Source organism: Diplocloster agilis (assembly GCF_019042275.1).
GTDB lineage: Bacteria > Bacillota > Clostridia > Lachnospirales > Lachnospiraceae > Diplocloster > Diplocloster agilis.
The window spans coordinates 1-57,671 of record NZ_JAHQCW010000033.1; the positions used below are offsets into that span (position 1 = coordinate 1).

Annotated in this window: 51 protein-coding genes and 1 riboswitch (1 of these 52 running past the window's edge); of the genes, 10 read left to right on the top strand and 41 right to left on the bottom strand. The window is 49.1% G+C overall.

The features are described 5' to 3' along the window. The first annotated feature begins 789 nt into the window (after window positions 1-789). Window positions 790-893: riboswitch (TPP riboswitch) on the top strand. A gap of 34 nt (window positions 894-927) precedes the next feature. Further along, on the top strand, window positions 928-1,605 hold the full coding sequence (gene thiT / locus KTH89_RS17395; protein WP_238722549.1) for an energy-coupled thiamine transporter ThiT: 678 nt from the start codon (window positions 928-930) through the stop codon (window positions 1,603-1,605). A 120-nt stretch (window positions 1,606-1,725) separates the two neighbouring features. Here the strand turns inward: thiT and KTH89_RS17400 are convergent, their stop codons facing one another. After that, a complete protein-coding gene (locus KTH89_RS17400) occupies window positions 1,726-1,959 on the bottom strand; it encodes a hypothetical protein (protein WP_158344620.1) in 234 nt (77 codons plus the stop codon). Between the two features lie 34 nt (window positions 1,960-1,993). Then, a complete protein-coding gene (argS, locus tag KTH89_RS17405; RefSeq protein WP_238722550.1) occupies window positions 1,994-3,763 on the bottom strand; it encodes an arginine--tRNA ligase in 1,770 nt (589 codons plus the stop codon). A 281-nt stretch (window positions 3,764-4,044) separates the two neighbouring features. Here argS and KTH89_RS17410 point away from each other — a divergent pair, with 281 nt between their 5' ends. Then, window positions 4,045-4,689, top strand: a complete 645-nt coding sequence (locus KTH89_RS17410; protein WP_238722551.1) for a flavin reductase — start codon at window positions 4,045-4,047, stop codon at window positions 4,687-4,689. A 37-nt stretch (window positions 4,690-4,726) separates the two neighbouring features. Further along, a complete protein-coding gene (locus KTH89_RS17415; protein ID WP_238722552.1) occupies window positions 4,727-5,635 on the top strand; it encodes a deoxyribonuclease IV in 909 nt (302 codons plus the stop codon). A 49-nt stretch (window positions 5,636-5,684) separates the two neighbouring features. Here KTH89_RS17415 and KTH89_RS17420 read toward each other — a convergent pair whose 3' ends face one another. Beyond that, a complete protein-coding gene (locus tag KTH89_RS17420; protein WP_158344628.1) occupies window positions 5,685-6,164 on the bottom strand; it encodes a methylglyoxal synthase in 480 nt (159 codons plus the stop codon). A 227-nt stretch (window positions 6,165-6,391) separates the two neighbouring features. On the opposite strand from KTH89_RS17420, the gene KTH89_RS17425 reads away from it, so the two are divergent. From KTH89_RS17425 to KTH89_RS17435, 3 genes are read left to right on the top strand one after another with little or no spacing between them, the layout of a single operon-like run. Further along, window positions 6,392-6,763 carry a GntR family transcriptional regulator gene (locus KTH89_RS17425; protein WP_158344630.1) on the top strand — a complete coding sequence of 124 codons (372 nt, stop codon included), beginning with the start codon at window positions 6,392-6,394 and terminating at the stop codon, window positions 6,761-6,763. Between the two features lie 34 nt (window positions 6,764-6,797). Beyond that, window positions 6,798-7,496, top strand: coding sequence for an ABC transporter ATP-binding protein (locus tag KTH89_RS17430; protein WP_158344632.1), 699 nt, complete (start codon window positions 6,798-6,800; stop codon window positions 7,494-7,496). Continuing rightward, complete coding sequence (locus KTH89_RS17435; protein ID WP_158344634.1) at window positions 7,490-8,290, top strand: hypothetical protein; 801 nt, start codon at window positions 7,490-7,492, stop codon at window positions 8,288-8,290. The genes KTH89_RS17430 and KTH89_RS17435 overlap by 7 nt, the downstream gene beginning before the upstream one ends. Before the next feature lie 74 nt (window positions 8,291-8,364). Here the strand turns inward: KTH89_RS17435 and KTH89_RS17440 are convergent, their stop codons facing one another. From KTH89_RS17440 to mtaB, 19 genes are all read right to left on the bottom strand, one after another. Further along, window positions 8,365-9,132, bottom strand: coding sequence for a peptidoglycan recognition protein family protein (locus tag KTH89_RS17440; protein ID WP_238722553.1), 768 nt, complete (start codon window positions 9,130-9,132; stop codon window positions 8,365-8,367). A 237-nt stretch (window positions 9,133-9,369) separates the two neighbouring features. Beyond that, window positions 9,370-10,824, bottom strand: coding sequence for an IMP dehydrogenase (gene guaB / locus KTH89_RS17445; RefSeq protein WP_158344636.1), 1,455 nt, complete (start codon window positions 10,822-10,824; stop codon window positions 9,370-9,372). A gap of 232 nt (window positions 10,825-11,056) precedes the next feature. Then, on the bottom strand, window positions 11,057-11,554 hold the full coding sequence (locus KTH89_RS17450) for a DUF6106 family protein (protein WP_238722554.1): 498 nt from the start codon (window positions 11,552-11,554) through the stop codon (window positions 11,057-11,059). A gap of 148 nt (window positions 11,555-11,702) precedes the next feature. Then, window positions 11,703-13,322: a chaperonin GroEL gene (groL, locus tag KTH89_RS17455; protein WP_158344640.1), complete on the bottom strand. Its 1,620-nt coding sequence runs from the start codon at window positions 13,320-13,322 to the stop codon at window positions 11,703-11,705. Between the two features lie 27 nt (window positions 13,323-13,349). After that, window positions 13,350-13,634 (bottom strand): co-chaperone GroES, encoded by a 285-nt coding sequence (gene groES / locus KTH89_RS17460; RefSeq protein WP_158344642.1) that lies wholly within the window; start codon window positions 13,632-13,634, stop codon window positions 13,350-13,352. A gap of 427 nt (window positions 13,635-14,061) precedes the next feature. Next, the gene (gene codY / locus KTH89_RS17465) at window positions 14,062-14,877 is read right to left on the bottom strand and encodes a GTP-sensing pleiotropic transcriptional regulator CodY (RefSeq protein ID WP_158344644.1); all 816 of its coding nucleotides are present in this window, start codon (window positions 14,875-14,877) and stop codon (window positions 14,062-14,064) included. Window positions 14,878-14,947: 70 nt separating this feature from the next. Beyond that, entirely contained in the window at window positions 14,948-17,029 is a 2,082-nt protein-coding gene (topA, locus tag KTH89_RS17470) for a type I DNA topoisomerase (protein ID WP_238722555.1), read from the bottom strand. Between the two features lie 41 nt (window positions 17,030-17,070). Continuing rightward, on the bottom strand, window positions 17,071-17,949 hold the full coding sequence (gene dprA / locus KTH89_RS17475) for a DNA-processing protein DprA (protein WP_238722556.1): 879 nt from the start codon (window positions 17,947-17,949) through the stop codon (window positions 17,071-17,073). A 13-nt stretch (window positions 17,950-17,962) separates the two neighbouring features. Beyond that, window positions 17,963-19,495, bottom strand: a complete 1,533-nt coding sequence (locus KTH89_RS17480) for a YifB family Mg chelatase-like AAA ATPase (RefSeq protein ID WP_238722557.1) — start codon at window positions 19,493-19,495, stop codon at window positions 17,963-17,965. A 291-nt stretch (window positions 19,496-19,786) separates the two neighbouring features. Then, window positions 19,787-20,407: an RNA polymerase sporulation sigma factor SigK gene (gene sigK, locus KTH89_RS17485; RefSeq protein ID WP_158344652.1), complete on the bottom strand. Its 621-nt coding sequence runs from the start codon at window positions 20,405-20,407 to the stop codon at window positions 19,787-19,789. 1,806 nt (window positions 20,408-22,213) lie between these two features. Next, complete coding sequence (locus KTH89_RS17490; protein WP_238722558.1) at window positions 22,214-23,467, bottom strand: peptidase U32 family protein; 1,254 nt, start codon at window positions 23,465-23,467, stop codon at window positions 22,214-22,216. Next, a complete protein-coding gene (locus KTH89_RS17495) occupies window positions 23,403-24,122 on the bottom strand; it encodes an O-methyltransferase (RefSeq protein ID WP_158344658.1) in 720 nt (239 codons plus the stop codon). Before KTH89_RS17495 ends, KTH89_RS17490 begins: the two co-directional genes overlap by 65 nt. Beyond that, on the bottom strand, window positions 24,119-24,514 hold the full coding sequence (locus KTH89_RS17500; RefSeq protein WP_238722559.1) for an endolytic transglycosylase MltG: 396 nt from the start codon (window positions 24,512-24,514) through the stop codon (window positions 24,119-24,121). The genes KTH89_RS17495 and KTH89_RS17500 overlap by 4 nt, the downstream gene beginning before the upstream one ends. Before the next feature lie 13 nt (window positions 24,515-24,527). Continuing rightward, window positions 24,528-24,875, bottom strand: coding sequence for a YlbF family regulator (locus KTH89_RS17505; protein ID WP_158344662.1), 348 nt, complete (start codon window positions 24,873-24,875; stop codon window positions 24,528-24,530). Between the two features lie 3 nt (window positions 24,876-24,878). Further along, on the bottom strand, window positions 24,879-26,543 hold the full coding sequence (locus KTH89_RS17510; RefSeq protein WP_158344664.1) for a ribonuclease J: 1,665 nt from the start codon (window positions 26,541-26,543) through the stop codon (window positions 24,879-24,881). Between the two features lie 40 nt (window positions 26,544-26,583). Next, window positions 26,584-26,850, bottom strand: coding sequence for a DUF1292 domain-containing protein (locus tag KTH89_RS17515; RefSeq protein ID WP_158344666.1), 267 nt, complete (start codon window positions 26,848-26,850; stop codon window positions 26,584-26,586). Window positions 26,851-26,858: 8 nt separating this feature from the next. Next, window positions 26,859-27,278, bottom strand: a complete 420-nt coding sequence (gene ruvX, locus KTH89_RS17520; protein WP_238722560.1) for a Holliday junction resolvase RuvX — start codon at window positions 27,276-27,278, stop codon at window positions 26,859-26,861. A gap of 17 nt (window positions 27,279-27,295) precedes the next feature. Further along, complete coding sequence (locus KTH89_RS17525) at window positions 27,296-27,559, bottom strand: IreB family regulatory phosphoprotein (protein WP_158344670.1); 264 nt, start codon at window positions 27,557-27,559, stop codon at window positions 27,296-27,298. A gap of 129 nt (window positions 27,560-27,688) precedes the next feature. Further along, entirely contained in the window at window positions 27,689-28,999 is a 1,311-nt protein-coding gene (gene mtaB / locus KTH89_RS17530; protein ID WP_238722561.1) for a tRNA (N(6)-L-threonylcarbamoyladenosine(37)-C(2))-methylthiotransferase MtaB, read from the bottom strand. A 139-nt stretch (window positions 29,000-29,138) separates the two neighbouring features. Between mtaB and KTH89_RS17535 the strand changes: the two genes are divergently transcribed. Then, window positions 29,139-29,372, top strand: a complete 234-nt coding sequence (locus KTH89_RS17535) for an HPr family phosphocarrier protein (protein WP_158344674.1) — start codon at window positions 29,139-29,141, stop codon at window positions 29,370-29,372. Between the two features lie 112 nt (window positions 29,373-29,484). Here KTH89_RS17535 and thiI read toward each other — a convergent pair whose 3' ends face one another. The 8 genes from thiI to hrcA all read right to left on the bottom strand — a co-directional run bounded on the left by thiI (window position 29,485) and on the right by hrcA (window position 38,748). After that, window positions 29,485-30,663, bottom strand: coding sequence for a tRNA uracil 4-sulfurtransferase ThiI (thiI, locus tag KTH89_RS17540; protein ID WP_238722562.1), 1,179 nt, complete (start codon window positions 30,661-30,663; stop codon window positions 29,485-29,487). 100 nt (window positions 30,664-30,763) lie between these two features. Beyond that, window positions 30,764-31,921, bottom strand: coding sequence for a cysteine desulfurase family protein (locus tag KTH89_RS17545; RefSeq protein WP_238722563.1), 1,158 nt, complete (start codon window positions 31,919-31,921; stop codon window positions 30,764-30,766). Window positions 31,922-31,954: 33 nt separating this feature from the next. Further along, window positions 31,955-32,716 (bottom strand): 16S rRNA (uracil(1498)-N(3))-methyltransferase, encoded by a 762-nt coding sequence (locus KTH89_RS17550; RefSeq protein ID WP_238722564.1) that lies wholly within the window; start codon window positions 32,714-32,716, stop codon window positions 31,955-31,957. 1 nt (window position 32,717) lies between these two features. Beyond that, window positions 32,718-33,671, bottom strand: a complete 954-nt coding sequence (gene prmA / locus KTH89_RS17555) for a 50S ribosomal protein L11 methyltransferase (RefSeq protein ID WP_238722574.1) — start codon at window positions 33,669-33,671, stop codon at window positions 32,718-32,720. A 234-nt stretch (window positions 33,672-33,905) separates the two neighbouring features. Next, window positions 33,906-35,048 (bottom strand): molecular chaperone DnaJ, encoded by a 1,143-nt coding sequence (gene dnaJ / locus KTH89_RS17560; RefSeq protein ID WP_158344682.1) that lies wholly within the window; start codon window positions 35,046-35,048, stop codon window positions 33,906-33,908. 77 nt (window positions 35,049-35,125) lie between these two features. Beyond that, window positions 35,126-36,994, bottom strand: a complete 1,869-nt coding sequence (dnaK, locus tag KTH89_RS17565; protein ID WP_238722565.1) for a molecular chaperone DnaK — start codon at window positions 36,992-36,994, stop codon at window positions 35,126-35,128. A 34-nt stretch (window positions 36,995-37,028) separates the two neighbouring features. Beyond that, window positions 37,029-37,688: a nucleotide exchange factor GrpE gene (gene grpE, locus KTH89_RS17570; protein ID WP_238722566.1), complete on the bottom strand. Its 660-nt coding sequence runs from the start codon at window positions 37,686-37,688 to the stop codon at window positions 37,029-37,031. A gap of 28 nt (window positions 37,689-37,716) precedes the next feature. After that, window positions 37,717-38,748: a heat-inducible transcriptional repressor HrcA gene (hrcA, locus tag KTH89_RS17575; RefSeq protein ID WP_158344686.1), complete on the bottom strand. Its 1,032-nt coding sequence runs from the start codon at window positions 38,746-38,748 to the stop codon at window positions 37,717-37,719. 499 nt (window positions 38,749-39,247) lie between these two features. On the opposite strand from hrcA, the gene KTH89_RS17580 reads away from it, so the two are divergent. Further along, window positions 39,248-39,799: a chromate transporter gene (locus KTH89_RS17580; protein WP_238722567.1), complete on the top strand. Its 552-nt coding sequence runs from the start codon at window positions 39,248-39,250 to the stop codon at window positions 39,797-39,799. Then, the gene (locus KTH89_RS17585) at window positions 39,796-40,353 is read left to right on the top strand and encodes a chromate transporter (protein ID WP_158344690.1); all 558 of its coding nucleotides are present in this window, start codon (window positions 39,796-39,798) and stop codon (window positions 40,351-40,353) included. Before KTH89_RS17580 ends, KTH89_RS17585 begins: the two co-directional genes overlap by 4 nt. A gap of 11 nt (window positions 40,354-40,364) precedes the next feature. Here the strand turns inward: KTH89_RS17585 and hemW are convergent, their stop codons facing one another. From hemW to gpr, 4 genes are all read right to left on the bottom strand, one after another. Continuing rightward, window positions 40,365-41,519: a radical SAM family heme chaperone HemW gene (hemW, locus tag KTH89_RS17590; protein WP_158344693.1), complete on the bottom strand. Its 1,155-nt coding sequence runs from the start codon at window positions 41,517-41,519 to the stop codon at window positions 40,365-40,367. Continuing rightward, entirely contained in the window at window positions 41,520-43,334 is a 1,815-nt protein-coding gene (lepA, locus tag KTH89_RS17595) for a translation elongation factor 4 (protein WP_158344695.1), read from the bottom strand. Window positions 43,335-43,490: 156 nt separating this feature from the next. Continuing rightward, the gene (locus KTH89_RS17600; protein WP_238722568.1) at window positions 43,491-44,804 is read right to left on the bottom strand and encodes a stage II sporulation protein P; all 1,314 of its coding nucleotides are present in this window, start codon (window positions 44,802-44,804) and stop codon (window positions 43,491-43,493) included. Between the two features lie 103 nt (window positions 44,805-44,907). Further along, window positions 44,908-45,867: a GPR endopeptidase gene (gpr, locus tag KTH89_RS17605; protein WP_158344696.1), complete on the bottom strand. Its 960-nt coding sequence runs from the start codon at window positions 45,865-45,867 to the stop codon at window positions 44,908-44,910. Window positions 45,868-46,065: 198 nt separating this feature from the next. Between gpr and rpsT the strand changes: the two genes are divergently transcribed. After that, window positions 46,066-46,329 carry a 30S ribosomal protein S20 gene (gene rpsT, locus KTH89_RS17610; protein WP_158344698.1) on the top strand — a complete coding sequence of 88 codons (264 nt, stop codon included), beginning with the start codon at window positions 46,066-46,068 and terminating at the stop codon, window positions 46,327-46,329. A 616-nt stretch (window positions 46,330-46,945) separates the two neighbouring features. Here rpsT and KTH89_RS17615 read toward each other — a convergent pair. From KTH89_RS17615 to KTH89_RS17645, 7 genes are all read right to left on the bottom strand, one after another. After that, entirely contained in the window at window positions 46,946-48,169 is a 1,224-nt protein-coding gene (locus KTH89_RS17615; RefSeq protein WP_238722569.1) for a phage baseplate protein, read from the bottom strand. Between the two features lie 594 nt (window positions 48,170-48,763). After that, window positions 48,764-49,756 carry a DNA polymerase III subunit delta gene (gene holA, locus KTH89_RS17620; RefSeq protein ID WP_238722570.1) on the bottom strand — a complete coding sequence of 331 codons (993 nt, stop codon included), beginning with the start codon at window positions 49,754-49,756 and terminating at the stop codon, window positions 48,764-48,766. Between the two features lie 60 nt (window positions 49,757-49,816). Beyond that, the gene (locus KTH89_RS17625; protein ID WP_238722571.1) at window positions 49,817-51,967 is read right to left on the bottom strand and encodes a DNA internalization-related competence protein ComEC/Rec2; all 2,151 of its coding nucleotides are present in this window, start codon (window positions 51,965-51,967) and stop codon (window positions 49,817-49,819) included. Then, window positions 51,964-52,941, bottom strand: a complete 978-nt coding sequence (locus KTH89_RS17630; RefSeq protein WP_158347215.1) for a GerMN domain-containing protein — start codon at window positions 52,939-52,941, stop codon at window positions 51,964-51,966. The genes KTH89_RS17625 and KTH89_RS17630 overlap by 4 nt, the downstream gene beginning before the upstream one ends. Window positions 52,942-52,951: 10 nt before the next feature. Then, window positions 52,952-54,385: a sensor histidine kinase gene (locus KTH89_RS17635; protein ID WP_158347216.1), complete on the bottom strand. Its 1,434-nt coding sequence runs from the start codon at window positions 54,383-54,385 to the stop codon at window positions 52,952-52,954. A gap of 1,579 nt (window positions 54,386-55,964) precedes the next feature. Beyond that, window positions 55,965-56,405, bottom strand: coding sequence for an RbsD/FucU family protein (locus tag KTH89_RS17640; protein WP_158348165.1), 441 nt, complete (start codon window positions 56,403-56,405; stop codon window positions 55,965-55,967). A gap of 126 nt (window positions 56,406-56,531) precedes the next feature. Next, window positions 56,532-57,671, bottom strand: the 3' portion of a protein-coding gene (locus tag KTH89_RS17645) for an ABC transporter substrate-binding protein (RefSeq protein WP_158348167.1). It continues 72 nt past the right edge of the window; 1,140 of the gene's 1,212 nt are visible here — the last part of the coding sequence; its start codon lies beyond the right edge, outside the window; its stop codon occupies window positions 56,532-56,534.

A 57,671-nucleotide genomic window follows, 5' to 3' on the forward strand; every position in this document is an offset into this window, starting at 1 on the left:
CTCTTGCCCGTCGGACGTGAAGTCCGCCGTGCATCCTGAACCCGGCTTTCCGATTCCACTAAGCGGGAGCTCAGCCGCCCTATGCGCTCCCGGGGAGACCCAAAGGAACCCGGCTGTCCGGAGCATCCCGGTCCTGAGCAGCAGGCACACCCACCCCCGAGGAAGCCCTCCGTCCGCCGCCCCAACCTCCGCCTCCGCTTTTTCCCCTACTTTAATATAAGCCAGGCCCAAGAGCAGGAGTCTAATCAAATGGGTTCTCTATCTTATTATCTTATTATCTTGTCATCTTATTAACGTATCCTTGACAAAGGCCCATTTAGACTGCACATAAAAAGACTAAGTAAAATAATATATACCAAACATACTCAAACAAAGAGTTAGTAAAATCAGCCATGATCAGCCTTGCATCTCTGCCAACACCAGGGTAGGCGGGAACATGAACCGGCGGGGAGAAAATCCGGGGCGGCGGCCTGTCATGGATGCGGGGGAAAACATTGAGGGACAGGCTTAGAGCTATGCGCGGGGCCGGGAAAGAATCCCCGTTTTTCGGAGCCTGTCTGAGCGAAGCGAGTTGGCGGAGAAAAATGTAATAAGGGATTCTTTTCCGGCCCCGGGCATAGCTCTTAGCCTGTCCCGAAGTTTTCCCCCGCATCCATGACAGGCCGCCGCCCCGGATTTTCTCCCCGCCGGTTCATGTTCCCGCCGGCCCCTCCGTTCCCGGCAGCCCGCACCAGCATCTCATTATTGACAAAGTTTGAAGGACTCTCTATAATGGTGCCGTAGATAGTAATATGCGGCTAGGGGAGCATTTGGCTGAGACTATGCATTTTATGCATGAACCCTCATTACCTGATCCGGTTAATACCGGCGTAGGGAAGCACCAAAGTGGACTCCTCCTGTACGTTTTTTCACGAAGGAGGTTTTTTTATGAGTTTTTTTGCTAATCGTGTGGATGATGGATATGGTACCATGATCTACGAACTGACTACCGCCGGATATGTGGCTTTGTTCGTTGTTTTGCTCATTCTGGTGGCGGCTATTGGACTGATCGGTAAGTCGAAAAAGCAGCGGCATGCGATTAAGACTAAGCAGCTTGTTTTTTCCGCGCTGGCGATTGCTTTGGGTACGGTGACTTCGATACTGAAGCTGTTCGATATGCCTATGGGCGGATCGGTTACCCTGTTCAGTATGATGTTTATCTGCCTGATCGGGTATTGGTATGGTTTGAAGGTTGGTTTGATGACCGGTGTGGCTTATGGGCTGCTGCAGATGCTGATCGATCCTTATATAATGACGCTTCCGCAGCTTCTGCTGGATTATGTTCTGGCTTTTGGGGCTTTGGGGTTCTCCGGTTTGTTCAGTAATAAAAAGCATGGCCTGGTCTTTGGGTATCTGGTGGGAGTCTTTGGACGGTTCGTATGCTCGGCGCTGTCCGGTATCATTTTCTTTGCTTCTTATGCTCCCGAAACGATGCACCCGGTTGTGTATTCTGTTTTGTATAATGCTTCGTATATGGGAGCGGAGGCGCTTCTGACGGTTGTGCTTATGTCGATTCCGCCGGTTACGAAGGCTTTGCAGTATGTGAAACAAATGTCCGGTCAATGATTTGTTTGTGCGTTGAGCTGCCTCATACGTAAAACGATGATCAAAGAAGGACGCAGGCGGGATTTTGCTTTTGTTCCCGCCGGCGTCCTTCTTCTTTTCCTAGACATTAAATTCGATACTTTATTCCAGGCCGAATATCCGGGCCAGGACATCGATGATGATTTCATTGGTACAGGATTTTACAAATCCCATCATGTCCAGCATGACCTCGTCGTTTTTCTGTGATTCGCTCAGGTCCTGGCTGTGCTTTATCTGTTCCAGCCGTTCTATTAACTGGGGCGTCAGATCCTCGTAGACATCCAGTGTGGTTTCCGTCACCAGGTCAGCCAGTTCTTTCCTGCTTTTCGGTATCATTTTGAGGCTTCCTTTCCTTCCCTGTTAAAGCTGTCTACATGCGTTCCGGGGCTTCGAAGCCCAGCAGGTTTATGCAGGTTTCCAGTACGTTCCTGGTCAGGAGCAACAGCGCCAGCATTCCTTCTTTTTTGGCCTGGTCTTCTTCTCCCAGGATCTTGGTCTCATGGTAGAAGGAGTTAAAAGCATTGGCCAGTTCGTAGATATAAGCGCAGATTTTGTGGGGCGCGTGCTCCGCGTAGGCTGTCTCGATTGCATGGATGAACCCGGTCAGGGACAGCATCAGGTTTTTTTCACTCTCGTTTGACGGCTCTTTGATTGTGAGGTTTTCCAGGGTTCCGCCCTGCGCCGCGTATTTTTTCAGAATGGATTTGATCCGCACGATGGTGTATAAAATATATGGGCCGGTGTCGCCTTCGAACGAGGTAAAGCGCTCCACATCAAAGACATAATCCTTGGAAGCCTGATTGGACAGATCCCCGTACTTGATGGCGGAGAGTCCGATGATTCGGGCCGTCTCCCTGGCATCGATATCTTCGGCCGTGTTTCTGTTCTCGCTAATCTTTTTAAACATCTGGTTGTTGATATCACCGATCAGGTCCTCCAGACGCATCACGCCGCCCTCTCTGGTTTTAAAGGGCTTGCCGTCCCTGCCGTTCATGGTACCGAAGCCCAGGAACGTAAGCTTTGTATCCTCCTCCACCAGCTTTGTCTTTTTCGCGCAGCGGAATACCTGAGTGAAATAAAGATCCTGGCGTTTATCTACTATATATAAGATTTCATCGGGATGAAACAGCTTCATCCGCTCCACAATGGTGGCCAGATCCGTGGTATTATATAGAGAAGCGCCGTCGGATTTTAAGATCATACAGGGAGGGATTTCCCTGGTATCACCGTCCTCTTTTACGTCCACCACCAGAGCGCCGTCGCTTATGTGGGCGTAACCGTTGTCTTTCATGTATTGTACCATGTCCGGGATGTAGGGCTGGGCGTCCGATTCCTTTTTCCAGAGATCAAAGGTTACATTTAATTTTTCATAATTTTTCTTCAGGTCCGATACGGATACATTCAGGATATGGTTCCATAAAGCGATATAGCCCTGATTGCCGTGCTGCAGCTGATAGGTAGCCTCCATGGCCTCTTCCTTATAGGCCGCGTCTTCTTTTGAACGGGCGCTGGCGGCCGGATAGATCTCTTCCAGCTCGTGAATCGTAAAGGGCGGCTCTGCCGGATACTCTCCTGTATAAGAGGGATCGAAGTAGACCAGCTCGGGCCTGCGTTTCTTCAGTTCGGTGATAATCAGTCCCATCTGGAGGCCCCAGTCGCCCAGGTGGACGTCCCCGATCATATTGTGGCCCACGAAACGGCCGATTCTCTTGATGCTCTCCCCTATGATCGCGGAACGCAGATGCCCAACATGAAGAGGCTTGGCCACATTGGGGCCGCCGTAGTCCAGCACGATCGTCTTGGGATGGGCGGTTTTCTCAAAACCTAAGTCTTTCTCTGCGCTCATCTGATTCAGGTAGCAGATCAGAAATTCACAGTTCAGCTTCATATTTATAAATCCGGGCTTTACCGCTTCGACCATGGAAAAAGTAGCGCTGTCCTTTAAATGTCCCACCACATCCTCCGCGATCTGGATCGGAGCCTTTTTATACGCTTTCGCGGCGGCCATGGCGCCGTTGCACTGATATTCACACAAATCCGGGCGATTAGACAGATTCACTCTCCCGTAGGAAGCATCGTATCCGCTGGCGGCAAATGCTCCGGAAAGTTCTTCTGTAATCAGATCTAAGATTTTTTTCATAGGTTCCTCCTGAAATTCTTGTTTTTTACGGCCCTTTGGCCTGTTTACCACATCTTTCACGATTATAATATGAATGACCTTTTTTTTCAACCAGGTTCTGGAATTTCTCACGATACGGCTGTGAAAAAGAGCTACGCTTGCGAAATATTAAAGCATAAACCGGCGGAAATCCCGTATAATAAAATTTGTATGAAATACTTTCAAAACTTCTTGCTATTTTTCCAGTTTATGCTATAATTTCAGTAATGGTTACTATTATTGAAAATTAAGGAGGAAGTATTATGAACGTTAATGTATTTCACAACCTGTCTTACGGGGTTTATATCGTCTCTACCCTGGATGGAGAACGGCCTACCGGCTGTGTCGCAAACAGTATTATGCAGATCACCGCTTCTCCCGCTACCCTAGCGGTGAGTATAAACCATGATAATTATACCAACTCTTGTATGAAACGGAACGGTACTTTTGCTGTGTCGATCCTTTCCGAAGAATCCGATCCCGGCCTTATCGGCACCTTCGGTTTTCAGTCCGGGAAAAATACGGATAAGTTTGCCGCCGTGGATCATGTGATGAAAGATGGTCTTCCTGTCGTCTCGGATGCCTGCGGTTATCTGACCTGCCGGATCATCGATACGATGGAAACCAGCACCCATACGGTGTTTTTGGCCGAGATTATGGATGGGGATCTGCTTTTGAACGTACCGGCTATGACCTATTCCTATTATCATAAAGTGGTGAAGGGCAAGAGTCCGAAGAATGCGCCCACTTATATTCCCGAGGAACAAGAGACCGCGGCAAAAGTAAGCTATGTGTGCAGTGTATGCGGATATGTATATGACGGCGAGGTTCCCTTTGAAGAACTCCCGGATTCCTATGTCTGTCCGATCTGCAAACAGCCCAAATCAAAATTTATCAAAAAAGACTGAGTGTAAGTTAGGAAAATGTACGTATGGAGGCAAACGAATGTTAAAAATAGGTTCCCATGTTAGTATGAGCGGCAAGGATATGCTGTTAAATTCCGCCAGAGAGGCCGTTTCCTACGGAGCGGATACGTTTATGGTATATACAGGCGCACCGCAGAATACCAGACGTAAACCAGTCGGGGAATTGAATATCGAGGCCGGCTGGGATTATATGAGGGAACACGGAATCCATGATATCGTGATCCACGCCCCCTATATAATTAATCTTGGAAATTCCGTAAAGCCGGAAACCTTCGAGCTGGCAGTGGATTTTCTGGCCGAGGAGCTGCGCCGCAGCGAGGCCATGGGAAGCCGGATTCTGGTACTGCATCCCGGCGCTCATGTAGGCGCAGGCGTAAAAGCCGGTATCGATCAGATCGTGAAGGGTCTGAACGAAGTGTTAAGCGCTGATACCAAATGTATGGTCGCCTTGGAGACAATGGCCGGAAAGGGTTCCGAGATCGGAAAAACCTTTGAGGAATTGGCCCGGATCTATGACGGGGTAAAATATAACGATAAGTTAAGAGTCTGCTTCGACACCTGCCACACCAATGACGCCGGTTATGACATTATTCATGATTTTGACGGTGTGATCGGACAGTTTGATAAAATATTGGGAAAAGACCAGATCGCTGTCTTTCATATCAACGACAGTAAAAATATGGCCGGAGCGGCCAAGGACCGGCATGAGAATCTCGGGTTCGGCACGATTGGTTTCGATGCGTTACATCGTATCGTCCATCATCCTGATTTTCCGGATATTCCCAAAATCCTGGAAACGCCCTGGGTTCCCCTTCCGGAGGATAAAAAGACCGTATTTCCTCCCTACAAATATGAAATCGAGATGCTGCGCACCGGCGCCTTTGATTCAGAGGTACTGGAGAAGATCTTACGGCAGCCCCGATCCTAGAAACCGCAAAAATAAGAGAACTCTGAAAGCTTCTGCTTACAGAGTCCTCTTATTTTTTGAACTGATTCATACGGTCCTGAATGGTTTTATTATAATTGATCACCATACGGTCGTATTCTGTGTTCATATACTTAGATGTCAGCATGAAATCCGCCGTAGCCCGATTATTGGCTATGGGAATGTCATAAACCACTGCGATACGCAACAGCGCCTTCACATCCGGATCATGAGGCTGCGCCTCCAATGGATCCCAGAAAAATACCACAAAGTCAATGCTTCCTTCTACAATTCTGGAACCGATCTGCTGATCGCCGCCCAGCGGCCCGCTGTTATAGCCCTTGACCGGAAGGTCCGTCTTCTCTGAAATCAATCTGGCCGTAGTACCCGTGCCGCACAGAAAATGGTTCTTCAGGATTTCCTTATTCTCTTCCACCCACTCTACCAGCTCCGCTTTCTTGCTGTCATGAGCGATCAGCGCAATGTGCTTCTGTCTTCCGATGGTAAATGGAATGTAATCATCCTTAATCATCTGGCTTCCTCCTTTCTCTTCCTATTTCTTTCTCATTATAATATGTTCTTTTGGCTTCCACAATCCCCATTCTGACGATTTTTTCATTTACTTCCTCTCTGCCTTTCACATGTTTGCCAAACATATCCAGTAATTTGCAAAAACCCTATTGACAAAATTTCATTTCAAATGTACTATTGTATTAAGTTAATAATACAGTTAATCCACACGCACAAGGAGGTGTAAGAATGACATGGATGCTGAATTCTGACCGTCCTATATATGCCCAAATCATAGAAAAGATACAAACGGACATTGTCTCCGGCATTTACCACGCAGGCGACAAGCTCCCTTCTGTCCGAGAACTGGCCGCGCAGGCCTCTGTGAATCCCAATACCATGCAAAAAGCCTTATCTGAACTGGAACGTGACGGTTTACTCTATTCCCAGCGCACCAGCGGCAGATTTATAACGGAGGACCGGGAAATGATACAAAATATGAAACAAGAACTGGCCAAGGAGCAGATCTCCTTATTTCTGGAAAAAATGAATAATCTGGGATTTAAGAAGGAAGAGACATTCCAATTCATCCAGCAGGTACTGGGAGAGGAAAAAAAGTGAAGACGACGCAGCTAGTGCGCCACAGGAGGTAAATATGAGCAATATTATCGAATGCCACGGACTGACTAAGGTCTATGAATACAAGGCCGCTCTCTCCGAAATCGATCTGAATATAGAGCGGGGACGAATCGTCGGACTTCTGGGCCCCAATGGAAGCGGAAAAACCACGCTGATCAAACTGATCAACGGTCTTTTATCCCCCACTTCCGGTGAAATACTGATCGACGGAAAGGCGCCAGGGATAGAGACCAAAAAAATGGTATCTTATCTGCCGGAACGTACTTATCTGAACGACTGGATGCGGGTTTGTGAAATCATTGATTTCTTCGGGGATTTCTACAAAGATTTCGACAGAAGCCGCGCCAAGGAGATGCTTCATCATCTGGATATCGACACACACGATAAATTAAAGACCATGTCCAAGGGGACTAAAGAAAAAGTACAGCTGATCCTGGTAATGAGCCGGGACGCAGATCTGTATTGTCTGGACGAACCCATCGGCGGCGTGGACCCGGCGGCCAGGGATTATATTTTACAGACGATTATTCAAAACTACCGCACCGATTCCACGATCCTCATCTCCACCCACCTGATCTCGGATATTGAAAATATACTGGACGATGTGGTATTTATTCAAAATGGTAAGATCCGGTTAACCACTGAGGTGGATGATATAAGATTCAAACAGGGAAAATCAGTGGACACCCTGTTCCGGGAGGTATTCAAATGTTAGGAAAATTAATCAAATATGACTTGATCAGCGTATCCAAAATCCTGTTTCCCCTGCATCTGGCGCTTCTCGTGGTCACCGTTCTCGGAAGGCTGTCGATGGCGTTGAATCTTCCTCAGAATGCTCCGCTTATCGTAAGCCTGATGTTGATGCTATATATATTTGGTATCATCGCCATCGGCATTATCACGCTTGTGGTTCTGGTGATGCGCTTTTACAAGAATCTCTTTACCAGTGAGGGATATTTAATGCATACCCTTCCGGTCAAGGCTTCCCAGCATCTGAATTCAAAATTGATCGTGGCCGTGTTATGGAGTATACTGGACTGTGTTTTTATCATTTTTTCTATCTTTATCCTGCTGGTGAACCAGCCGTGGCTCAATCAAATATCTGCCGCTAACTGGGCCGAATTAAAGGAGATGTTTTCCATCATATTTTTGGGCGGCGGCAACACAATGGTTTCCATATTGTTTTTGTGTCTGTATATGTTAATCGCCAATATTTATATATTCCTATCCTTTTATGTCTCCATCTGCATCGGACAGCTGATGAACAAGCACAAAGTTTTAGGTTCTTTTCTTGCCTATCTGGTCATCTACGTAATAAGCCAGATTTTAAGCGTCATCTCCATGCTGTTTTTCGGTCTGTCGTCTCTAAGGGGATTTCCGGTGCAGACTTTGACCTTTGAATACTATCGCAACCTTATGACGTTGAGTATCGTAGAGACCCTTGCTTTTAGCATCGTTTTCTATCTGATTTCCAACTATATGATTTCAAAGAAACTAAATCTGGATTAAGTTATCTTCTATAAGCGCAAAAAACCTTTCGTCCCGGATTGCCGGCGACGGAAGGTTTTTATTTTGCCATCGCCTTATTGTGCAGGCACAGCTGTTGGAACAACTCCATTTTCTTCTATATAAGACACCACATCTTTTTTAAAATTTTTCCAGGCATCCTCATCTTCTACAAAGTACTTCGGGCAGTCCTTTCCCGTCACGTCATAGTGCCGGATCACATCTTTGATGCCCAATTCAAATTTCCCCATCAGAAAGGCGGTAAGCTCAACCAGAGAATGATAGGTGGCCTCTGTGAATTTCCCGTCCTCGTTCGGGTGGCAGCACTCGATCGATACCGTGTCATGATTCCTGTCATTGGATGCATAGGCGATCTCCGAAGTGGGTACACACTGGATAATCTCCCCCTCCATTCCAATCACAAAATTGCTGCTGACACTCGTTTCCCCGGAATCCTTCAGCCCTTCAAAATAGTTCCTGTTATTCTGTGCCGTAGTACCCGGATTCGCGGTATAGTGGATTACAATACCGGTAATCGGATCGGTAGGGGTCTGCGGTCTGGAATAAGGGTTCGGAGTGAGCAGCTGTACGTCCAGATCCGGCCGCCTTGTCACGACCTTCGTCTGTTTAACTTCCGACCGGCTATCTGCCACAGGCGCTTCTTCCGCCGGCGTCAGCCATTTTGTGACCAATACAATGATTGTCACCACAACTGCCAATGCTGCTACGGCCGACAGCCCATGCAGCAGCATTTCTTTTCGTTTCTTTCGTTTTTTCGCTGTCCGGGCGTTTTCATAGAGCATCACCCTCGTCTGCTTTTTATAAAATTCTTTTTCCGGCAGCATAGCGGTACCCCCTTATAAGCTATGAGCGCGTTACTATTAACTATTATAGCGGATCAACCGGTAAAATTCATTGTGTAAAATATGTCTATTTCCTTAATTTTTTCTGAATTCGACAAAAAGACCTGCAGCCGAAGTCAGAGATTCTCTGTACTTTACAGACCGCAGGTCTTGCCTTATTTACCGTTTCTTCTATATATAATGGAAAAAGTTCAAATTTCTTTTTATTACGGCTTTTGTTTACTCGTCTATACTGTAGTTCGGAGCCTCTTTGGTCACATGAATATCATGAGGATGGCTCTCCTTCAGGGACGCGGCGGAAATTTTGACGAATTTGCCGGATTCTTTCAGCGTCTCGATATTGCCGGCTCCGCAATAGCCCATACCGGATCTCAAGCCACCGACCAGCTGGAAGATGGTGTCTTCCACTGTGCCCTTGTAAGCGACACGGCCTTCCACTCCTTCCGGAACCAGTTTCTTGGCGTCTTCCTGGAAGTAGCGGTCCTTGCTGCCCTTTTCCATGGCCGCAATGGAACCCATTCCGCGATACACTTTATATTTTCTACCCTGGTATAATTCAAAGGTTCCGGGGCTCTCGTCACAGCCTGCCAGCATGCCGCCCAGCATACATACGCTTCCCCCTGCGGCGATCGCTTTCGTCAGATCTCCGGAATATTTGATACCGCCGTCGGCGATAATCGGGATACCGTATTCCTTAGCCACCTGGTAGCAATCCATCACAGCCGTGATCTGCGGTACACCGATCCCCGCTACCACACGCGTTGTGCAGATGGAGCCGGGGCCGATTCCCACTTTAACCGCGTCCACACCGGCCTCGATCAGAGCTCTGGTCGCATCCCCCGTGGCCACATTTCCCGCGATCACCTGCAGATCCGGATATTTTTCCTTGATCATCCGTACGGAGCGCAGCACATTCTCGGAATGCCCATGGGCGGAGTCGCAGACCACCACGTCCACCTTGGACTCTACCAGCGCGTCGATTCTCTCCAGCACGTTGGCGGTAATACCAACGGCCGCTCCGCACAGCAGCCGTCCCTGGGAATCCTTCGCGGACAGCGGATATTTAATTTGTTTTTCGATATCTTTAATGGTAATTAAACCCTTCAGGTTAAAATTCTCGTCAACAATCGGCAGCTTTTCTTTTCTGGCCTTAGCAAGGATCTTCTTCGCTTCATCTAGGGTAATCCCTTCTCTGGCGGTAATCAGACCCTCGGAGGTCATGGATTCCTTGATCTTTTTCGAGAAATCGGTTTCGAATTTTAAATCCCGGTTGGTGATAATTCCGACCAGTTTCTTGCCCTCTGTGATCGGCACGCCGGATATTCTGAACTTCGACATCAAATCATTGGCATCTTCCAGTGTATGTTCCGGGGATAAATAAAAGGGATCTGTTATGACCCCATTCTCAGACCTCTTAACCTTGTCCACTTCTTCAGCCTGATCCTGGATACTCATGTTCTTATGGATAATACCGATACCTCCCTGTCTCGCCATCGCTATGGCCATCCGGTGTTCGGTCACCGTATCCATCCCCGCACTCATAATCGGAATGTTCAGCTGTATGGATTTTGTTAAATTTGTCGTCAAATCCACCTGGTTGGGAATCACCTGTGAATATGCCGGAACCAGCAGCACATCGTCAAATGTTATTCCCTCTCCAATGATTTTACCCATTTCATTTCCTCTCTTTCTTCTATATGGCAATTTTATACTTAATTGATTGTTCCTTAGTCTAGCAAAAAACCCCGGGTCTGTCAACTGCATTTTCCGGGTTATGTTCCGGGCTGAAACGCAGGGAAAGACCTCGGACTAAAGCTTTGAAAGAAGTAACCGTCCCACTAAAAAAAGTTTCCGCCTTCCCGATATATCCGTAACAGACGGACCCATTCGAAAAGGGGAAACTCTATTAGATTATGACTTTTCTGGGCGCCATGCTCTTCATGGCCTGAAGGATCTTCTCATTGGGCTCGAACAGAATCTTCAGAAGCTCCTGATCCCCCTCAACGATCATTCCGTAAATTTTATGATCCGGAATACCGCTGGAAAAATCCAGGGTCTTCATCTGCTTATTGCGGTAAGAATCGAAATCATGGGAATTATACGGCGCTACCAGCTCCGTTCTGGAAAGTTCAAAACTGCCCATTTTCTTTCTCTTGCTTTTGGACATGATCTTGTCCACGTCCATCTCGCCATTTACAAACAAGTATTCAAACTCCACATCCCAGCGGGGAAATACAAAATAATCTACAATACCAAGAACCACACCCGCAATCAACAAGATTGGCGCAGCCAGCACGCCCATAACAAATGCCGCTACGGTAATGCCCAGCATAACTCCTTTTGCCACTACCAACATCGTTGGGGTCTTTCTTTTGACAATATGTTCAAAATACAAGTCGCTCATCCATTAACCTCCAAAATATAACATATTATGTACATTATAACAAATCCTGCCGACTTTTAAAGTGTTTTTTTAAATTTCTGATTTTTGTTTCCATTTCCCTGCCGCATAGAAAAGGGGCCCCTTTCCAGGGCCCCTTTTGATAAAGGGATTACATCATTCCCATGCCGCCTCCGGCCGGAGGAACCGGCGCATCTTCTTTGATGTTGGCAACTACGGATTCCGTGGTCAGGAAGGTAGCCGCTACGCTGGTGGCGTTCTGCAGAGCGCTTCTGGTTACCTTGGAGGGATCCAGGATGCCTGCTTCTACCATATCTACATACTGCTCTTTGTAAGCGTCAAAGCCATGGCCTACGCTTGCTTCTTTTACTTTGTTTACAATGACGGAGCCTTCCAGTCCTGCATTTTCTGCAATGTAGTACAGAGGAGCTTCGAGAGCTTTCAGGATGATGTTAGCGCCTGTCTTAACATCGCCTTCCATGGTTTCAGCCAGTTTTTCAACTTCTTTGGCCGCATGGATATAAGCGGAACCGCCGCCTGCGATGATACCTTCTTCTACAGCAGCTCTGGTAGCGTTCAGAGCGTCTTCCATACGAAGCTTGCTTTCTTTCATCTCCGTCTCGGTAGCAGCGCCTACGCGGATAACTGCAACACCGCCGGATAATTTTGCAAGTCTTTCCTGTAATTTTTCTCTGTCAAAATCAGAGGTGGTTTCTTCGATCTGCGCTTTGATCTGGCTGATTCTGGCGTCGATCGCGCTCTTTTCGCCGTAACCGTCAACAATGATGGTGTTCTCTTTTTCCACTTTAACGGATTTCGCGCGTCCTAACTGAGCCATAGTGGTTTCTTTCAGATCCAGGCCCAGTTCATCGGAAATTACCTGTCCGCCGGTCAGGATAGCGATATCTTCCAGCATCGCTTTTCTTCTGTCGCCGTAGCCCGGAGCTTTCACCGCTACTACATTGAAGGTTCCTCTTAATTTATTTACAATCAGAGTGGTCAGTGCTTCGCCTTCCACATCTTCCGCGATGATCAGAAGTTTCGCGCTGGACTGTACTACCTGCTCTAACAGAGGAAGGATTTCCTGAATATTGCTGATCTTTTTGTCTGTGATCAGAATGTAGGGTTCATCCAGGGTAGCTACCATTTTATCCATATCGGTGGCCATATATGCGGAGATATAACCTCTGTCAAACTGCATACCTTCTACCAGATCCAGTTCTGTCAGCATGGTCTTGGATTCTTCAATGGTGATAACGCCGTCATTGGATACCTTTTCCATAGCGTCCGCCACCATATCGCCTACGGTATCATCACCGGCAGAGATCGCGGCTACTCTTGCGATCTGGTCTTTTCCGGAGATCTTTCTGCTCATGTCATGAATCGCGTTTACAGCGGTATCGGTAGCTTTCTTCATACCTTTACGAAGCTCGATGGGGTTTGCGCCGGCTGCCAGGTTCTTCATTCCTTCATGGATCATGGACTGCGCCAGAACCGTAGCGGTGGTCGTTCCGTCGCCGGCTACGTCGTTGGTCTTGGTTGCTACTTCTTTCACCAGCTGAGCGCCCATGTTCTCAAATGCGTCTTCCAGCTCGATTTCTTTTGCGATGGTAACACCATCGTTGGTGATCAGGGGTGCGCCGAAGGATTTATCCAGTACCACGTTTCTTCCTTTGGGCCCTAACGTTACTCTGACGGTATCTGCCAGTTTATTCACACCTGTTTCCAATGCAGCTCTTGCTTCTGCTCCGTACTTAATCTCTTTTGCCATGATAATAGCCTCCTACTCTTTCTATAATTATTCGATGATTGCTAAGATATCGGACTGTTTTACGATGATGTATTCGTCTTCATCGATTTTAACTTCTGTTCCGGCATATTTGGAATATATAATCTTATCGCCGGCTTTTACTTCCATCTTGACTTCTTTCCCATCGACCATTCCACCGGGTCCTACTGCGATTACTTCCGCCTGCTGAGGTTTTTCTTTGTTCTGGCCGGGTAATACGATACCGGATTTTGTAGTCTCTTCCGCTTCTAACTGTTTAATAACGACTCTGTCTCCCAACGGTACTAATTTCATGATAATTCCTCCTTAATAAATTCTGCTTTGCGTATTATTAGCACTCACTCAATTCGAGTGCTAACCGATAGTCATATATTAGATAATTCTCGTCTTTCGTGCAACTTTACTTATTGGCGATTTTCTCAATATATTCTCGTCTTTTCTAGATTATTCTTACATTTTTTATCATTTTCTTAATTTTATCCTTTTTATACGATTTTATACTTTTTTTATAGCTATGAGCACTTAGTGCCTGTATTTTAGGCACTTACGTGCGATGCATAAAAAATAGTCAGCGAGGTTTTTCGAACTAAGCGTTCTTCCCGGATGGCATTTTTATTCCATAGGCACACTTACCTCGTATGGAATAAAAATACTGCCTCTCTTTCCAGGCAGTATCTTTGTCACCCGGCAGTAACCGCCGGGCAGGTTTATTTCGTTTTGACTAATAATCCGTACTTTTTATATTCAGCTCCATGGACATCCTTTTTCGTTCCTTGATATCATCCAGTTCTTCGAAAATATAGTCATTGATTACTTTGATATAAGTTCCTTTCATACCGGATGAACGGGATTCTATTACACCGGCGCTTTCAAACTTGCGCAGTGCGTTGACAATTACGGAACGGGTGATCCCCACATTATCCGCGACCTTGCTGGCGATCAGGATTCCTTCCGGGCCGCCCAGTTCGTCGAAGATGCAGATGATCGCTTCCAGTTCTGAGAACGACAGGCTGTTAATGGCAGCCTTCACCACCTGGATCTGCCGTTTTCTGGTCTCCGCCTCTTCCTTTTCCGCCCGCATCATCTCCAGGCCCACAACGGTTGCCCCATATTCGCACAGGATAATATCGCCGATATCAAACCGGACATCCTTTTTATATACAAACAGAGTACCCAAACGCTCCCCCGAAATATCGATGGGCGTAATAATTGCCTCATAATTGAGCACATCTTCCGAGTCAAAGCCCAATGTCTGAAGATTTACATTTTCTTTTGTGGAAAGTATGGACAGCCATCGTTCGTTCAGAGTCCGGTCAATAAACTGACCCACCCGGTCCGATATCAATTCCGTAATCTCCTCCACATCCAGACACTTGGAAGATCCCAGAACCTTTCCCTTTTTACTGACCACCAGTATGTTGGAATCCAGAATATCCGCCAGCACCGCGCAGATATCGTTAAAGACCACCTTACTGTGGCTGTTATTATGAAGCAGCTTATTAATCTTTCTGGTTTTGTCTAATAGTTGAATACTCATGGCGACCTCCTAAACAACCACAATTCTAACATGGAATTGTCTGAAAATCAACCGAATTATCGCACATCTTTTAAGAAGTTTTTTCTTTGCTGATTACCTTGACATAACCGCAGTGTTCGTTGGCGCAGACCAGTTTACTTCCCTTCTCCACCATGTACCCTCCGCAATCCGGGCATTTCTCCTGGGACGGCTTCTGCCAGGACATAAAATCACATTCCGGGTTATCCTCGCAGCCGTAATAACGGCGTCCTTTTTTCGTCTTGCGAAGCACGACTTCTTTTCCGCATTTCGGGCACTTGACGCCCACCTTTTCCAGATACGGCTTCGTATTGCGGCAGTCGGGGAATCCCGGGCAGGCCAGGAATCTTCCGTGAGGGCCGTACTTGATCACCATGTTCCTGCCGCACTCCTCGCAGATTACATCGGTGACTTCGTCTTCGATCTTCACCTGCTCCAGCTCTTTTTCCGCCTTTTCCACGGCATCCCGCAGATCCGGATAGAAATTGCTGACCACAGTTTTCCAATTGACCGTGCCTTCTTCCACGCAGTCTAACAATCGCTCCATGTTCGCGGTAAAATTCACATCCACGATGCTGGGGAAGCTCTGCTTCATGATGGAATTGACCACGTCCCCCAACTCTGTCAGATAGAGATTTTTATTTTCCTTCGCCACATAACGTCTTGCGATGATTGTGGTAATGGTGGGAGCATAGGTGCTGGGACGGCCGATTCCCAGTTCCTCCAGCGTCTTGACCAGTGTGGCCTCCGTATAATGGGCCGGCGGCTGTGTAAAATGCTGTTTCTGGTCGAACTCATTCAGATGAATCTGCGTATCCGTGGTAATCTGTCTGGCCAGCACATTGTTCTGCTGCTTTTCCTCATCATCTATTTCATAGACCGACATAAAACCGTCAAACACCAACCGGGAAGCAGCTACCGTAAAACGATAATCCCGCGCGTCTATTTTAATTGAGGTCGTCTCATATCTGGCCGGGCTCATCCGGCTGGCTGTAAATCGTTTCCAGATCAACTGATACAGACGGAACTGATCCCGTGACAAGGATTCCTTTAACATAGCGGGAAGCCTTGTGATATCGGTGGGACGAATCGCCTCGTGGGCATCCTGTATTTTTTTGCCTTTACCGGAAGACGCCTGCGCGGTGGTCACATATTCTTTTCCGTATACCTCTTCCACATAGGCTCTCGCATTGGCATCCGCCTCATCGGAGATTCTCGTGGAATCCGTACGCAGGTAGGAAATCACACCCACCGTACCATTGCCGGCAATTTCGATTCCTTCATACAGCTGCTGTGCCAGGCGCATGGTTTTCTGGGTGGAGAAATTCAAAAGCTTGGAAGCCTCCTGCTGCAGGGTGCTGGTGGTAAAGGGAAGCGGCGGTTTCTTGATCCGCTCGCCGGTCTTCACATCAGCCACCTTATATTCGGCTCCCTTAAGATCCTTCAGGATCTGGTTCAGCTCCTCTTCATTGCGGATCGTGCGCTTGCCGTCTTTATCCCCGTAGAATTTGGCGACCAGCACCTTTTTCTCCCCGGGAATACCGAACTTTGCGTCCAGTGTCCAGTACTCTTCCGGAATAAATGCGTCGATTTCTTCCTCCCGGTCGGCAATGATGCGAAGCGCCACCGACTGCACGCGCCCTGCGCTCAAGCCCCTCTTTACCTTAGCCCACAAAAGGGGGCTGATCCGGTAACCAACCATACGGTCCAGAATTCTTCTGGTCTGCTGCGCATTTACCAGATTCATGTCAATTTCCCTGGGCTCTTTCAAGGAAGCTTTCACTGCATTTTTGGTAATTTCATTAAAACTGATTCTGGCCATTCTGTTATCTTCCAGCTTAAGAGCCTTGGAAAGATGCCAGGAGATCGCCTCTCCCTCCCGGTCAGGGTCAGTTGCCAGGAAAATCTTATCCGCTTTCTTTACTTTCTTTCGCAGATCAGCCAGCAGTTCCCCTTTTCCCCTTATGGTAATGTACTTTGGTTCATAGTCATGTTCAATATCGATTCCCAGCTGACTCTTGGGCAGATCCCTTACATGACCCCCCGACGCCGCCACATCATAATTGGAACCGAGGAATTTTTTAATAGTTTTCACCTTTGCCGGTGATTCCACGATTACTAAATACTTAGCCATTGAATACCCTCCGAAAATCTTCTTAACTTAAAACCACCGGTTTATACCGGAAAGTCCCTTCTGACAAATTTCCCCTTTGCCGCTTCTTCTATGCATTCCTTTAACTGAAGGGACAATAATATTTGAAATACTTCCTGTATAGGCAAGGCGGTTACCGCCATAATTTCATCTACACTTTTTGGGACTAAATCCAAACAAGCATACACCGAAACTTCGTTTTTTTCAAGTGGTATCTTCATTTTTTTCGATTTCCCGTCAGATTTACCAAATGGAATTCCAAGTCCTTCCAGCAATTCTTCCGGCCGCAGAGCAATGCCCGCGCCCTGGGCGATCAGCCGGTTGCACCCCATGCTGAGCGGGTCCGTCACCCGGCCCGGCAGCGCGAATACGTCTTTTCCCTGCTCTAACGCCAGATCCGCGGTGATTAAGGATCCGCTCTTTTCTTTGGCCTCTATTACCAGCACCAGATCCGCCAGCCCGCTGATGATCCGGTTTCTGGCCGGAAAATGCCAGTTGACCGGCTGTTCGCCATCGGGATACTCGGAAATCACTCCGCCTTCCCTTATCAGCTGTTCATACAGCCTGTAATTTTCTCTGGGATAGCAGATATCCACCCCGCAGCCCAGCACCGCAAAGGTCCGTCCCTTCGCCTCCAGCGCCCCCTCCTGGGCGCATCCGTCGATCCCCCTCGCCAACCCGCTGATAATCTGCACTCCGTTGGCCGCCAGCACTCTGCCGAATTCCCGCGCTTTACTCCTCCCATAGGCGCTGCACATGCGCGCCCCCACGATAGCCACCGCCGGCGCTTCCGGATCCGGAAGTTTTCCCCTGACATAAAGTCCCGGCGGACGGGCATGAATCTTCTTCAGCTTCTCCGGATAGGCCGGTTCTCCATAAGCAACATATTCCGTTCTTTCCATATTCATACCCCCTCTAATGCCAAAATTTCCGGTCCCCCATCCGGTACATGACCGCCTCGCTCAAGTGTTTCGTCAGGATCCTATTGCTGCCGTCCAGATCCGCGATGGTTCTCGCCACCCGAAGCACCCGGTGGCAGCCGCGCATACTCATATCCAGTTTTTCAAATACTGCCGCAAGAAACGCTTCCTCCTTTTTTCCCAACGTGCAGTACCTCCCGATGGCCGCCGGTGTCAGTTCCGCATTATAGCGGAAAGGGGTTCCCTCATATCTTCGGCGCTGGATCTCATGCGCTATGGAAACCCGTTCCCGGATCGCGGCGGAACTCTCCCCTTTCCTCCTATCTGTAAGCCTCTCATATTCCATCCCGGGCACCTCTGCGCAGATATCCATACGGTCCAGCAGAGGGCCGCTGATTTTCCCCAGATATCTTTTAATCTCTGCGGTATTACAGCTGCACTTTTCCATATCCGGGTAAAAACCGCACCGGCAGGGATTCATAGCCGCCGCCAGCATAAAATCCGCCGGAAATGTATAGTTTCCCCTGTTTCTGGCGATATGGATCACCCGTTCTTCCATCGGCTGGCGCAAGATCTCCAGCGCCGGTTTAGAAAACTCAGGGACCTCGTCCAGAAAAAGCACCCCCAGATGGGCCAGGCTGATCTCGCCGGGCCTGGGAATCCTGCCGCCGCCTGCCAGCGCATTCATCGTAACCGTGTGATGCGGAGAACGAAACGGCCGTTTCCGGATCAGTCCATCCTCCTTTTGAAGAAGTCCGCATACGCTGTATATCTTCGTTATCTCCAGGCTTTCCTCCATCGACAGCCGGGGCAGGATCGTGGGGATTCTCTTGGCTATCATCGTCTTTCCCGTCCCCGGCGGCCCGATCAGGAGCAGGTTATGTCGGCCGCTCACCGCCACCTCGGCCGCCCGTTTTACCGCCTCCTGGCCAATGATATCCGCATAATCCATGCCGCCCTCCGCTTCCCCCTCGGTAATGAGTTCCTCAGGGTTCACATATTCCGGCTGGAGCGCCGTCTCGTCATTCAGATAGGCAATCACTTCCGCAAGTGTCTGAACCCCGATCACGGTGAGGCCCGGAACCGCGGCCGCCTCCCGCGCATTCTGTTTCGGAACGATACAGCAGTCACACTTCCATTCCCTGGCTCCGGCGGCAACAGCTAAAATGCCATTGACCGGGTTCACCTCCCCATGCAGGCTTAACTCCCCTGCGATCAGCACATTCACCAGCCTGTCGGCCGGCACCATTCCCAATGCCCCCAGAATCGCGGACGCAATGGGCAGATCAAACGCCGATCCCGCCTTCCTGATATCCGCCGGCCAAAGGTTTACCGTAATCCTCTTCACCGGCAGGCGGATTCCCGTATTTCTCATCGCTGAGCGCACCCGGTCCTGCGCCTCCTTCACCTCCGAAGCCAGATACCCCACCATATTCATGACCGGAAGTCCGTCACTGATATCCGCCTCCACATGTACCGGAACACTCTCGATCCCGCACACACACGCAGACAATACACTGCTAAACAAACCAACACCTCTTTCCATAAAATACCATCGATATCCCGAAAAGCATAACATCACTTTTCTCTTTCAGCCTGAAACTCTTAAAAAACAAAAGGAAAATCTCGGCGATCCGCCAGAAAACAGACAAAGAACTTGTCCGATGGAATCATTTTACTATAAAACCCCTGTCACTTCAATACCCAACTACTCTTAATTGTTATTGATCCTAATTAAAATCTGTAATATTAGTAGAAATACTTACAATCAGCAAAGCAAATACCAGCCTCAGGGCGTCTGCCCCAAAGCCGGCACTTCTCACTCCAGAAGTTTACGGAGTTTTGCCAATGCATTCTTTTCAATTCTGGACACATAAGAACGGCTGATTCCCAGCATTTCCGCGATTTCCCGTTGTGTCTTCTCCTTCTGATTATAGAGTCCGTATCGAAGCTCGATCACCATCTTTTCCCGAGGAGTCAAGGTCTTCTCCAGAACCTCATAAAGTTTCTCAATATCCTGTTTCAGATTCACCTTATCCGTAACGCTCAATGTATTATGCTCAATTACATCCAGCAGATTCAGTTCATTCCCCTCTTTATCCGTCCCAATCGGTTCATACAGGGAAATTTCCTTCGAAGATTTTTTCTTAGAGCGGAGAAACATGAGAAGTTCATTGTCAATGCAGCGGGCCGCGTAAGTAGCCAGTCTGCTTCCCTTGCTCTGGTCATAGGTAGATACCGCTTTAATCAACCCTATGGTGCCAATGGAGATCAGATCCTCAGGATCATCATCCAGATGCTGATATTTCTTAACAATGTGAGCCACAAGCCGCAAATTCTTTTCGATGAGCAGATCTTTTGCCTCCGGATCTCCCTGCTGGTACTTTTGCAAATAATATTGTTCTTCTTCGGCGCCCAGCGGTTTTGGAAATGTTTTCACACAAAAGCACCTCATAGCGGAATTATTACAGTTTATGTGTCCCACTGTCCATTAGTGCCTTTCCAAATGAAATGTTTTATTTGTACAATCTATTGGGCTGGGACTTAAGGGCCGGGACTGAGGAGGTGGGGGATGGGGGGATGGATGGCGGGGGATTTCGGGCTGCGGCGGCGGATGTTCCCGGGGGGAAGGCTGTGTCCAATCATATAAGATCCACTAACTACGAAAGAGAAAAAGCCCCTTATTACATTTTCTGTCACAAACTCGCCAAAAAACGGCTCGGACAGTGTGACAGAAAACGGGGGCTTTTTCTCTTTCTGCGTAAGTGGATCTAATATGATTGGCCAATGCCTTCCCCCCGGGAACATCCGCCGCCGCAGCCCGAAATCCCCCGCCATCCATCCCTCCATCCCCCGCCTCCTCAGTCCCTACACTGGTTCCGGCTTATTTATTGCTGACGGTATATTTGACCTATATATTTTCTGCTGTGGTACGCATTTTAATAATGTTGTGGGACAAACAAATGATGAAGCGTAAGCATTAAATAGGTTCTTTCCTCTGTTCGTGGATTTTAGAATATAAACGGCCTCACGCCGTAACTATATGAAGAGGCTGTAAAGAAATATCCTATACTTGGCTAGCTTTATAATCTATTGAAAGATTTCCATAAAATTGTATTTTTCTTGAAGGGTATGGAACCGGATGCATGGATGGAAACTACCGCGAAATTTAAGATTGATGAACTGGAATCTTAATTATATGGCTTACGCTCAGATCTTACAGCAGTGAGAAATGACATTGAACAGAATTATAAAGAACTATAACTGTGGGCTTGCAAAAGGAAGTGTCTATAAAAAACAAGTAGACATAACATTTTATGTATGGCAGAAATAGTTTTTGAATTGCTCCATGCTAAGTTGCTTTTGAATGAAAGGTACTATAAGATCAACTAACAATGGTAAGTTGTCGTTTGACGTTTACGATGTGGCTGCGTCTGTTGGAATGTAGGGAATCTGATAAACAGCAGACCATATTTTAAGTTTATTTATGGGAGATTAAGGAAATTCTTGAAAGTCTTTTATGCATATCAGAAACGTATAGATATTGGCGGACGCAATGATTATTATTTCTTTTTGTTGTAGAACACTTGTATTATCCATTGTATCATGAATATTGACTTAGTCATGGAAAGATGATATGATCTGTAGAATTTTTATCTTCAGCAAGCTGTTTTAAATTATTTCAGGCAACGTTAAAGGCATATTGCAGATCTTTTGCGTACTATAACGTTCTCGCCTTAGGACACTTTGTAAGTAGGAAGTACAAGGGCGGGAGGAGCACGGTGGCTGCGGCCTGGTTTGCGGGGGCTGTGCCGGGGCACGCGGACGGGGAGTTCTCAGGCCTCCGGGCCGCTGCTGACGCCCGGTTCCTTTGGTGTCTCCCCAGGCGGGCATAGGGCGGCTGTGCTGTAGCTTAGTGAAATCCAAAAGCCGGATTCAGGATGCACGGCGGACTTCACGTCCGACGGGCAAGAGCCTCTGAACCGGGAACGCATCATGCGTTCCTGGTGAATAGGCTCGGTTCCTGAATCCGGCTTTTGGATTTCACTTAGCTGCAGCCAGCGCAAGCCCTCCGCCCGCCTGGGGAGACACCAAAGGGACCGGGCGCCAGCAGCGGCCCGGAGGTCTGAGAGCTCCCCGTCCGCGTGCCCCGGCACAGCCCCTGCAAACCAGGCCGCAGCCACCGTGCTCCTCCCGCCCTTGTACTTCCGGCCCCCCTCCCAACCCTAAGCACCGAGGCAAACCTCTACTCCTCCCTGCGGAGGATATCAAAAGGGTCCGTCTTTGCAGACAACTCAACATGAAGAGTCTGTTTCGGATGGGGAGCGCTTTCCATAGGGACTCCCGTATCATCGTAGATGGCCAGGACACGGGCAGGGAGGTTCTCCCCTCCGGGTTTCATGATTTCGATGGTTTCTCCCACCGTAAATTTGTTTCTCTGCTCCAGGATGGAACGGCCCGCTTCGTCGTGGGCGTTTACGATACCCAGATAGGTGTATTCCTTGACGTAGGTGTTGCTGTCGTAGATCTGGGATTCCTGATCGGGTTTGCCGAAGAAAAAGCCGGTGGTGAACTGGCGGTAGGTGCAGTTGGAGATCTGGTCCAGATACCACGGCATGTGCTGCCGGTACAGGTCCGGGGATGTCAGGTAGTCATCTATGGCTTTCCGGTAGGTTCTGGCCACCGTGGCTACGTACAGGGCGGTTTTCATGCGTCCTTCTATTTTGAAGCTGTCGATGCCGGCCTCTATTAGTTCCGGGATGTGCTCGATCATGCACAGGTCTTTGGAGTTGAAGATGTAAGTACCTCTTTCGTTCTCGTACACGGGAAGATACTGACCGGGACGGCTCTCTTCCACCACCGCGTATTTCCAGCGGCAGGGATGGGTACAGGCGCCCTGGTTCGCATCGCGGCCGGTGAAGTAGTTGCTGAGCAGACAACGGCCGGAATAGGAGATGCACATGGCTCCGTGCACAAAGGTCTCTATTTCCATTTCTTCCGGTATGTGCGTGCGGATTTCCCGGATTTCCGACAGGGAGAGTTCCCGGGCGGAGACTACGCGTTTGACCCCCTGATCGTACCAGAATTGGTAGGTGCCGTAATTTGTATTGTTGGCCTGGGTGCTGATGTGTATTTCGATCTCCGGACAGATTTTTTGCGCGATCCGGAATACTCCGGGGTCCGCGATGATTAAGGCGTCCGGCTTGATTTCTCTTAGTTCCCTAAAGTATGCTTCCACTCCGAGCAAGTCTTTGTTGTGGGCCAGGATGTTGGCGGTGACGTAGACTTTAACACCGTGACTGTGGGCAAACAGAATGCTTTGTTTCATGTCTTCCATGCTGAAGTTTTTGGCTTTTGCCCGCAGGCCGTAGGCTTCCCCGCCGATGTAGACGGCGTCGGCGCCGAAGATTACCGCAGTTTTTAATACCTCGGGGCTACTGGCCGGGATGAGTAGTTCCGGCCGTTTCTTTGTCCCCGGAATAAGTTCTGGTCGTTTCATTCTTTCCTCCATGCGTCTTTTTGCAGCTGACCGCCACTCCGTCTCCCAGAGGCAGGATGGCGCTCACCAGCTCCTGATGGTGCGTCAGCTGGTACAGGTACTCTCTCATCCGGGTATGGATGGTTCTGTCGCGGCGCTCGATGGCGTAGCGGGACTGGATGATGCTGCCTTCCTGCAGTACATTATCGGACACCAGGAGCCCGCCGGGAGCCAGAAGCCGCATTGCTTCCGGCAGAAAATTTAGATACTGCCCTTTGGCTGCGTCCATAAATACAAAATCATAAGGACCGTTCAGGGTCCTCATGATCTGCTGTGCGTCGCCGGGCAGTAAAGTGATCTGCTGCTCACGGCCCGCCTTTTTTATATTTTCCCTGGCAATGGGAATTCTCTTTTCATAATTCTCTATGGTGGTAATCCGGCATGTATCCGGTGCATATTCACTCATCAGCAGAGCGGAAAAACCGATAGCGGTGCCGATCTCCAGGATCGATCCGGGCCGCTTTAAAGTGACCAGCACCTTTAACAGGCTCTGGGTTTCTTTACGGATCACCGGAACATAGGTCTCTCTGGCTGTTTGCTCCAGCTGCTCCAGATAGGGCGGATTACCGGAATCAAGAGAATTCAGATAGGTTATCAATCGCTCGTCTACTATCACTCTTCCTGGTCCTCTTCCCCTTCTTCGGAGTTATCTCCCGCTAATATGGCCAGCATATCGGATAGCGGCATGGATGTGTTCAGCGTATAGGTGCCGGGCTGTATCTTCCCGGAATACTTGGACAGTTTCTCTCTCACCACAAACGTCCATTTGCCTTCCACCAGGCCTTTGCTTTCCAGCATCTCGCCCACCGCGCCGGAAGAATCTCCCTGTTCCACCACTACCGTCACCTGGCGTCCGGGCGGCGGGTCCATCGTTCGGTTGGAAAACACCGACAGGCCAAAGTCAAAGGCCGCGCGCCCCAGGTAAACCAACAGTAAGATAACCAGAGCTATTATAATTATCCGAAGAGCCATTTTCATCGTCGCCAAAGCTGCTTTTTTCGAATCCATCCTTTTGTACCTCCTACAGAGCAGTCTCATCCAGGAACTGAAGGTCCAGATCTACACTGTCTAAAATTTCCCGATATACTTCCTGGATCATATGACATACCAGCAGCTCCGATGCCAGAAACTCCCGGATCAGGGGATTTTTTCTTATTGTGGCATACTCCTCCTGTAAACTGTCAACTTCGTCAAACAGGTCGATACCGTCCTGATTCTGTATACAATAGTATTTTCTCCGCCATTCCTCGACTTGACGCTTGAGTTCGGGATATTCCGCCAGACTCTTTTTAGCGCGCTCAAACCGCAGGTATTCTTCGCTGTTTCCAATGGCGTTCTTTAATTCTCTTAAGCAATCTGCAACAAGCATTTTTTACACTTCCATAATGATCGGCAGGATCATGGGACTGCGTTTGGTTTTTTTCCAGAGATAATCGCTCAGGGAATCCCGGATCATCGTCTTCATCTTGCTCCAGTCCGTAATCCGCTTCTCCATACACGCATCCAGCGCATCATTTACCACATGCCTGGCTTCTTCCATCAGATCCTCGGATTCCCTCACATAGACAAAACCTCTGGATACTATATCCGGTCCCGACACTACCTGATTGTTGTATTTTTCCAGCGCCAGCACGACGATCATGATTCCGTCCTCCGCCAGATGCTGCCGGTCTCTTAACACGATGTTACCCACATCTCCAACGCCCAGCCCGTCTACCAGTATGGCGCCGGTCTGTACGTGGTCCACTACTTTCGCATCATCCTGGTCCAGCTCCAGCACATCGCCGGAAGACAGGATCTTGATATTTTCCTTCGGAATTCCAAGGTTATAGGCGATTCCCGCCTGCGCTTTTAAGTGCCGGTATTCGCCGTGTACCGGAATCGAATATTTGGGCCGCACCAGGGAATAGATCAGTTTAATCTCCTCCTGGCAGGCATGTCCGGATACATGTGCATCCTGGAAGATCACATCCGCGCCCTTCATGGACAGCTCATTGATCACCTTGGACACGGCTTTTTCGTTCCCGGGGATCGGGTTGGAGCTGAAGATTACGGTGTCACCCGGCTTAATGGATACCTTCTTGTGAATGCTGGCCGCCATTCTGGACAGCGCCGCCATGGATTCTCCCTGGCTTCCTGTCGTGATCAGCACGGTCTGTTCGTCGGCATAATTTTTCATCTGCTCAATTTCGATCAGCGTCTTATCCGGAATGTTGATGTAACCAAGTTCCGCGGCCGTGCCGATGACGTTGACCATACTGCGCCCTTCCACCACCACTTTCCGGCCGAATTTGTAGGCGGAGTTGATGATCTGCTGCACCCGGTCCACGTTGGATGCGAAGGTCGCAACAATGATTCTGCTGTTTTTGTGTTCCGCAAAGATATTGTCAAAGGTTTTTCCCACCGTGCGCTCCGACATGGTAAAGCCGGGCCGCTCCGCGTTGGTACTGTCACACATCAGGGCCAGTACGCCCTTTTTGCCGATCTCGCCAAACCTCTGTAAATCTATAGCATCCCCGAATACGGGAGTATAATCCACCTTAAAGTCTCCGGTATGAACGATGGTTCCCGCCGGGGAGTAGATCGCCAGGGCGGAAGCATCTGCGATACTGTGATTGGTTTTGATAAACTCGATCCGAAATGCACCCAGGTTAATGGATTGTCCGTGTTTGATAACTTTTCGTTTGGTTCCCTTTAACAGATTGTGTTCTTTGAGCTTATTGTCGATCAGGCCGACCGTTAATTTCGTCGCATAAATGGGAGCGTTGACTTCCTTTAAAACGTAAGGAAGAGCCCCGATATGATCCTCATGCCCATGAGTAATTACAAAGCCTTTTAATTTATCAATATTGTCCTTCAGATACGTGATATCCGGGATGACCAGGTCGATTCCCAGCATATCGTCCTCAGGGAACGACAGACCGCAATCCACCACAATCATACTGTCTTCGTATTCAAAGGCAGTGATGTTCATCCCGATCTGTTCCAGGCCTCCTAACGGGATGATCCGCAATTTGCTGTTGTTTTGTTTCTTCAAAAAATAGCACCTCCAAATTTTTTATTTTACGCTCTTTTGTTTACCTTTCGATGGTAACGTCTTCCAGAAGCTCTTCGAAGATTCTGGAAACATACGCCAACTCCTCATCATCGTCCACGATTTCATACAGGGCTTCCGCATCCTCACTTGCGGACAGATCCTTTAAAATATAGCAGGTACCGTCCTCCTCCTCGTCCTCCGTATCCGTAACCAGAAGATAGTCCACGCCGCTTACTCTCGTCTGTTCCATGATGAAAAATTCCACGTTTTCCTTTGTGTCTTCCATTGTGAAAATAATTTTTTCCATATAAGCTCCTAATGCAATGTATTTAAATATCCTTGTAGGATTAATACAGCCGCTAACCGGTCGATGTGTTCTTTCCTGTCTTCCCTGCGCACGTTCCCCTCAATCAGGGCCCGTTCCGCTTCCACGGTTGTGAGACGCTCGTCCCACATAATGACAGGAAGTCCTGTGCGCCGCTTTAACATCTCCGCGAATTCCAGAGATTTCTGCGCGCGGTCGCCCACCGTGTTATTCATATTCTTGGGAAAGCCCAGAACTATGGACTCTACCCCGTATTCCTTGATCAGTTCCTCGATTCTGGCGCAGGTTCTGCGCAGCTTATTCTCCGTCTCTCTTCGGATAATCTCGATTCCCTGGGCAGTAATTGAGAGAGGGTCGCTTATGGCCACCCCAACAGTTTTGGAACCGAAGTCCAATCCCATAATCCGCATAACGTTCTCCTTCACTGCTACTCCAGATGGTTATTTTTGATATAGGATTTTAACAGCGCTTCCACCAGCTCGTCCCGTTCCACCTTCATAATCAGGCTTCTGGCATTCTTATGGCTGGTTATATAAGTCGGGTCTCCGGACATGATATAACCCACAATCTGATTCACCGGGTTATAGCCCTTCTCCGTCATGGCCCCGTACACCTCATTTAACACATCCTCTACCTGCAGTTCCGGCTCAGTCTGAACTTTAAAATATCTTGTATTACTGAGATCCTTCATTCTTTCCTCCATGCATGCGTTATCCCGCACGTAAAGACGCACGCTCAAAAACAAACTTTACCCTTATTCTAATATATACCGGATGAAAATTCAATGTCTATTTTACGGTTGCAACCAGGAACCGGCGTTTTATTCGAATTCCGCCAGCATGATTTCGTCTGTCAGATAGCCTGTCACCCGCACCCGGCACAGCTGGTTGGACCGTTCCCTTTCGCTCTTTACGGCAACTTTTACATATTCCTTTGTATGTCCGATCTGATAGGCTACCCCGTCTATCCGGGTCATTTCCTCAAAGAGCACTTCCTGGGTCCTGCCCATGTAATAATCCCGAAAAGCTTTGGATTTCTCCCTGTTCAAAGCCAGCAGTTCATTGCTTCGCACCGCTTTTACCGGTTCCGGAATCTGTCCCTCCATCACCGCCGCTTTGGTTCCCTGCCTTCTGGAATATTTGAAAATGTGGGTCTCATAAAAGGAAACTTTTTCCAAAAAGTCCCGGGTCGACGTAAACTCTTCCTCCGTTTCCTGAGGAAAACCTACGATAATATCCGTAGTCAGCGCCGGATGCTCAAAATATTCCCGGATCAACCGGCATTTTTTAAAGTATTCACCGGTTGTGTAATGTCTATTCATCCGTTTGAGCGTATCGTCACAGCCGCTTTGCAGTGACAAATGAAAATGGGGACAGAATTTGCGGCTCTTGGAAAGTTTCGAGACAAACTCTTCCGTGATAATCCGGGGTTCCAGTGATCCCAGCCGGATCCGCTCGATTCCCTCCACTTCCTGAACCCGAAGGATCAGATCCAGCAAGGAGGAGCATGGCTCAAAATCCACTCCGTAAGAGCTCAAGTGTATCCCGGTCAGAACGACCTCCTGGTACCCTTCGGACGCCAGACGTTTCACCTCATGAATCACATCTTCCATTTTCCGGCTCCGCACCCGGCCCCTGGCGTAGGGAATAATACAATAACTGCAGAACTGGTTGCAGCCGTCCTGGACCTTCAGATAAGCGCGGGTATGATCCGTGGTCCTGCCCAGGGTCAATTCCTCGTATTCCCGGTCCGTGGCGATATCGGTGATACATTCGGCCGCCTTATGATCCTGCTCCCACTTACGAAGAACCCGGATCAGATCTTTTTTCCGGTTATTGCCGATCACCAGATCCACCGCTTCGTCCTGTAACAGCGCTTCGCCGGCCGCCTGCACATAGCAGCCTGCCGCCACCACGCAGGCGTTTGGATTCTTAGCCTTCGCCCGGTGTAACATCTGCCGGGACTTCCGGTCCGCAATGTTAGTCACGGTACAGGTATTTATAATATAAACATCCGCAGGTTCGGTGAAGGGGACGATCTCGTAACCGTTATCCTCCAGCATCTGCTGCATGGCTTCCGTTTCATATGCATTTACTTTACATCCTAAATTGTGCAATGCTACTCTTTTCATAACAATTCCTTTACTGATGCATAATCAAATTTATCAAAATTGACGAATAATCCCGATTTTCTTTGTATGTTTGCGTATTGACTTTTCCATACCCCGACGGTAAGATGAACATATAAAAAATATATGGGAGGTTTTTCCAATGAAAACAGTAAGAATTTCTTTAAACTCAATTGATAAAGTGAAATCTTTTGTGAATGACATCACTAGATTTGATAACGATTTTGATCTGGTTTCCGGAAGGTATGTAATCGATGCGAAATCCATCATGGGCATCTTCAGCCTGGATCTGTCCAAACCGATTGATCTGAATATCCATGCGGAAGAGAATATCGATTCGATTCTTGCAATCCTTGCTCCTTATATCATCGAGTAAGATACTTGCTTTTGTAAGAAGGGACATGCACCTCGCTATAGACAGCGGGGTGTTTTTTTTGCCCCTGTTACATGCTTTTTTGTTTTCTTTTCTGCTGATCAATCTTTTCCGGTCAGCTGACAATCACACACTCTGCAGTCTCGATCGCCTGCGCTACCATTTCGTCAATCTTTTCCTCCAGTTTCTTTTCCGAACGCTTAATCACCGGAATACTGGGCTTTGTGACCGGATGCTTCGCGACAAAGATCGTACAGCAATCCTCATAGGGCTGAATCGATGTCTCAAAAGTGCCTATTTTTTCCGCAATATCAATGATATCCTGCTTATCAAAAGCGATCAGCGGACGGAACACCGGCATGGTGCACACTTCATTGGTAGCCGCCAGGCTCTGAACGGTCTGGCTTGCCACCTGCCCGATGCTCTCGCCGGTGATCAATCCCAGCGCTTCATTTTTGCGGGCCAGCTCTTCCGCGATCCGCATCATATAGCGCCGCATGATGATCGTCAGCTCGTCATGGGGACATTTGTCATAGATATACAGCTGAATATCCGTAAAGTTCACCACATATAAATAGACCGGTCCTGCGTACTTCGCCACCTGGGCCGCCAAATCCACCACTTTTTGTTTGGCCCGCTCACTGGTGTAGGGAGGCGCGTGAAAATAAACGGCATCAATTTTCACACCCCGTTTGGCTACCATATAACCCGCCACCGGACTGTCGATTCCGCCGGATAACAGCAGCATGCATTTCCCGTTTGTACCGACCGGCATACCGCCGGGCCCGGGGATAATCTCCGAATAAATATAGATTTTCTCCCGCACTTCGATGGTCAGCATGATCTGGGGATCATGAACATCCACATGCATCTGCGGATAAGCCTCCAGAATCCGGTGGCCCATCTCGGCATTGATCTCCATGGAATCCATGGGATAATTCTTTCTCGCCCTGCGGGCGCATACCTTAAAGCTTTTATCCTTATCCGGATACACTTCGTCCATATAGGCCAGTACATCCCGGGAAAGCTTATCAAAGCCTTCATCCTCCACGCATACGGTGGGGCAGATGCCCACGATACCGAATACCCGCTGTAAGGCCTCTACCGCCTCGTCATAGTCATAATCCTGCGGGCATGCCACATAGATGCGTCCCTGCTCTTTGGACACCTGAAATTCGCCTTCTACGGGTTTTAACGCGTGCCGGATCTGTTTTACCAGCGCGTCCTCAAACAGGTAACGGTTTTTCCCCTTGATTCCGATTTCCCCGTATTTTATCAGAAATGCCTGAAACATCTTATTCTCTCCTTATAAATCCTTACTTGAACGGTTCCTATTCATATTTAATAAACACGGCAGAACACGGTTAAGCGCTGCCGATGCGTCCTGCCGGCTTTTATCTGCGGGTATATTTCTTAAGCTTCGGCACCACTTCTCTAAGCTTCTCTATACAAAACTCCACCTCGTCCAGCGTGGTTTCCAGCTGGAAGCTAAACCGGATCGCCGATTCCAGCTGTTCTTTGTCCAGGCGGATCGCAGTCAGGGTCGGACTGACGGCATGCTTCTTGCCGGCCGCGCAGGCGCTCCCGGCGGAGACATAGATCTCATATTCCTCCAGCGCATGCAGCAAAACTTCGCTGCGCACTCCCGGAAAACTGACATTGACGATATGCGGAGCGCTTTCTTTTCCCACAAGCCCGTGAATGACCGCGCCCTCTACCGTTCCGATCCCATTGACGAAAGCCTGCTTTACCGCATACAGCCGCTCGATCTTCTCGTCAAAACCGGTGTACAGCTCTTTGACCGCCGCGCCCAGGCCGGCGATTCCGGTAGTATTCACGGTTCCCGAGCGCATCCCCTCCTGCTGACCGCCGCCATAGGAGATCGGTTTGATTTTCACCTTGTCATTGACATACAGAAAACCGACGCCTTTCGGGCCGTGAATTTTATGGCCGCTGGCCGTCAGCAGGTCGATTCCCAGCTTTTTCGGTAAAATTCGGTATTTTCCATAGGCCTGCACCGCATCCACATGGATTTTGGCCTTCGGCGCCTTTTTATGAACCAGCTCTGCGATCTCCTGAATAGGCTGTACCGCCCCGATTTCATTGTTCACGTACATGACGGACACCAGAATCGTCTCTTCATCCAGAGCCGCCTCCAGCGCGTCCATGCGCAGAACCCCGTTCGCATCCACCGGGATGTAGCTGGCCCGAAATCCATTTTCTTCCAGATGCTCCATGACCGCCGTTACGGAAGGATGCTCCACAGCCGAAGTAATCACATGATTCCCGGCCCTGCAGTTTGCCATGGCCGTTCCAATAATAGCTAGGTTATTCCCCTCCGTGCCCCCGGACGTAAAAAAGATCTCCTTCGCATTGACTTTCAAGTTCTTCGCGATTATATCCCTGGCGTCCTTTACATACTTCTCCGCTTCCACGCCTTTTTTGTGCATGGAGGACGGATTGCCGTAATCCTCCGTCAGCGTCCTGATCATAATATCTTTTACGGACTCATAGCAGCGGGTCGTTGCCGAATTATCAAAATAACATTCCATCGTTTCCTTCACCATCCTTGCTTTTGCCTTGTCTTAGTTTATCCCAATTGCGTCATTGCATTCCAACTGGAACATTAAAACGGAAAGAATGGCGAGCCCGGCGGTCTCCGTTCTCAGAATCCGCCGGCCCAGGGAAACCGGCTGCGCGCCCATGCCGCAGGCCTTCTGCACTTCGCTTTCCTCAAACCCGCCCTCGGGACCGATGAAAATCCCGACGGACTGGCCGGACTTTACCGCCTGGAGAAACTCCCGGCTCTTCGCCATGCCCTGCGCGTGTTCGTATGGGATAAAAATATGATCCAAGCTTTGCGCATAAGCCAGGGCATCCGCAAGCTTCATCGACTCCCGGACTTTTGGAATTACCATCCGGCCGGACTGTTTCGCCGCACTCTGTGCTATGGCATTCCAGCGTTTTAATTTATTCTGTTCTTTTTTTGCATCCAGTTTGACGACGGTTCTTCTGGTCTCAACCGGAACAACCGCATACACGCCCAATTCCACAGCCTTCTGGATGATCAGCTCCATCTTATCGCTTTTCGGCAGCCCTTGGAACAGCGTGATCCGGCAGGGCAGCTCGCGATTTTCTTCCTCTACAGACAAAACGCCAAGACGGATACAGTCCGGCTCGATTTTTGATATCTCGCACTGATATTCCCGGAATGCCCCGTCCGTGCTCACGCTTACTTTTTCTCCCGGTTTCATCCGCAGAACATTCCGGATATGATTCACATCCGTTCCCAAAATAACGATTTCGGAATCCTGTATCTGCTCCGGGTTCACAAAGAAATGGTACATCTTATCTCTTCCTCGCCGTCACACTGACCCACTCGCCCTGATGCGTCACTTCCACAACTTCCAGCCCGGCATCCTGAACCGTACGCACGATCAGTTCTTCCTTCACATCCAGAATCCCGGAGGTGATATAGAGCGCTCCCGGCTTCATCGTTTTGACAACCACCGGAGTCAGAGGCACCAACACCTCAGCCAGGATATTCGCCAGTACAATGTCATATGCTTCGTAGCCGACCGCATCCTGAATCTCTTTTTCATCGATGATATTGCCAATCATCACCTCAAAGCGGCCCGGTTCAATCTCATTCGCCTCCATATTCTCATGGGTAGCGTTAATCGCACAGGGATCCAGATCGGTTCCCACCGCATGTCCCGCACCCAGCTTACAGGCGGCGATCGAAAGTATCCCGCTGCCGCAGCCCAGATCCAGAATATCCATCCCCGGCCGCACATACTTCTTCAGTTGCCGGATACACAGCTGGGTCGTCTCATGCATCCCGGTTCCAAAAGCCGTACCGGGATCAATATGAATGATCATCTTTCCCTCATCCTCCGGCTTCACTTCTTCCCAGGACGGGATAATCAAAATATCATCCACATAGAATTGCTTAAAATACTGCTTCCAATTATTAATCCAGTCCTTGTCCTCCGTCTCGGACGCCTCAATAGAGGCCTCCCCGATATCCACGAACATACGCAGCCCTTCCAGCTCTTCTCTTACCTGTACCAGGATATCCGTCTCATCGGTATCCTCCTCCAGATAAAAACTGATATAGGCTATGCCGTCATCTTCCGGCCCGTCGGGCAGAATATCCACAAACATCTGTTTCTTATCTGCCTCCGTCAAAGGCACATTGTCCTCGATCTGCGCGCCCTCAATCCCCAAATCCACCAGGGTACTGATCACCAGATCTTCCGCTTCTGTTTTCGTCTTAATCGTAAATTTTTTCCATTTCACGGGATTCACCTCATATTTCGTCTTTTCCCATATTAACACAGGTCCTCTCAAAAAAACAAGAGGCAAACTTCCATCGTCCAGGGCAATCGTCCTGTTAAGAGTAAGCTTAGAACTGTTTACAAAGAAGGGGAGCGAACCTTGCCGGACCCGGGGCACTGTTTGAGCCGTATTCCGGCGAGTTTGCCCCGGGTCCTGCTAATAAAAGGTTCGATCCCCTTCGTAATTACCCGTCTCTTATTTAAATTTAAACCCTTTTCTCTTAGACTTCTCATTTCCCTCAGGGGACTGATTCAGCGTGTTCCCGCTGGCCTCGTCGAACTTGCGCAGCGCTTCCTTGGCATCCTCGTTTAACTTCGTCGGCACCTGCACCACCAAGGTTACATAGTGGTCGCCGCGGATGTCTTTATTTCTGAGGGAAGGAACCCCTTTGCCCTTCAGACGCACTTTGGTATCTGTCTGGGTTCCCGGTTTTACCGTGTAGAGGACGTCGCCGTCCACCGTGCTGATCTTAACATCACCGCCCAGGGCCGCTACCGCAAAGCTGATCGGGGCCGTGGAGAAAATATTCGCATCCTGGCGCTGGAAAATCGGATGTCTGGAAACCACAACTTCCACCATCAGATCGCCTCTGGGGCCGCCGTTGGTTCCGGGTTCGCCCTTGTCCCGGATACGGATACTCTGGCCGTTGTCTATACCTGCCGGAATCGATACCTGGATCTTCTTGCGGTTCGCGATGTATCCGGTTCCGTGACAATCCGTACATTTTTCCTTGATGATCTGTCCGGTTCCGTGACAGTCCGGACAGGTCTGTACATTTCTGACCATGCCGAACAGGGACTGCTGGGTAAATACCACCTGGCCCTTTCCGCCGCATTTCTCGCAGGTAACCGGAGAGGTGCCGGGTTTCGCTCCTGTTCCGTGACAGGTGGAACAGTTGTCCTTCAGTGTCAGCTCGATCTCCTTCTCACAGCCGAAGATCGCCTCCTCAAAGGTAATCCTCACACTGGTGCGCAGATTTGCTCCGCGCATCGGGCCGTTATTAGCCCTGCGGCTGCTTCTGCCGCCGCCGAACAAATCCCCGAATATATCACCAAAAATATCACCCATATCCATGCCGGAAAAATCAAAGCCTCCGGCACCGGCCGATCCGTCAAAGGCCGCATGACCGAACTGGTCATACTGGCGTCTCTTTTCCGCATCACTAAGTACGGCGTATGCTTCCGAAGCTTCCTTAAACTTCTTCTCGGCCTCGGTGTCTCCCGGGTTCATGTCGGGATGGTATTTTTTCGCCAGTTTTCTGTATGCACTTTTTATGGTAGCATCATCGGCTCCTCGATCCACGCCTAAGACTTCATAATAGTCTCTCTTGTCTGCCATATCTGTTCAACCTCTCTGTTTCATCAGGATAAGGGGAAGAGTGGTTCTTCCCCTTATAAATTCCTATTCGATTTCTCTTAGATTTCTTTGTAATCTCCGTCTACAACGTCGTCGGCCTGATAAGCGCCACCGTCTGCCGCACCGCCCATATCCGGGCCTGCTCCTGCATTTCCGGCAGCCTGCTGCGCCTGCTCATATACTTTAGCGAACAGCTTCTGAGAGCTTTCCATCAATTTATCTTTGGCAGCTTTTAGTTCCGCTACCTGAGCTTCTGTCATTTCTTCTGCGTTTGTCTTCTCGATCAGCTCTTTCAATGCGTTGACATCCGCCTGTACCGCGGTTTTGTCATTGGCATCGATCTTGTCGCCGACCTCCTCCATAGCTTTTTCCACCTGAAATACCATGGCATCCGCATCATTTCTGGTATCTATGGCTTCCTTACGTTTCTTATCCTGCGCCTCGAACTCAGCGGCTTCTCTGACCGCCTTGTCGATATCGGAATCGGACATGTTGGAGCTGGCCGTGATCGTAATGTGCTGCTCTTTTCCGGTTCCCAGATCTTTCGCGGATACATTCACGATACCGTTGGCATCGATATCGAAGGTAACCTCGATCTGCGGCACGCCCCGTCTTGCAGGCGGGATTCCGTCTAACCGGAACTGTCCTAAGGACTTGTTGTCTTTCGCGAACTGACGCTCACCCTGAAGGACATTGATATCCACGGCCGTCTGATTATCGGCAGCGGTGGAGAAGATCTGGCTCTTCTTGGTCGGGATCGTCGTGTTCCGCTCGATCAGTCTGGTTGCGATTCCGCCCATGGTCTCGATGGACAGGGACAGCGGAGTAACGTCTAACAAGAGGATTTCCCCTGCGCCGGCGTCTCCTGCCAGCTTACCGCCCTGGATGGAAGCTCCAAGAGCTACACATTCATCCGGGTTCAGCGTCTTACTGGGATCGTGTCCGGTCAACTGTTTTACTTTATCCTGAACAGCAGGTGTTCTTGTGGAACCGCCAACTAATAATACCTTACTGAGCTCAGAAGCTGTGATTCCTGCATCTCTCAACGCATTCTTTACAGGCTCTGCGGTTAATTCTACCAGATCATGGGTCAGTTCGTCAAATTTCGCTCTGGTCAGGTTCATGTCAAAATGCTTCGGGCCATCGGCTGTCGCGGTGATAAACGGCAGGTTGATGTTGGTCGTGGTAGCGGAAGACAGCTCTTTTTTCGCCTTCTCAGCGGCTTCTTTTAATCTCTGAAGCGCCATCTTGTCGGCGGAAAGGTCCACGCCTTCGTTCTTCTTGAACTCTGCGATCATATAATCGGTTATCTTCTGGTCAAAGTCATCGCCGCCCAGACGGTTGTTACCGGATGTAGCCAGAACTTCAATGACTCCGTCGCCGATATCGATGATGGATACGTCGAAGGTACCGCCGCCCAGGTCATAAACCATGATTTTCTGTTCTTTTTCATTATCCAGACCGTAAGCCAGAGCGGCAGCGGTCGGCTCGTTAATAATACGCTTCACATCAAGTCCGGCGATCTTACCTGCATCCTTGGTAGCCTGACGCTGCGCGTCGTTAAAGTATGCCGGAACCGTGATAACTGCTTCGGTTACTTTTTCTCCCAGGTAGTTTTCCGCATCCGCTTTTAATTTCTGAAGGATCATGGCGGAGATTTCCTGAGGAGTATATTTCTTGCCGTCAATGTCTACGCGGAAATCGCTTCCCATATGTCTCTTGATCGAAGAGATCGTCTTTTCAGAGTTGGTAACTGCCTGACGCTTCGCCGGCTCTCCAACCAGACGCTCTCCTGTTTTTGTAAACGCAACGACAGACGGTGTGGTCCTGGCTCCTTCTGTATTTGCTATAACGACAGGTTTTCCACCTTCCATAACTGCTACGCATGAGTTTGTTGTACCTAAGTCAATACCTATGATTTTTCCCATAATGATTTCCTCCTGTTTCTATCATTCTATTTGTTTAATTTGCTACTTTTACCATGCTGTGGCGAACGACGCTTTCTTTGTAGAGATACCCCTTCTGGAATTCCTCCGCAACGATATTATCGCCAAAGGCTTCATCCTCCACATGCATCACCGCATTGTGCAGATTCGGGTCAAACTCGCCGCCCACCGCCTCGATCGGTTTTACACCGATCTCATCCAATGTGGTCATCAACTGCTTATAAATCTTGTTCATGCCTTCCACAAATGGATCATCCCGTTCTGTTTCCGGCACGCTTGCGAGGCCTCTCTCGAAGTTATCCACAACCGGCAGCATCTTTTCAATCACTTCTTTTGCACCGATTTCATACATGTGGGACTTCTCTTTCTCGGTCCTCTTCCTGTAATTATCGAATTCCGCCATCTGCCGTTTTACCTGATCGGACAGCTCTTCGATTTTTTCGTCTTTCTTATCTCTTTTCTCTTTCTTTTCTTTTCGCTTGCTGAATTTTTCTTTTTTCTCTTCGCCTTCCTGTGTATCCGGCTGTACAGCTTCAGCTTCCTTCACGTTTTCCTCCGCCGGGTCCTGTTCCTCAGCCTGCGCTGTCTCAGCCGCTTCCGCTGCGTTTTCCTGATCCTTCGGAATGTCTGCCGTCTCCTGCTGATCTGCCTTTATCGTATCTTTTTCTTCTGCCAAGCCTGGTTACCTTCCTTTCTATCTTTACCTATGTTTTTTTCTTATAGATCGCATCCAGTTGAACCATCAGTGTTTTGAGAGTGCTCACTACTTTCTCGTAATCCATTCTCTTTGGTCCGATGATACCTATGGTGCCCTGCATCCCTTCGCCTAATTCATAAGTCGCGGTCACAACGCTGCAGTCTTTCATAGCCCGTACCGGCGTTTCATTCCCGATATAAACCTGTATTCCATGTTCATCCGCGTTGGCCAGCGTCTCATTTACCAGATCACTCAACTGCTGCTTTTCTTCAAAAGTACTCAAAAGTTCACTGGCCCGTTCACTGTCGGACAGCTCCGGGTATTTGAAAATATTCGTGGTACCGCTTGTATATATCTCTAAATCGTCGTCCAGGTTAATGGCCTCCGCCACCGCGTCCAGCACATCGCTCACAAGCCCGCTGTGGATTCCGGCCTGTTCCTTCAGGTTCGAGATCATCCCCAGGTTGATCTCTTCTAACGTCAATCCGTTGAGCTGTGTGTTCAACAGGATATTGAGTTTCAGGATCTTCTCATTGTCCAAAGGCTCATCCACCGTAATAATCTTATTTTTCACGATATTGCCTTCCACAACAATGACCGCCAGGATCTGGGTCTCATCCACTTCGCTTAACTGTATGAACTTCACTTTATTGTGATGGTACTGAGGGGAGGAAATCATCGTCGCATAATTCGTGTTATGGGCTAATACCTTAGCCACCTGCTGCAGCAGCGACTCCATCCGGTCCGCCTTCTGGATCATGAGTTCTTTCATCTCCGTGACTTCCCGTTCTTTTTCCTCCATCATCTGATCGACGTAAAGACGGTAACCTTTGTCGGAAGGGATCCTGCCCGCTGATGTGTGGGGCTGTACAATAAATCCCATTTCCTCCAAATCTGACATCTCGTTGCGAATGGTGGCTGAACTCAACTTCAAATCCGAGTATTTGGAAATCGTTCTGGATCCCACAGGTTCACCGGTTTCCAGATAGTTCCGGATAATCGCCTGCAATATTTTCGTCTTTCTGTCGTCCAGCTGCATCCAATCGCTCCTCTCTTTTTGCTTTATTAGCACTCGTTGTTGAGGAGTGCTAACATCTGTAAATAACATAGCACTCCCCCTAATTTTTGTCAATACCATTTCATATATTTTTCAAAAATTTTAGATTTATAAAATGTATGCAAGTTTCTTTATCAGGCGGTAACAAGAACCTGGCTTGATCAGGAGCAGAGGGGACGCAAAAGGATTTCAAGACAGAAGAATGACGGCAGACGGCTTAGATGCAGATGGGATAGTTTCATTGTAGAATCATGGATTTAGGGATATAATAGGAATATTGGAATTTTTATGCAGTTTCTAACTGTTTTTCAATAGAATTAGCATGGATGTTTGTTTCGTATTGTGCATATTTCAGTGTTATGTACATTTTAGTTTATTTACATTTTAGTGTTACGCTTGCTTCTGGAAATTTGAAGCTTCTATTCTGGCTGGCTTGGATTTTGATTTTCTATCATGATTATGGTATGTGGGAGGTTGTTGGATGAAGGAATTGTTGGAGCTGTTTTGTACGTTTGCCCAGATCGGAGCGCTGACGTTCGGGGGAGGGCTGGCGATGCTGCCAATGCTGAAGCATGAACTGGTGGATAAGAAGGAATGGGTCACGGAGGAAGAATTGCTGGATTATTATGCAATCGGACAGTGTACCCCCGGGATTATCGCTGTGAATACAGCTACGTTTGTGGGGTATAAACGCAAAGGAATTTGGGGAGGCGTGTTGGCCACCCTGGGCATGGTGTTTCCCTCTCTGGTGATAATTTCCCTGGTGGCTTCCGTGTTGTCGAATTTTATGGAGAATACTTATGTGGGACATGCGCTGGCCGGAATTCGGGCCGTGGTCTGCGCGTTAATGTTAGGAACCGTTTTGACTCTTGCGAAGAAAAGTCTGGTGGACTGGATTTGTTATCTTATTTTTTTCGGGGTTTTGATTCTGGCTCTGTTCTCCCCGATCCCGGTTGTGCTGCTGGTATTATTAGCAGCCGCAGCGGGCATTGGGATTAAAATATTTGGCAGAAAGAAGGACAAACCTGTATGATCTATCTGCAATTATTTATCGAATTCTTTAAAACCGGCTTATTCGCTCTGGGAGGAGGACTGGCCACTCTTCCATTTTTAATGGAGCTGACGGAGCGGTATGACTGGTTCACTAAGGCCCAGCTTACGGATATGATAGCCGTCAGTGAGAGCACTCCGGGACCGATCGGCGTCAATATGGCAACCTACGCAGGTTTCCATACGGCGGGTATTCCAGGCGCGGTTACGGCCACCATGGCCCTGGTGCTTCCCAGCATCCTGATTATCGTTCTGATTGCGAAATTCCTGTCCGGCTTCAGTGAAAACCGTATCGTACAGGCCGTATTCTATGGAATCCGGCCGGCCGTGGCCGCGCTCATCGCTTCCGCGGTATTCGGCCTGTTCAAGACTTCTCTGTTGCTATATACGGAATCCGGGACCCTTACACCGGCCTGGGGTATCATTCTTCTGGCCCTCATAACCTTTGTCCTTCTGAATATACCCAGACTTAAAAAGCTGCATCCCATTATTTTTCTCATCTTCGGAGCTGTAATGGGTATTCTTTTCCGGCTGTAGCCCGTACTCCTTCAGAATAAAAAACTGGCCATGACATAATTGCTGACGTCGATCCCCTTATCGGAAAGGAAGATCCGGTTCTTTTCCCGGATCAGGAGCCCCTGGTCCTCCAGTTTTCGGAACACGGAAGCATAGATATCCCAGAAGCTGCGGTGAAACTGATCGTGGAATTCTCCCAGGGAGATTCCCTCCATCATACGAAGGCCCAGGAACATGAATTCTTCCATCTGATCGGCAGCGGTCAGGGTCACCAGATCTTCATAGACGTACTTTTTGGTCAGATAGGTCTGCATATCTTTCGTGACCGTGAACCTCTGGTTTTCCATCAGGGAGGCGGCTCCCAGACCGTAGCCCAGATAATCGCCGCGCTTCCAGTAGGTGATGTTGTGCCGGCATTCATATCCCGGTCTGGCATAGTTGGAGATCTCATAGCGGCGGTACCCGAACTCGTCCAGGATTGCCGCGGTGTCGTAATACATCTGCCGTTCTGCCTCTTCACTGGGCAGCTGACCGGGGTCCTCTCCTCTGTCACGCCGCGCCACGTCCTCTTTATATAATAGGTAGAAAGGCGTTTCTTCCTCGATCATAAGTCCATAGGCCGAGATATGCTGGGGGTGCAGCGCAGCTGTTTTTTTGAGCGTCTGTTTCCAGGAATCCGGGGATTGTCCGGGCAGGCCCGACATCAGATCGATGTTAATATTTTCAAAGCCAGCTTTTCTGGCCTGTTCATAATTTTCCAGGAATTCTTCGTAGGTATGAATCCTGCCCAGAAGCTTTAATTCTTCATCCTTCGTGGACTGAAGGCCTATGCTTAAGCGGTTGATGCCCATGTTCCGGTAGGCCGACAGTTTTTCCGGGTTAAGTGTGCCCGGATTTGCCTCGATGGTGATTTCCGCGTCGGATTCCACCTCATATAGATCGAAGAGCTTGTCCATGAGTTTGTCCATCAGCGGCGCGGGCAGGATGGACGGGGTTCCGCCTCCGAAAAATATGGTGTGAACCCGGTATTGGCCGGCAGCCTCCCGGGTCCGCTCCATTTTCTGGAGCAGGGTCCGCACATAGCGCTCCTGCTCCTCCTCAGAGCCTGACTTGGACAAGAAGTCGCAGTAGCCGCATTTTTTTACACAGAATGGTATATGGATATAAATGCTCAGATCTTTTTTCATCTATTTGTCATCCAGTTTGAGTACACTCATAAATGCTTTTTGCGGGATCTCTACATTGCCCACCTGACGCATTCTCTTCTTTCCTTCTTTTTGTTTCTCCAGCAATTTTTTCTTACGGGTAATATCACCGCCGTAACATTTGGCCAGCACGTCTTTTCGCATGGCTTTTACGGTTTCCCGGGCGATGATCTTACTGCCGATAGCCGCCTGGATCGGAATCTCGAACAATTGGCGGGGGATCTCTTCTTTTAGCTTTTCGCACATTCTGCGTCCCCGCTCATAGGCGGTTCCCGCGTGAACGATAAAGGAGAGGGCGTCGACTTCTTCCCGGTTGATCAGGATATCCAGCTTGACCAGTTCCGAGCGCTCATATCCCTTCATTTCATAGTCGAAGGATGCGTAGCCTCTGGATCTGGATTTCAGTGCGTCGAAGAAATCGTAGATGATTTCGTTTAATGGCAGGTCGTATTTTAAAACCGCACGGGTTTCCTCTATATATTCCATCCCCAGATATTGTCCCCGGCGTTCCTGGCACAGATCCATGATGGCGCCGATAAACTCCGTGGTCACCATGACTTCTGCGCTGACCATGGGTTCTTCCATATATTCGATCTCGGAAGGATCCGGCATGTTGGAGGGATTGGTCAATTCCACTACCTCCCCGTTGGTTTTGTATATCTTATAGATAACTCCGGGCGCCGTGGTCACCAGATCGAGATTGTATTCCCGTTCCAGGCGCTCCTGGATAATCTCCAGATGCAAAAGCCCCAGGAAGCCGCACCGGAAACCAAAGCCAAGCGCTACGGAAGTCTCCGGTTCGAACTGGAGGGAGGCGTCGTTGAGCTGGAGTTTCTCAAGCGCATCCCGCAAATCGGGATATTTCGCCCCGTCGGCCGGGTACATGCCGCAGTATACCATGGGATTTACTTTCTTATATCCCGGCAGCGGGTGTTCGCAGGGCTGCTGCGCGTTGGTGATCGTGTCGCCCACCCGGGTATCTTTGACGTTCTTTAAGCTGGCCGTGATGTACCCTACCATCCCGGCCGATAATTCTTCACAGGGTATGAACTGTCCGGCTCCGAAGTAACCTAATTCCACGACTTCCGCTTCCGCCCCGGTCGCCATCATCCGGATCGGCGTTCCTTTGCGTACCGTGCCTTCCTTGATTCTGCAGAACACGATAACCCCTTTGTAGGAATCGTAGAGAGAATCGAAGATCAGCGCCTGCAGCGGAGCCTCCGGATCACCTGCCGGCGCCGGTATTTTTTGAACGATCTGCTCCAGCACCTCTTCCACATTGGTCCCGTCCTTCGCTGAGATGAGCGGAGCTTCCTGTGCCTCTATTCCAATCACATCTTCTATCTCTTCGATCACCCGCTGGGGTTCCGCGCTTGGCAGGTCGATTTTATTGATCACCGGCATCACATCCAGATCGTGATCCAGGGCCAGATAGACATTGGCTAACGTCTGGGCCTCGATTCCCTGGGCAGCGTCCACCACCAGGATCGCCCCGTCGCAGGCCGCCAGGCTTCTGGATACTTCATAGTTAAAATCCACGTGTCCCGGCGTGTCGATCAGATTGAAGATATATTCTTCCCCATCCTTTGCTTTATATATGGTACGAACAGCCTGCGCCTTGATCGTGATTCCCCGCTCCCGCTCAAGCTCCATATTATCCAGCACCTGCGCCTGCATCTCCCGGCTGGTCAAAAGCCCGGTCATCTCGATGATCCGGTCCGCCAGTGTCGATTTACCGTGGTCAATATGTGCAATAATGCAAAAATTCCGTATTTTACTCTGATCGATATGAGACATATTCATCCTCCTATGGTACCGGATTCGATTGCAGATCTCCTCAGGCAGCCGTACTTTGTCGAGTAGCATTATATCACAGACCCGGGAATATTGTCCAGGCGGTTTTCCTGACCTTTTCGTGATTTATCGATGGGCTTGATTCGTCCTGATCTTACCTTAAGACCCTGTTAATACTTTATGTAAAATGTCGGCCAAAGGCTCCATGGCATTTTTCTCTTCCTGAAGCGTATTGGTCTGCGCCCCGCATTCCACCAGAAGGCTTCTGGGCTTGAAGTGCATGTTGTAACGGTATCCTTTCAGATAGATCTTTCTGGCCACCCCGGGATAATACTGGGCAGCTTTTAACTGGCACTGCAGGGAGAAGGCCAGGTTATCCTGGATGTAAGGGTTCGGCAGATAGGAAATATCCCCGATCTTCGTCGTCCTGGATAAGCCGTTGAAAAACATGAACTGTGCGGTGTCCTTACCATTAATATTGGTAACCAGGTGAGTGCCTTCCGCCACTCCGTCCCTGTGCAGGTCGATCACAACTTCGATGGAAGGATTGTCGGCCAGGATCTGTGCGATGGAGGTTTCCGCCAGTGCATACGCTTTGCTCCGGTCCAGTTTCCCATCGATCATATCGTATACTTCCGTGTGGTGTATCACATTGAAGTGATACTTATCCCGCAGCAAAGTGGTCAGATATTCCCCTACTCCCACAATGGTGGTACTGGGGTCACCGGGAATCGAGTCCACGAAGCTTTCCTGCGAATGGGTATGGTAGATCAGGATCTGAGGGACGCTGTTGTCCTGGGCGATCCCCATATTTTCCTGAAGAAGCTGGGACGCGTTGAGCTGGCTGCTGGTAATCGTGGTTGTTTTGTCCACCACATAAAAATTATTGATCAGATAATCATAGTCATTTAATTTTTCCATGGAAATCTGATTCGTCGTCTCCTGAGCCTCCTGTATCTGAGACACATCCACCTGTTCACTGGGTGCGGGACCGGCAGCGGCGTTTTCCGCCTGCATGGCATTGGCCAGGGCAGCGGCATTTTCCTGCTGCATCGCTTCGGTTTCCATATCGGAAGGAATCAGTTCCCCTGTCATCTCGTTTACGGCATTTTCATCGTTGGCCTCCCCCGCCAATATCATTTCATAGGTAGAGGCGCTCTCCACTTCCGTGGCGTATCCGGAGTGTTCTTCCAGATAACCAAACAGCGGAATCAGGTCAAATGCTTTTTTCGCCACATATACGCTAAAATCAGACGGCTGCTCTTCATAAGCAGCCGAATACATCAGACCTGGCAGATGCGTAGTGATGGCCTTTTTATTCAGATAACTTTCCACCTGGCCCGCCAGGTCCGAAAAACTGCCCTGCATTTGTACATTGCTCAGGGCTTTTGTTCCGTGAAATATAATATATAATCCCAGAATTAAAATCACTACCCATAGGAAGAGATTCGATATTTTCTGAAAATGGCTCATTTTGTGACCACTCCGTTCTTACAAATTATATTCCCTATTCCAGGGGAATATGCTTGTAATTAAAGAGCTGTCCCAAGCCGCCTAACGGATGCGCCAGCAGGCTTCAGGATAATTGGAATGCCATATTCAGAGCTTCCGACACAGTAAAGCTAATTCTCTTGATCGTATCATCGATATCTTTCGGCGTCACGAACATACCGTTCAAATGCGGTGAGATCAGTTCCCGGATCAACTGGTATTTCTCCGAGCTGTCGAATTCCCGCCAGGTGTTGCCAAATCCCTTCATATGATCGGATTGTTCCATGGCCTCGATCAGATTCTCCATCGTATCGTTGACAATAGTGGCCGCATCGACTACCGTTGGAATCCCGATCGCGATCACGGGAACTCCCAGCGTCTCACGGGTCAGCGCATGCCGGTGGTTGCCCACTCCTGATCCGGGATTGATGCCGGTATCCGTAATCTGTATCGTACGGCTTAATCTTTTTGTGCTTCTGGCCGCCAGGGCGTCAATAGCAATTACCAGGCTGGGCTTCGTCTCTTCCACCACTCCCCGGATAATCTCCAGAGTTTCCATACCCGTTTGAGCCATGACTCCCGGAACGATTCCGCTGATCAAATTGACTTTGTCTTTTCCCATCGCCAGTTTCCCGTATTCCTGAATGACATGCCGGGTGATCAGAAGGTTGCCTACCACTTCCGGTCCCAGCGCATCCGGGGTGACCTCCCGGTTGCCCAGTCCCACTACCAGTATAGACTGTTCTTCCTCGGAGTGCTCGATCAGATTCCTGATATGGCCGGCCAGCACCGTGGAGATTTCCTTGTGATAATCTTCGTCGGGATCAGACATATTCGGAGCCTCCAGGGTAATATAGGTACCAATCGGTTTTCCCATGGCCTTTGCCCCTTTTTCGGTCTCGATTTTCACTTTTGTAATATGGATCTCCCGCTCCTCATCGTATTCTTCTTCCACAACGACACCCTTGATTTCCACATCATCCTGCTCAAAACTTTCCTTTGCCTCCAGCGCCAGGTCTGTCCGCACTCTGAATTTGTCCAACATAGTATCCTCCTTATTTATAGAAAAGACTTTAACCGTATTTTTTACAAAAAATTGAGGATTATGTATTGACAGATAAACTTCTTTGTTCTAGAATGAATGAGTATGTTTAGCGTGATTACCGTAAGCGTCCGTGTCCGGTTATAGGGTAACCACAAAAGAATTCAAAAATCAGATTTCATTGATTTGGAGGTGTACGGATTGGCTAATATTAAGTCTGCGAAGAAGAGAATTTTGGTAAATGAGACAAAAGCGGCAAGAAATAAATCGATCAAATCGGCAGTAAAGACCGCGATCAAAAAAGTCGATGCAGCCGTTGTTGCAAAAGACAAAGCTGCGGCAGATGCTGCGTTATTGGGAGCGATTTCCGCTATCGATAAAGCGACGTCCAAAGGAATTTACCATAAAAATACCGCTTCCCGTAAAGTATCCCGGTTAACAAAAGCTGTCAACAGCATTGCCTAATCGGTTATAAGAAGCGCAAAACAGCCAATACCGTCATGTTGGCTGTTTTTTTGTTGTTATAGGGGGGCGGGAGGAGAGGGAATGGGCTGAGCGCCTGGGAGCGGTATATCCGGGGATGCTTCCGGCGGCCGGGGCCTTTTGTGTCTCCCTGGGCGCGCGGAGGGCTTGCGCTGGCGGTCGCTAAGTGGAATCGGAAAGCCGGGTTCAGGAACCGAGCCTATTCACCAGGAACACATGAGGTGTTCCCGGTTCAGAGGCTCTTGCCCGTCGGACGTGAAGTCCGCCGTGCATCCTGAACCCGGCTTCCCGATTCCACTAAGCGGCCGCACAGCCGCCCTATGCGCGCCCAGGGAGACACAAAAGGCCCCGGCCGCCGGAAGCATCCCCGGATATACCCGCTCCCAGGCGCTCAGCCCATTCCCTCTCCTCCCTTGTTTATATCGTGCTTATTTGCCATGCATCGGAGGTATTGTTCTATGATAGCTGATAAACAGTATTCCTGTCAGGATTGTAGTGTTCTCCGTAGTCAAAATCTTGTTTACGTTTCCAACTATTACAGTCGCTCGGAACGTAGCAACTGCCGTACTGGCCACGGTTTGAACAACCATATTTCTAATTAGGAAATACGTTTCCAGACATAAACGGTAAGGTACGGTGGCATATTATTATGAGGTTGACCACTACCGGCTCCACTTGTTACAAATGACCCAGTCGAATCCCATAAGGTATCATCTGACCAAGTCGGTACGCCTCGCTTATTCCCCGAAACCGCCTTATACGGGATGGAATGATCGTGAGTGGGAATTTGGCTTAATGATAATGTAACGCTAGCGGCCCCACCCATACCTCCAGCTGGATACGAACTGCCAGCCGCTAACAGGAATCGGTCTTGTATACGTTGCCAGGTTCCGCCAAACAGCGTTCCAGGACTGGTATTGTTCACTGACATATATATGCTACCTATAGGGTGCGTTTTGTCTAATAGATTATTAGTAATGTTATTGATCGCTTGTTCTACAGTAATCTCCTTATTTGACATATAAATCATGTCTGCTTCATTAGGTCCCTGCGGTCCCATTGGTCCCTGATCGCCTTTTTCGCCTTGCTCTCCTTTCGGCCCCTGTGGACCAATCGGTCCCCTCTCACCGGTTTCACCTTTTACTCCCTGTACTCCCGGATCTCCTTTTGGTCCAACATCCCCTTTTGGTCCTGTTGCACCTGTAGGTCCCTGCGGTCCTTCAGGTCCGGTCAATCCTCTTGGACCTGTTACACCCTGTGGACCTTCCGGGCCAGTCAGCCCTCTTGGTCCTTGTGGACCGGTTTCACCCTGAGGTCCCTGCGGACCTACTGCCCCGGCATTGCCCTTATCCCCCTTCAAGCCCTGCGGGCCAGCTGGTCCTGTTTCTCCAAGTTCTCCTTTTAATCCCTGAGGCCCTCTTGGTCCAACAGGCCCCTGTTCGCCTGGATCTCCTTTATCGCCTTTTAAACCCTGCACTCCAGTGTCACCCTTCGGTCCTTCCGGCCCAGCAGAACCTGCTTCGCCAGCTGGTCCGACAGGTCCTTGTTCTCCAGGATCACCTTTTTCCCCTTTCAAGCCGTTCATCCAGTCGACCATAGTTCCCTGAAAACCATAATCCACCGCAATTTCATACGCCGATTTACCTTTGGCATATACAGTTGTTTTCTCATCTCCGATATACCAGAATCCATCAACTCCGATATGAGGCGTAACACCATCCTCACCTTTAGATGGTTTACCAGTATCGATACCGTTGATATACCAGTTTCCGTTTGTCCCGATTTCGGGAAGAAATAGTGTATAAGTACTTTGATCAGACATTAATTATCCTCCTTATAAACAAAATTAGAACATATGTTTGTTTTAAAATAGTCCTATGTTTTGTATATCCATCAAAAAGACACATTTAGTGTCTATTTTCAATATTCAAACTTATTTCTTCTCTTTACATTCTTCATTACGCCATTAATCAGTCATTTTAGCTAAATGCCATATTATTACCATAGTTACCGGAAGGCTCTCTGAATATATCCCATACCTGCGGACTGTGACAGTACTTATGGCATTAGAAAATCAATACCAACTACGTTCACAATTCATACTATTTTGTAATGTGGCTGTAGCAGACCGTCGGGTCGCCGGGTTTTTGGGGTCTTCCCGGAAGAGCATAGGGCGGTTGTGTATTCGCTAAGTGGAATCGAAAAAGCCAGGTTCAGGAATCCTGAACCTGGCTTTTTCGATTCCACTTAGCGGATACCAGAGCAAATCTTCCGCACTACTAGGGAGCCCCAATAGAACCCGGCGGCCGGCAACAGCCCCCTGATCTAATTTCTGACCGCAAGCCGTTTGACTCCAGTCTTTCTGCCGTCGCCCGCAGAGTCCAGCCTTGCGATGGCACGCTCCAGCCCTATAAAATCAATTCCCCCTGGCCATCGCACTATACTTAACGATTAGAAGCTCTACACTGATCGTGTCCGTCAGCTGGCCGGTCTTTACAGCTTCTTCCATCTGGGCGCAGTCCTCTACCGCTTCCCTCAGCTGTTCCAGGGTAAAACGTCCTGTCTGGGCGGCGTATTTTTTGACCAGGAACGGGGCCAGGCCTGCTTGCTTCGCTATTGTCGAACTGTCCAGGCCCAGGGTTTTCATGTTCTTTACCTGCATGAGCTGGTTGAATTGCCTGGAGATTAGAAATAGGATTCGCATGGGCGGCTCTTTTAAAGCCAGCAGATCATAATATAGCTTTAACGCTTTCTTTTGGTTCTGTTCCGTTACGGCGCCGATCATGTCAAAAATTTTGTTGGCGATCTGCGTGGTACAGATCTCTTCCACATCTTCATCATTGATCTCCGGCCGGTCCATAGTGTAGCAGATTAATTTTTCCAGTTCCTGGCAGATGTTTTCCATGTCGGAGCCTGTCTTGCTTAAGAAGAGCTGCAGTGTGGATTCCCGGATACTTTTTTGTTCTTTTTTTAACATACCGGCCACCCAGCGGATCAGGGTTCTCTCATCCTGACGGGTCATCTCAGCTGCACGGCCTTTCTCTTTCACCGCTTTAAAAAGCGCGTTCCGCTTGTCCACCTCCTCTTCTACAAATACAAAATAGGTGAATTCCGGAAGTTCCTTTATATATTCTGCCATCTGGGGACTGGAAGTTTTAAACCAGCCGCTGTTCTCTATGACAATTAACCGGTGTTCTGCAAAAAACGGCATGGTTTCCGCCAGATCGATCACTTCGCCCGGTGCTGTGCCCTTTCCTTCAAAATAGGTGTAATTCATCGTATCATCTGCTGGGAGGACAGCTTCATGTAGTTTGTCCCGGTACTGTTTCTTAAGATAGGTCTCATCTCCATAGAGCAGATATACTTGTTTCAGCTGTTGATTTTTTATGTCTTCTATCACGCTTTTCATTTGATTTCACTCCGTTTCATCCGTGTTGGAATGTAACTGCATTCCATTATACTATAATTTTTAAGGGTTTTGAAGAAAAGTTTCCAACTTTAAACGCCCATCTTGGATGCCGACCGTAATCGCGCCGCTTTGCATGGTGAGAAATGTACGGCACTTTATTTCCTCCAGACGCTCCAGAGTCTCCTGATGCGGATGTCCGTAGGAGTTTCCGGCGCCGCAGGAGATCAGCGCTGCTTTCGGCATGGTTTTTTCGAGAAACGGTTTACTTGTGGAGGAGCCGGAACCATGATGTCCTACTTTTAAGATATCAACCGGCAAAAGCTCGTCCAGGATTCGTTCCTCCCCCTCTTCCCCCAGATCACCGGTAAGCAGGATGCGGAACTGATCGTATTGTACAGCCAGTACCACGGAACCGTCATTTCGATCCACCGAATCGTATCCACGGACGGGATGCAGGCACTGGATACGAAGTCCTCCCTGTTCCAGTTTCATCCCCTCGCCGATTACTCCCACTTCTATCCCGGCATCCTCTGCCAACGTTCTCATTTCCATATAAGCTTCATCCCGGTTAGCGATATCAGGCAGCAGAAGGCAACGAATCGGGTAACCTAACTGTATCAGTTCCCGGATTCCTGAGGTATGGTCCGCGTCGGCATGGGTCATCAGCACATAGTCCAATTTTCGTATGCCCCGGGCTTTCAGGAAAGGCAGAATCCTGTATTTACCCACCTCTTTTACATCAGAACTGCCCGCATCCACCAGCATATGAAATCCTTGCGATTGTATAAATATGCCGTCCCCCTGAGAAACATCCAGCGATACCAGTTCGAATTCGGGATCGTTCCGCCCGGTCAAAATAAACAGCATGATACAAAAAAGGATGACCGGCAGCGTTTTTCTCAGAACTTTATGACTTATTTTTTTCCATAGGACCAGAATCAGCAGACTAATCCCGTAATATAGGAAGATTCGGCAAAAAGACGGCTTTCCGATGATGAGATTATGAAACGGAAGTTTCTCGGAACCGCTGCACAGAAGCTGATAGAATTCTAATATGTAATGAGCCGGAGCGGCCAGGAAACTTCCGGCCGTTCCGTTTATCATGCCGGCAAAACCACCCAGCAGGCCCGTGAAAACAACCAGGGACATCAGAGGGATTACACAAAGATTCAAAAGTACAGAGTATAACGGGAATTCATAGAAGGATGACAAAAGGACCGGCAAGCTCATAATCTGTACTGAGAGGCTTGCCTTTAAGCCTTCCGACACAGGATTCTTCCATGGAAGCAGTTCCTTTAATACAGGCATGAACACTGCGATTCCAAGGACTGCGCCAAAGGACAGGAGAAAGCCGGAATAAAACAGGTAGTACGGATTATCCGCCAGGATCAGTATGGCTGCGAAGGCCGTCCCCGTGCCCAGGTCGTAGGTCCGGCCCAATATCTTACCGGCGGTCATGAGGCTGAACATCAACAGCGCCCGGACGGCCGACACGCTTTGGCCGGTCATCTGGACATAACTGCCCATCAGGGCGGTGCACAGAACTCCCGCTGCCCACACCGGGCATCGGATTTTTCTCAGGATACTGAAAATGGCCATGCCAATAATCGAGATATGAAGACCAGAGATGGCCAGAATATGGCTGATTCCGCCACTTTGATAGCGTTCTTTAATCTGAGAGTCCAACTGGCCCTTTTCTCCCAGCAGCATGGCTTTTAGTACCTGGCTGTCGCTTTCCGGCAGCACCCGGTCCAGAGATCTGCCCATGCGCTCCCGGATCTGTGTGATCGCCTCCAGATACCGGTTATAACCGCCGTCCACCAGGGTGGTTTCGTCCCCGTAGACAAAACCGTCTGTTCTCATAATCTTATAATAGGCGGCAGCGTCAAACTGTCCTGGATTCCCTGCGGGTTCAGGCCACTTGATCGTACCAGATACCCGAACCGTACTTCCGATTTTCAATTGCGGATTTTCTTCCAGGTAAATAATTAACTTTTTTAAAGGGATTTTTCGATTTTCTTCCAGAATGGAAATGTGTTTCAGATAGATCAGATATTTGTCATTTTTTTCTTCGCGCCCGCAGACATCCCCCTGCACCGTGACCCGGGCGCCGTCCGGGCAGGGAGGTTCTTTCCTTTCCCCGCCATAGGCGCCCGGAAGCACAATCAGTGCGAAGGCCAGCGCCAATAGGCACATCGGCCGTTTGATCATTTTTTATTAGTCACCCCTTTTGACGAATCCATCTGGCTGTCCTTGATCAGGGTGTCCTGTGACTCGATCAGGTCCAGATTTCGCTCAAACGGTGATTCCAGACTGATACTCTCCCGAAATTTTACATCCGTCTTTCCGTTGATGGAAAACTGCACCTTACTGATATTGGACAGCTCCGTAAGCGAATTTACAATGGAATAGACCGGCAGCATGTCGGATATCTCATAGGGATTATCCAGGAATTTTTCGTCCAGATTCACATAACAGGTTCCGTCTTTCGTAGAAATGCCCAGTATCTTAGTCTCGGGAGGAATCGTGGCGTAAGCCTTTGATCCTTCTTTCGGCCCCTGGATTAACTGTTCCACGATCAGTTTTTCCATAGAAATATTGCCGCTGTAAGTCTTTGTCGGCTTGGTCGTCACCAGTTTATCTCCGTTTTTGTTGGCATAATATAAGGTGAGTGTGGCCCGTTTATAAGCATTGATTTCCGCCCCGGGGTTATCCACAAAGCTGTCCGCCGACATAATTCCAACCGGATTCGCGTTGGCGTCCAGCAGCGGATTGCCATTTACCGTAAATGTAATATTCTTGACTCCCTGCACCTGGGTCAGGGTTCTCACTACAGCCGCCCTGCACAGGACTTCCCGGATACTGGACATCTCGTGGTAGTTCTCACTGAAATCCAGGTACAGCTGATTTTCATCCATAGTGGGCTGCCCGACCACGATACCGGAAGGGATAGCCGCCTTATAATCGGCGTCCTCAGGTACGTTCTGCAGCTGCACCAGCAGTTCCTCCACCAATTTTAACGTATCTTCGCCTTTGATCTCAAAGGGCTCCGGCACCAGTGCCGTCTCATCTTTATTTACATAAAACACAGCCTTTTGCCCCGCTTCCCTCTCCTGCTCCCCACAGGCGCTCAAGAGGAAAACCATGAACAGGAGCAGACCGATTATTCCAGCCTTTTTTTGCATTCTATCCCTCCTAAGCGATGTAATTAAGCGGCACCCGCACCGTAAATGTAGTTCCTTCGTTCTCTTTACTGTAGACTTTAATGGCTCCTCTGTGCATCAGAATCGCACTACGGGTAATCGCAAGGCCCAGTCCGGTTCCTCCGATCTCTCTGGACCGGGATTTGTCCACACGGTAAAATCTCTCAAAGATATGTTCCACGGACTCCTCCGGTATGCCCATTCCGGAATCCGACACCTTCACATAGAAATATTTGTGATCCGCATTGAGGGAGACATGGACCCAGCCGTTATCAATATTATATTTGATCGCGTTCTCCACCAGATTGGAAAATGCAAGACTCAGCTTCACCTCATCGATCTCCGCGGTCACCGGGCGGAAGCTTTCAAACACCAGCTCTATGTTCCGCTGCGCCGCGATAGGTCTTAACCGTTTCAGGATCGATTCCAGCATCTCATTGATATTGATGGGAGCAATATTCAGATCCGACGCCTTCTTGTCCAGCTTAACCAAAGACAGCAGATCGGAGATAATCTGGCTCTCCCGGTCAATCTCCTGAGCGATATCCGACATAAACTCCTTATATAGCTCCACCGGAGCGTCTTCCTGCATCAGCAGAGAATCCGCCAGGACCTTCATAGAGGTAATGGGTGTCTTCAGCTCATGGGATACGTTGGATACGAATTCCTGGCGGCTGTCGTCCAACACCTTCATATGCGCCAGCATCCGGTTAAAAGCTTCCGCCAGCTGCTCGGTCTCCACATAACCCGGGATAGACAGATTATTTTCATCTCCGTATCCCTCGCTGACCTCTTCGATCGAATGGGTCACCTTGCTGAACGGCCTTACGAAAAAGCTGGCCAGATACACCGCGAGCATAAGAATCACTGCCGAAATCGCGATCACCAGAACTAAAGATTTGCTTCCCAGCACATCCAGGCTGTCCAGGATGCTGTCCGTGGATACACTGGTAATCATCACCCCGATCACTTCCTTACTGGTCTGGTCCTTAATCGGAACAGTCAGCTCTATGTAGTGGTTATCGGGATCATAGTTAACGATATTCTCCCCCTTAAAGCACTTAAACACTTCTTCGGAGACAATCGTTTTCGCTTCGTCCAATCCGTAGGTATCTTTAATAATCTTAAAATTCCGGTCCGTAATCAGTATCCGTCCGTCGTACATATTAGACAGCTGGTCCAACTGTCCATTGATCACATCCGAGGACTGATCCAGCATATAATCCGACGAGATCAGCTGATTGCTCAATATCATCAGCTGATTCTGCACGTCCATTCCCCGCACCGAAACAGCTCTGTCCTCATAGCTGTTCAATATCCCATTTCTCACAATAATGCAGGGAATAATCCCTACTGCCAGCAGAAACAGGAAAATCCGCACCCGAAGGCTGCGGAATATTTTCGCACCAAACTTCAATCTGGAAATGGGTACCCACTCCTTAATCTAACAGGAGACCCGGATCCCGAGCCTCCCGCCTTTTTATTCCCAATTATTTTACCATGATTATGGCGGCTGGTCAAATACTTTTGGGTGGCCTTTTCAGGTCTTTTGGCTGATTTGGTGTGGGATGCTTGAGGGGGATGGGGGCGCGTTTCTTCTGCCGGCGGGGGCGGGTGTTGCCTGTGGGACGGAAACTTCGAGGGACCTTTGAATTTCTAATAGGCCAGGATTTTTGCCAGGACAGTCAGGGGCCGCGCAAACTCGCGTGCGCTCAGACAGTGCGTGGCCCCTGACTTGGCAAAAATCCAGCCCTATAAGAAATTTCAAAGACCTCTCAATGTTTCCGTCCCACAGGCAACACCCGCCCCCGCCGGCAGAAGAAACGCGCCCCCATCCCCCTCAAGTCCAACAACCCAGCCTTATTAGTGTGAATGGTCTTATAATGCTTTTTTGTATTCGTTGGATTGTGGAATACTTATGTTTTTTGTTTTCTTTGTCGCTACGCTGTATTGATGGTGGTATTAGATATTAGATATTTTGATATAAGATATTAAAAGATATTTGGCTTATGTGCCTAGATCGTCTTCTATTCCATATTTTAGGTATGTCTATGTATATAAATAATTATCTGAGACACTGAAAATTCACCTATTAAAGAAAGGAGAAATACTGTTTTTCTGATTATAACAACTGCGAGGCTATTGAATAGGCTTTGGGCCTGGTAAGCAGGAAGCCTAAGGTTATGGATGAGCACGGCTTTATGTCCGGGCATTCCTCCGGGGAGACCCGGACGCTGCGGAATCATTGCTGGCTCTGGTAAGTATCCTAAACGTATAGAGGATTGCGGGCGAAGAAGAAATAAGAACCTTTCTATATCTGTCCTGGTTCTTACTCTCGAGTTTGGGGATACCCGCTGCTTAGGGCTGGGAACCGTGGGCGGTATCCGGGGTTGCTCCCGGCGGCCGGGTTCTTTTGTGTCTCCGCTTAGTGGGATCGAAATGCCGGATTCAGGATGCACGGCGGACTTCACGTCCGACTGGCAAGAGCCTCTGAACCGTGGGCTGGCGCACTAACTTGGCGTTCTTCCCGGGGGCTTCGTATGCCCGCTGCTTACGGCTTGGAACCGTGGCGGTATCCGGGGACGCTCCGGGCGGCCGGGTTCTTTTGTATCTCTCTGGGAGCGCATAGGGCGGCTGAGCACCCGCTTAGTGAAATCGAAAAGCCGGGTTCAGGATGACCGGCGGACTTCACGTCCGACGGGCAAGAGCCTCTGAACCGGGAACACATCACGTGTTCCTGGTGAATAGGCTCGGTTCCTGAACCCGGCTTTTCGATTCCACTTAGCGGATACCAGCGCAAGCTCTCCGCGCTCCCAGGGAGATACAAAAGAACCCGGCCGCCCGGAGCATCCCCGTATACCGCTCACGGTTCCAAGTCCTAAGCAGCGGGCATAGGAAGCCCGTGGAAGAATGCTAAGCTAGTGCGACAGCCCCTCGGTTCAGAGGCTCTTGCCCGTCGGCCCTGAAGTCCGCCCTGCATCCTGAACCCGGCTTTTCAATTCCGCTTAGTCCGTAACGACCCCTTTTTGGAGCATAATGTTCGCGTAGAGAGCGCTTTCGCCTGTAGCGATAATCGCATATGCCGTTTTAGACTCATCATAAAATTCGAAACGTTCAATCTGCCCGATGGCGTCCGCTCCGCGGCTGTCATGTTTCGCAACGATCTCTTTATAGGTCTCCCAGATCGGAGTCTCCACGTTATCGCCCTTCATGACTTCCATCAGGTTCATGGGTTTCTCCACATAGGTATCCAGCGGGAACACCTGCAGAATCGCGTCCAGCAGTTCCGGAACCCCATGTCCGTCACAGCGGATTACAATAGCGTCTTTTCCCATACTCTCCGCAGGGAAATTTCCATCCGAGATCACCAGCCGGTCGCTGTGGCCCATTTCGCAAAGAACTTTCAGTAATTCGGGAGATAAGATTTTTGGTACTCCTTTTAACATGATGATAATCCTCCTCTTTTTAATAAGATTGTAAGCATACGAAATTACCTAAATGAAATGCCCCGATGAACGGGGCATTTCGTTTTTCATGCTCAGAAACAATTTCTTAAGCAATTATATCAAATCTTATTCGTACAGGCAAGGTTTAACTTCTTCGGTTTCCATGTTTTCAGCGGTGTAGAATAAGCAACCGGTGTCAACATCGTGTACTTCCTGTCCTGTTGCAGCCATGATAGCCAGCTCAACAGCTTTGTAACCGATCTGTACAGGGTTCTGTGTTACGGAACCAGCGAAGATACCATTCTTTACAGCGTCAAGCTGAACTTTACCGGAGTCGAATCCAACGCCGATAACTTTGTCAGCGCCCAGAACGTTCAAGTTCTTGTTAGCGGTAATGATGTTCTTAGCTGCGAATTCGTTGGAACCATAGATCGCGATCAGGTCAGACTCGTTCATGATCTTGGAAGCAGCGGTCTGGCAGTCAGCGTCTACTACGTTTGCAGGGATACCGATCTCTAAGATAACCTTAGCGTCAGCAACTTCTTTTTTGAATTTGTCATGTCCGATGATGGAAACTTTTCCTTCGCCGATCAGTTCAACCATTTTGTCAAGGAATCCCTGAGTACGGTCTACGATAGACTGAGAGTTCGCTTCCTGGGAAACAACACCGATTCTTACGGTTTCAGCGGGATCTGTTACTTTATCTTTGATCAGTTTGTATAACTCATCTGCTGCCAGTCCGCCTGCTGCATAGTTGTCGGTGGAAGCGTTGGCAACGATAGCGCCTTCGGGAGCATCCGGAACACCGGAGTCAAAACCTACGATCGGAATACCGGAGTTCTGAGCCTGTTTGATGGAATCCAGAACGGATTTGGTATCCAGAGCTGCCAGGCAGATCGCGTCGGGGCTCTTGTTGATCGCGTTCTTTACCTGCTCAACCTGCTGAGCGATATCCTGCTCGCTGTTCGGTCCAACGAAGTTGTCGGCGGGATTTACGGTTAATTTGTAATCTTCTCCGGCTTTCTGAGCGCCTAATTTAACAGCTTTCCAGAAGTCATGCTGGAAACCTTTTGCAACTACCTGCACGTTCAGTGCGCTGTAATCTACGCTTGCATCGGGTTTGAGTTCGCCGGTCGCTGCAGGAGCTTCGCTCTCAGCGGGAGCCTCGGTTGCTTCCGGAGCTTCGGTTGCTTCCGGTGCTTTGGTCTCTGCAGGAGCTGCAGGAGCTTCGGATGCTGCCGGTTCTGCGGCGGGCTCTTCAGCCTT

Bases quoted from the DNA above. Each gene is read 5' to 3' on its own strand.
- thiT (WP_238722549.1), top strand. From the start codon at position 928: ATGAGTTTTTTTGCTAATCGTGTGGATGATGGATATGGTACCATGATC.
- KTH89_RS17400 (WP_158344620.1), bottom strand. From the start codon at position 1,959: ATGATACCGAAAAGCAGGAAAGAACTGGCTGACCTGGTGACGGAAACC.
- argS (WP_238722550.1), bottom strand. From the start codon at position 3,763: ATGAAAAAAATCTTAGATCTGATTACAGAAGAACTTTCCGGAGCATTT.
- KTH89_RS17410 (WP_238722551.1), top strand. From the start codon at position 4,045: ATGAACGTTAATGTATTTCACAACCTGTCTTACGGGGTTTATATCGTC.
- KTH89_RS17415 (WP_238722552.1), top strand. From the start codon at position 4,727: ATGTTAAAAATAGGTTCCCATGTTAGTATGAGCGGCAAGGATATGCTG.
- KTH89_RS17420 (WP_158344628.1), bottom strand. From the start codon at position 6,164: ATGATTAAGGATGATTACATTCCATTTACCATCGGAAGACAGAAGCAC.
- KTH89_RS17425 (WP_158344630.1), top strand. From the start codon at position 6,392: ATGACATGGATGCTGAATTCTGACCGTCCTATATATGCCCAAATCATA.
- KTH89_RS17430 (WP_158344632.1), top strand. From the start codon at position 6,798: ATGAGCAATATTATCGAATGCCACGGACTGACTAAGGTCTATGAATAC.
- KTH89_RS17435 (WP_158344634.1), top strand. From the start codon at position 7,490: ATGTTAGGAAAATTAATCAAATATGACTTGATCAGCGTATCCAAAATC.
- KTH89_RS17440 (WP_238722553.1), bottom strand. From the start codon at position 9,132: ATGCTGCCGGAAAAAGAATTTTATAAAAAGCAGACGAGGGTGATGCTC.
- guaB (WP_158344636.1), bottom strand. From the start codon at position 10,824: ATGGGTAAAATCATTGGAGAGGGAATAACATTTGACGATGTGCTGCTG.
- KTH89_RS17450 (WP_238722554.1), bottom strand. From the start codon at position 11,554: ATGAGCGACTTGTATTTTGAACATATTGTCAAAAGAAAGACCCCAACG.
- groL (WP_158344640.1), bottom strand. From the start codon at position 13,322: ATGGCAAAAGAGATTAAGTACGGAGCAGAAGCAAGAGCTGCATTGGAA.
- groES (WP_158344642.1), bottom strand. From the start codon at position 13,634: ATGAAATTAGTACCGTTGGGAGACAGAGTCGTTATTAAACAGTTAGAA.
- codY (WP_158344644.1), bottom strand. From the start codon at position 14,877: ATGAGTATTCAACTATTAGACAAAACCAGAAAGATTAATAAGCTGCTT.
- topA (WP_238722555.1), bottom strand. From the start codon at position 17,029: ATGGCTAAGTATTTAGTAATCGTGGAATCACCGGCAAAGGTGAAAACT.
- dprA (WP_238722556.1), bottom strand. From the start codon at position 17,949: ATGGAAAGAACGGAATATGTTGCTTATGGAGAACCGGCCTATCCGGAG.
- KTH89_RS17490 (WP_238722558.1), bottom strand. From the start codon at position 23,467: ATGAAACGACCAGAACTTATTCCGGGGACAAAGAAACGGCCGGAACTA.
- KTH89_RS17500 (WP_238722559.1), bottom strand. From the start codon at position 24,514: ATGGATTCGAAAAAAGCAGCTTTGGCGACGATGAAAATGGCTCTTCGG.
- KTH89_RS17505 (WP_158344662.1), bottom strand. From the start codon at position 24,875: ATGCTTGTTGCAGATTGCTTAAGAGAATTAAAGAACGCCATTGGAAAC.
- KTH89_RS17515 (WP_158344666.1), bottom strand. From the start codon at position 26,850: ATGGAAAAAATTATTTTCACAATGGAAGACACAAAGGAAAACGTGGAA.
- ruvX (WP_238722560.1), bottom strand. From the start codon at position 27,278: ATGCGGATTATGGGATTGGACTTCGGTTCCAAAACTGTTGGGGTGGCC.
- KTH89_RS17525 (WP_158344670.1), bottom strand. From the start codon at position 27,559: ATGAAGGATCTCAGTAATACAAGATATTTTAAAGTTCAGACTGAGCCG.
- mtaB (WP_238722561.1), bottom strand. From the start codon at position 28,999: ATGAAAAGAGTAGCATTGCACAATTTAGGATGTAAAGTAAATGCATAT.
- KTH89_RS17535 (WP_158344674.1), top strand. From the start codon at position 29,139: ATGAAAACAGTAAGAATTTCTTTAAACTCAATTGATAAAGTGAAATCT.
- thiI (WP_238722562.1), bottom strand. From the start codon at position 30,663: ATGTTTCAGGCATTTCTGATAAAATACGGGGAAATCGGAATCAAGGGG.
- KTH89_RS17545 (WP_238722563.1), bottom strand. From the start codon at position 31,921: ATGGAATGTTATTTTGATAATTCGGCAACGACCCGCTGCTATGAGTCC.
- KTH89_RS17550 (WP_238722564.1), bottom strand. From the start codon at position 32,716: ATGTACCATTTCTTTGTGAACCCGGAGCAGATACAGGATTCCGAAATC.
- dnaJ (WP_158344682.1), bottom strand. From the start codon at position 35,048: ATGGCAGACAAGAGAGACTATTATGAAGTCTTAGGCGTGGATCGAGGA.
- dnaK (WP_238722565.1), bottom strand. From the start codon at position 36,994: ATGGGAAAAATCATAGGTATTGACTTAGGTACAACAAACTCATGCGTA.
- hrcA (WP_158344686.1), bottom strand. From the start codon at position 38,748: ATGCAGCTGGACGACAGAAAGACGAAAATATTGCAGGCGATTATCCGG.
- KTH89_RS17580 (WP_238722567.1), top strand. From the start codon at position 39,248: ATGAAGGAATTGTTGGAGCTGTTTTGTACGTTTGCCCAGATCGGAGCG.
- KTH89_RS17585 (WP_158344690.1), top strand. From the start codon at position 39,796: ATGATCTATCTGCAATTATTTATCGAATTCTTTAAAACCGGCTTATTC.
- hemW (WP_158344693.1), bottom strand. From the start codon at position 41,519: ATGAAAAAAGATCTGAGCATTTATATCCATATACCATTCTGTGTAAAA.
- lepA (WP_158344695.1), bottom strand. From the start codon at position 43,334: ATGTCTCATATCGATCAGAGTAAAATACGGAATTTTTGCATTATTGCA.
- KTH89_RS17600 (WP_238722568.1), bottom strand. From the start codon at position 44,804: ATGAGCCATTTTCAGAAAATATCGAATCTCTTCCTATGGGTAGTGATT.
- gpr (WP_158344696.1), bottom strand. From the start codon at position 45,867: ATGTTGGACAAATTCAGAGTGCGGACAGACCTGGCGCTGGAGGCAAAG.
- KTH89_RS17615 (WP_238722569.1), bottom strand. From the start codon at position 48,169: ATGTCTGATCAAAGTACTTATACACTATTTCTTCCCGAAATCGGGACA.
- holA (WP_238722570.1), bottom strand. From the start codon at position 49,756: ATGAAAAGCGTGATAGAAGACATAAAAAATCAACAGCTGAAACAAGTA.
- KTH89_RS17625 (WP_238722571.1), bottom strand. From the start codon at position 51,967: ATGATCAAACGGCCGATGTGCCTATTGGCGCTGGCCTTCGCACTGATT.
- KTH89_RS17630 (WP_158347215.1), bottom strand. From the start codon at position 52,941: ATGCAAAAAAAGGCTGGAATAATCGGTCTGCTCCTGTTCATGGTTTTC.
- KTH89_RS17640 (WP_158348165.1), bottom strand. From the start codon at position 56,405: ATGTTAAAAGGAGTACCAAAAATCTTATCTCCCGAATTACTGAAAGTT.